This is a genomic window from Leclercia sp. LSNIH1 (assembly GCF_002902985.1).
In the GTDB taxonomy this organism is placed as follows: Bacteria; Pseudomonadota; Gammaproteobacteria; order Enterobacterales; family Enterobacteriaceae; genus Enterobacter.
On record NZ_CP026167.1, the window covers coordinates 4573679 to 4631349 of the forward strand.

43 protein-coding genes, 1 other RNA gene and 1 pseudogene (2 of these 45 running past the window's edge) are annotated in these 57671 nt (G+C 59.6%); 26 read left to right on the forward strand and 19 right to left on the reverse strand.

Annotated features, from left to right (window positions below):
• Positions 1-688, forward strand: the 3' portion of a protein-coding gene (locus C2U54_RS22550; protein ID WP_103180788.1) for an HlyC/CorC family transporter. 599 nt of this gene lie to the left of the window's left edge; 688 of the gene's 1287 nt are visible here — the last part of the coding sequence; its start codon lies off the left edge, out of view; the stop codon is at positions 686-688.
• A gap of 53 nt (positions 689-741) precedes the next feature.
• On the opposite strand, the gene grpE is transcribed toward C2U54_RS22550, so the two are convergent.
• A complete protein-coding gene (gene grpE / locus C2U54_RS22555) occupies positions 742-1335 on the reverse strand; it encodes a nucleotide exchange factor GrpE (RefSeq protein ID WP_139156362.1) in 594 nt (197 codons plus the stop codon).
• A 121-nt stretch (positions 1336-1456) separates the two neighbouring features.
• On the opposite strand from grpE, the gene nadK reads away from it, so the two are divergent.
• From nadK to bamE, 3 genes are all read left to right on the forward strand, one after another.
• The gene (gene nadK / locus C2U54_RS22560; protein WP_103180790.1) at positions 1457-2335 is read left to right on the forward strand and encodes an NAD(+) kinase; all 879 of its coding nucleotides are present in this window, start codon (positions 1457-1459) and stop codon (positions 2333-2335) included.
• An 85-nt stretch (positions 2336-2420) separates the two neighbouring features.
• Positions 2421-4082, forward strand: a complete 1662-nt coding sequence (gene recN, locus C2U54_RS22565; protein WP_103180791.1) for a DNA repair protein RecN — start codon at positions 2421-2423, stop codon at positions 4080-4082.
• A 151-nt stretch (positions 4083-4233) separates the two neighbouring features.
• A complete protein-coding gene (bamE, locus tag C2U54_RS22570) occupies positions 4234-4575 on the forward strand; it encodes an outer membrane protein assembly factor BamE (protein WP_103180792.1) in 342 nt (113 codons plus the stop codon).
• Between the two features lie 97 nt (positions 4576-4672).
• On the opposite strand, the gene C2U54_RS22575 is transcribed toward bamE, so the two are convergent.
• Positions 4673-4960, reverse strand: a complete 288-nt coding sequence (locus C2U54_RS22575) for an RnfH family protein (RefSeq protein WP_103180793.1) — start codon at positions 4958-4960, stop codon at positions 4673-4675.
• The gene (locus C2U54_RS22580; protein ID WP_197080107.1) at positions 4950-5387 is read right to left on the reverse strand and encodes a type II toxin-antitoxin system RatA family toxin; all 438 of its coding nucleotides are present in this window, start codon (positions 5385-5387) and stop codon (positions 4950-4952) included. The genes C2U54_RS22575 and C2U54_RS22580 overlap by 11 nt, the downstream gene beginning before the upstream one ends.
• Before the next feature lie 156 nt (positions 5388-5543).
• Between C2U54_RS22580 and smpB the strand changes: the two genes are divergently transcribed.
• Both smpB and ssrA read left to right on the forward strand, forming a co-directional pair.
• Positions 5544-6026 carry an SsrA-binding protein SmpB gene (smpB, locus tag C2U54_RS22585; protein WP_103180795.1) on the forward strand — a complete coding sequence of 161 codons (483 nt, stop codon included), beginning with the start codon at positions 5544-5546 and terminating at the stop codon, positions 6024-6026.
• A gap of 90 nt (positions 6027-6116) precedes the next feature.
• Positions 6117-6480, forward strand: a transfer-messenger RNA (tmRNA) gene (gene ssrA, locus C2U54_RS22590).
• 126 nt (positions 6481-6606) lie between these two features.
• Here ssrA and C2U54_RS22595 read toward each other — a convergent pair.
• From C2U54_RS22595 to nanR, 8 genes are all read right to left on the reverse strand, one after another.
• Complete coding sequence (locus C2U54_RS22595; RefSeq protein ID WP_168192059.1) at positions 6607-6897, reverse strand: putative quinol monooxygenase; 291 nt, start codon at positions 6895-6897, stop codon at positions 6607-6609.
• A 16-nt stretch (positions 6898-6913) separates the two neighbouring features.
• Positions 6914-7915: a zinc-binding alcohol dehydrogenase family protein gene (locus C2U54_RS22600; RefSeq protein ID WP_103180797.1), complete on the reverse strand. Its 1002-nt coding sequence runs from the start codon at positions 7913-7915 to the stop codon at positions 6914-6916.
• Positions 7916-8144: 229 nt separating this feature from the next.
• The gene (gene nanQ, locus C2U54_RS22605; protein WP_103180798.1) at positions 8145-8627 is read right to left on the reverse strand and encodes an N-acetylneuraminate anomerase; all 483 of its coding nucleotides are present in this window, start codon (positions 8625-8627) and stop codon (positions 8145-8147) included.
• Entirely contained in the window at positions 8624-9499 is an 876-nt protein-coding gene (gene nanK, locus C2U54_RS22610) for an N-acetylmannosamine kinase (RefSeq protein WP_103180799.1), read from the reverse strand. The genes nanQ and nanK overlap by 4 nt, the downstream gene beginning before the upstream one ends.
• The gene (locus C2U54_RS22615) at positions 9496-10185 is read right to left on the reverse strand and encodes an N-acetylmannosamine-6-phosphate 2-epimerase (protein ID WP_103180800.1); all 690 of its coding nucleotides are present in this window, start codon (positions 10183-10185) and stop codon (positions 9496-9498) included. Before C2U54_RS22615 ends, nanK begins: the two co-directional genes overlap by 4 nt.
• A 24-nt stretch (positions 10186-10209) precedes the next feature.
• Positions 10210-11694: an MFS transporter gene (locus C2U54_RS22620; protein ID WP_103180801.1), complete on the reverse strand. Its 1485-nt coding sequence runs from the start codon at positions 11692-11694 to the stop codon at positions 10210-10212.
• Positions 11695-11781: 87 nt separating this feature from the next.
• On the reverse strand, positions 11782-12681 hold the full coding sequence (nanA, locus tag C2U54_RS22625) for an N-acetylneuraminate lyase (RefSeq protein WP_103180802.1): 900 nt from the start codon (positions 12679-12681) through the stop codon (positions 11782-11784).
• A gap of 127 nt (positions 12682-12808) precedes the next feature.
• Positions 12809-13594, reverse strand: coding sequence for a transcriptional regulator NanR (nanR, locus tag C2U54_RS22630; protein ID WP_103180803.1), 786 nt, complete (start codon positions 13592-13594; stop codon positions 12809-12811).
• A gap of 345 nt (positions 13595-13939) precedes the next feature.
• On the opposite strand from nanR, the gene C2U54_RS22635 reads away from it, so the two are divergent.
• From C2U54_RS22635 to C2U54_RS22680, 6 genes are all read left to right on the forward strand, one after another.
• Positions 13940-14494: a YceI family protein gene (locus tag C2U54_RS22635; RefSeq protein ID WP_103180804.1), complete on the forward strand. Its 555-nt coding sequence runs from the start codon at positions 13940-13942 to the stop codon at positions 14492-14494.
• A 684-nt stretch (positions 14495-15178) separates the two neighbouring features.
• Complete coding sequence (locus tag C2U54_RS22640) at positions 15179-17983, forward strand: Ig-like domain-containing protein (protein ID WP_103180805.1); 2805 nt, start codon at positions 15179-15181, stop codon at positions 17981-17983.
• 1030 nt (positions 17984-19013) lie between these two features.
• Entirely contained in the window at positions 19014-35183 is a 16170-nt protein-coding gene (locus C2U54_RS27350; RefSeq protein WP_139156363.1) for a BapA/Bap/LapF family large adhesin, read from the forward strand.
• Positions 35184-35260: 77 nt separating this feature from the next.
• Positions 35261-36661 carry a TolC family outer membrane protein gene (locus tag C2U54_RS22670; RefSeq protein WP_103180806.1) on the forward strand — a complete coding sequence of 467 codons (1401 nt, stop codon included), beginning with the start codon at positions 35261-35263 and terminating at the stop codon, positions 36659-36661.
• Complete coding sequence (locus C2U54_RS22675) at positions 36658-38850, forward strand: type I secretion system permease/ATPase (RefSeq protein ID WP_103180807.1); 2193 nt, start codon at positions 36658-36660, stop codon at positions 38848-38850. The genes C2U54_RS22670 and C2U54_RS22675 overlap by 4 nt, the downstream gene beginning before the upstream one ends.
• 10 nt (positions 38851-38860) lie before the next feature.
• On the forward strand, positions 38861-40030 hold the full coding sequence (locus C2U54_RS22680; protein WP_103181127.1) for an HlyD family efflux transporter periplasmic adaptor subunit: 1170 nt from the start codon (positions 38861-38863) through the stop codon (positions 40028-40030).
• A gap of 125 nt (positions 40031-40155) precedes the next feature.
• Here the strand turns inward: C2U54_RS22680 and C2U54_RS22685 are convergent, their stop codons facing one another.
• On the reverse strand, positions 40156-40548 hold the full coding sequence (locus C2U54_RS22685) for a hypothetical protein (RefSeq protein WP_103180808.1): 393 nt from the start codon (positions 40546-40548) through the stop codon (positions 40156-40158).
• Between the two features lie 96 nt (positions 40549-40644).
• On the reverse strand, positions 40645-41589 hold the full coding sequence (locus C2U54_RS22690; protein ID WP_103180809.1) for a LysR family transcriptional regulator: 945 nt from the start codon (positions 41587-41589) through the stop codon (positions 40645-40647).
• Positions 41590-41687: 98 nt separating this feature from the next.
• Here C2U54_RS22690 and C2U54_RS22695 point away from each other — a divergent pair, with 98 nt between their 5' ends.
• From C2U54_RS22695 to C2U54_RS22710, 4 genes and pseudogenes are all read left to right on the forward strand, one after another.
• Positions 41688-42122: a DMT family transporter gene (locus tag C2U54_RS22695; protein ID WP_103180810.1), complete on the forward strand. Its 435-nt coding sequence runs from the start codon at positions 41688-41690 to the stop codon at positions 42120-42122.
• 4 nt (positions 42123-42126) lie between these two features.
• Positions 42127-42606 carry a DMT family transporter gene (locus C2U54_RS22700; RefSeq protein WP_103180811.1) on the forward strand — a complete coding sequence of 160 codons (480 nt, stop codon included), beginning with the start codon at positions 42127-42129 and terminating at the stop codon, positions 42604-42606.
• Between the two features lie 89 nt (positions 42607-42695).
• Positions 42696-43930: pseudogene (locus tag C2U54_RS22705) on the forward strand (MFS transporter).
• A 42-nt stretch (positions 43931-43972) separates the two neighbouring features.
• A complete protein-coding gene (locus C2U54_RS22710; RefSeq protein WP_103180812.1) occupies positions 43973-44659 on the forward strand; it encodes an RluA family pseudouridine synthase in 687 nt (228 codons plus the stop codon).
• A 33-nt stretch (positions 44660-44692) separates the two neighbouring features.
• On the opposite strand, the gene C2U54_RS22715 is transcribed toward C2U54_RS22710, so the two are convergent.
• Together C2U54_RS22715 and C2U54_RS22720 are read right to left on the reverse strand one after the other, a co-directional pair.
• The gene (locus C2U54_RS22715; protein ID WP_103180813.1) at positions 44693-45079 is read right to left on the reverse strand and encodes a hypothetical protein; all 387 of its coding nucleotides are present in this window, start codon (positions 45077-45079) and stop codon (positions 44693-44695) included.
• Positions 45080-45265: 186 nt separating this feature from the next.
• Entirely contained in the window at positions 45266-45784 is a 519-nt protein-coding gene (locus tag C2U54_RS22720; protein WP_103180814.1) for a hypothetical protein, read from the reverse strand.
• Between the two features lie 581 nt (positions 45785-46365).
• Here C2U54_RS22720 and C2U54_RS22725 point away from each other — a divergent pair.
• The 6 genes from C2U54_RS22725 (at position 46366) to cydB (ending at position 51052) form a co-directional block, all read left to right on the forward strand.
• Positions 46366-46551, forward strand: coding sequence for a general stress protein (locus C2U54_RS22725; protein WP_103180815.1), 186 nt, complete (start codon positions 46366-46368; stop codon positions 46549-46551).
• Positions 46552-46643: 92 nt separating this feature from the next.
• Positions 46644-47138, forward strand: a complete 495-nt coding sequence (locus C2U54_RS22730; RefSeq protein ID WP_103180816.1) for a YciE/YciF ferroxidase family protein — start codon at positions 46644-46646, stop codon at positions 47136-47138.
• A 31-nt stretch (positions 47139-47169) separates the two neighbouring features.
• On the forward strand, positions 47170-47676 hold the full coding sequence (locus tag C2U54_RS22735; protein ID WP_103180817.1) for a ferritin-like domain-containing protein: 507 nt from the start codon (positions 47170-47172) through the stop codon (positions 47674-47676).
• Between the two features lie 15 nt (positions 47677-47691).
• Positions 47692-48564 carry a manganese catalase family protein gene (locus tag C2U54_RS22740; RefSeq protein ID WP_103180818.1) on the forward strand — a complete coding sequence of 291 codons (873 nt, stop codon included), beginning with the start codon at positions 47692-47694 and terminating at the stop codon, positions 48562-48564.
• 74 nt (positions 48565-48638) lie between these two features.
• Positions 48639-50042 carry a cytochrome ubiquinol oxidase subunit I gene (locus tag C2U54_RS22745; protein ID WP_103180819.1) on the forward strand — a complete coding sequence of 468 codons (1404 nt, stop codon included), beginning with the start codon at positions 48639-48641 and terminating at the stop codon, positions 50040-50042.
• The gene (gene cydB / locus C2U54_RS22750) at positions 50042-51052 is read left to right on the forward strand and encodes a cytochrome d ubiquinol oxidase subunit II (RefSeq protein WP_103180820.1); all 1011 of its coding nucleotides are present in this window, start codon (positions 50042-50044) and stop codon (positions 51050-51052) included. Before C2U54_RS22745 ends, cydB begins: the two co-directional genes overlap by 1 nt.
• 149 nt (positions 51053-51201) lie before the next feature.
• On the opposite strand, the gene C2U54_RS22755 is transcribed toward cydB, so the two are convergent.
• The 4 genes from C2U54_RS22755 to C2U54_RS22770 are packed head-to-tail and all read right to left on the reverse strand — an operon-like array spanning position 51202 to position 53694.
• The gene (locus C2U54_RS22755) at positions 51202-52188 is read right to left on the reverse strand and encodes an SDR family oxidoreductase (protein WP_103180821.1); all 987 of its coding nucleotides are present in this window, start codon (positions 52186-52188) and stop codon (positions 51202-51204) included.
• Positions 52189-52198: 10 nt separating this feature from the next.
• On the reverse strand, positions 52199-52729 hold the full coding sequence (locus C2U54_RS22760; RefSeq protein WP_103180822.1) for a 2-oxo-tetronate isomerase: 531 nt from the start codon (positions 52727-52729) through the stop codon (positions 52199-52201).
• Positions 52726-53178 (reverse strand): DUF421 domain-containing protein, encoded by a 453-nt coding sequence (locus C2U54_RS22765; protein WP_103180823.1) that lies wholly within the window; start codon positions 53176-53178, stop codon positions 52726-52728. Before C2U54_RS22765 ends, C2U54_RS22760 begins: the two co-directional genes overlap by 4 nt.
• 9 nt (positions 53179-53187) lie before the next feature.
• Positions 53188-53694 (reverse strand): hypothetical protein, encoded by a 507-nt coding sequence (locus C2U54_RS22770; RefSeq protein ID WP_103180824.1) that lies wholly within the window; start codon positions 53692-53694, stop codon positions 53188-53190.
• 142 nt (positions 53695-53836) lie between these two features.
• Between C2U54_RS22770 and C2U54_RS22775 the strand changes: the two genes are divergently transcribed.
• The 4 genes from C2U54_RS22775 to C2U54_RS22790 form a co-directional block, all read left to right on the forward strand.
• Positions 53837-54229 carry a YdeI family stress tolerance OB fold protein gene (locus C2U54_RS22775; RefSeq protein ID WP_103180825.1) on the forward strand — a complete coding sequence of 131 codons (393 nt, stop codon included), beginning with the start codon at positions 53837-53839 and terminating at the stop codon, positions 54227-54229.
• 250 nt (positions 54230-54479) lie between these two features.
• On the forward strand, positions 54480-56129 hold the full coding sequence (locus C2U54_RS22780) for a ShlB/FhaC/HecB family hemolysin secretion/activation protein (protein ID WP_233210494.1): 1650 nt from the start codon (positions 54480-54482) through the stop codon (positions 56127-56129).
• The gene (locus C2U54_RS22785; protein ID WP_103180827.1) at positions 56129-56677 is read left to right on the forward strand and encodes a toxin-activating lysine-acyltransferase; all 549 of its coding nucleotides are present in this window, start codon (positions 56129-56131) and stop codon (positions 56675-56677) included. Before C2U54_RS22780 ends, C2U54_RS22785 begins: the two co-directional genes overlap by 1 nt.
• A protein-coding gene (locus tag C2U54_RS22790; protein ID WP_103180828.1) for a two-partner secretion domain-containing protein crosses the window boundary here: on the forward strand, positions 56670-57671 show its 5' end (the start). The gene runs 7554 nt beyond the window's last position; only the first 1002 of its 8556 coding nucleotides appear in the window; the start codon lies at positions 56670-56672; the stop codon falls past the right edge of the window. Before C2U54_RS22785 ends, C2U54_RS22790 begins: the two co-directional genes overlap by 8 nt.

The following is a 57671-nucleotide window of genomic DNA, read 5'->3' on the forward strand; positions in this document are numbered from 1 at the left end:
GAAGGTGAGCGTGGACGACATTATGGTGCCGCGCAATGAGATCGTCGGTATCGACATTAACGACGACTGGAAAGCGATTGTCCGCCAGCTGACCCACTCCCCGCATGGCCGCATCGTGCTGTACCGTGATTCGCTGGACGACACCATCAGCATGCTGCGCGTGCGTGAAGCGTATCGTCTGATGACCGAGAAAAAAGAGTTTACCAAAGAGGTGATGCTGCGTGCGGCGGATGAAATTTACTACATCCCGGAAGGTACTCCTCTCAGCACCCAGCTGATTAAATTCCAGCGCAATAAAAAGAAAGTGGGTCTGGTAGTCGATGAGTATGGCGATATTCAGGGCCTGATGACGGTGGAAGATATTCTGGAGGAGATTGTTGGCGACTTCACCACCTCCATGTCCCCTACTCTTGCCGAAGAGGTTACGCCGCAAAACGATGGCTCGGTGCTGATTGACGGTAGCGCGAACGTCCGTGAACTCAATAAAGCCTTTAACTGGCAGATGCCGGAAGAGGAAGCCCGAACCATCAACGGCATGATTCTGGAAGCGTTGGAGGAGATCCCGGCTGCAGGCACGCGGGTGCGGATTGGTCAGTACGATATTGATATCCTGGACGTGCAGGACAATATGATTAAGCAGGTCAAGGTCGTGCCGGTTAAACCGTTGCGGGAGAGCGTCGCGGAGTAAGATGTTGTAGGCCGGGTGAGGCGACGCCACCACCCGGCACTACGGGAGGCGCATTACGCCTTTGCTTTCGCCACGGAGACCATCGCCGCGCGAATGGTACGACCGTTCAGGGTATAGCCTTTCTGCATCACCATCAGCACGTTGCCGGCAGCCACGTCCTCAGATTCCACCATCGCAATGGCCTGATGCACGTTCGGATCCATCGGCACGTTGGTATCGGCAACCACTTCCACACCGAACTTCCTCACTACGTCGAGCATGGATTTCAGCGTCAGCTCAATCCCTTCAACCATCGGTGCCATATCCGGGTTCGCTTTATCCGCTACTTCCAGCGCGCGATCCAGACTGTCGATAACCGGCAGCAGTTCGTTGACAAATTTTTCCAGCGCAAATTTATGCGCTTTTTCAACGTCCAGCTCGGTACGACGACGCAGGTTTTCCATTTCTGCTTTGATACGCAGGATGCCATCGCGCTCGCGGTTCTGGGCTTCAGCTAACTGCGCTTCCAGATTCGCAATTTTTTCATCGCGCGGATCCACCTGCTCAGCACCAGCCTCAGCCTCTACAGCCTCAACCTCTTCGTGCTGCTCCGTGATAATTTCTTCCGGGGCTTGCCCCTCAGGCGTTTTCTGTTCTTTACTACTCATGAATTTCTCCGCGTTTTTCTGCATTCAACTCGCTAACTTCGCTTATTATGGGGATCAGTTTCCGGGATTCAAGGGAACAAGCCACATTGTCATCATTCATTCGCACAAGGACCTTCAGAAAATGAGCAACCATTTCAAGTGTATTGGAATTGTCGGTCATCCACGTCACCCTACTGCGTTGACGACACATGAAATGCTCTATCGCTGGCTGTGCGCCAAAAATTATGACGTGATTGTGGAACAGCAAATTGCTCAGGAACTGCAGTTAAAAAACGTTAAAACCGGCACGCTGGCGGAAATTGGACAGCAGGCCGACCTGGCCGTGGTGGTCGGTGGCGACGGCAATATGCTGGGCGCCGCCCGTACCCTCGCCCGTTACGATATTAAAGTCATTGGCATCAACCGTGGCAACCTGGGCTTTTTGACCGACCTCGACCCGGATAATGCCCAGCAGCAGCTCGCCGACGTGCTGGAAGGCCACTACATCACAGAAAAACGCTTTTTACTGGAGGCGCAGGTCTGCCAGCAGGATTGCCAGAAGCGGATCAGTACCGCTATCAACGAAGTGGTGCTGCACCCGGGCAAAGTGGCGCATATGATTGAGTTTGAAGTCTATATCGACGAAATCTTTGCCTTCTCGCAGCGCTCCGATGGGCTGATCATATCGACGCCGACCGGCTCGACAGCCTACTCGCTCTCGGCGGGCGGCCCGATCCTGACGCCTTCGCTGGATGCCATCACCCTGGTGCCGATGTTCCCGCATACCCTTTCAGCCCGCCCGCTGGTGATTAACAGCAGCAGCACCATTCGTCTGCGCTTTTCCCACCGCCGCAACGACCTGGAGATCAGCTGCGACAGCCAAATCGCGCTGCCTATTCAGGAAGGTGAAGATGTGCTGATCCGCCGCTGCGATTATCACCTGAATCTTATTCACCCTAAAGACTACAGCTATTTCAACACATTAAGCTCCAAGCTCGGCTGGTCGAAAAAATTGTTCTGAAATAGCATCCAGCACTTTACTGTATAAAAAACCAGATTATACTGTACACAAACACAGTCATGGTTTTTCATACAGGAAAACGTTTATGCTGGCACAACTGACCATCAGCAACTTCGCCATCGTGCGTGAGCTCGAAATTGATTTCAACAGCGGTATGACGGCTATCACCGGCGAGACCGGGGCCGGTAAATCTATTGGGATTGACGCGCTGGGGCTCTGCCTTGGCGGTCGTGCTGATGGCAGCATGGTGCGCGCCGGTGCCAGCCGCGCCGATCTGTGCGCCCGTTTTTCCCTCAAGGACACTCCCGCCGCGCTGCGCTGGCTTGAAGAAAACCAGCTTGAAGACGGACGTGAGTGCTTACTTCGCCGTGTTCTCAACAGTGATGGCCGCTCACGTGGCTTTATCAACGGTACCGCGGTGCCGCTCTCCCAGCTGCGCGAGCTGGGCCAGCTGTTAATTCAGATCCACGGCCAGCATGCCCATCAGCAGCTTATCAAACCTGAACAGCAGAAGTCGCTGCTTGACGGCTACGCCGGTGAGTCTGCGCTGATGCAGCTGATGGCTGCTCACTATCGTCAGTGGCATCAAAGCTGCCGCGAACTGGCGCTGCATCAACAGCAGAGCCAGGAGCGTGCGGCCCGCGCCGAACTGCTGGCCTATCAGCTGAAAGAGTTAAACGAATTCAGCCCCCAGGCGGGCGAGTTTGAGCAGATTGACGAAGAGTACAAGCGCCTGGCCAACAGCGGCCAGCTGCTCTCCACCAGCCAGCAGGCGCTGAATTTGCTGGCCGATGGCGAAGATGTGAATCTGCAAAGCCAGCTGTATGCCGTACGCCAGCTCGTGACCGAACTGGCCGGTATGGACAGTAAAGTCTCCGGCATGCTCGATATGCTGGAAGAGGCGGCGATTCAGATCTCCGAAGCGAGTGACGAGCTGCGCCATTACTGTGAGCGACTGGATCTGGACCCTAACCGCCTGTTTGAACTGGAACAGCGTATTTCGCGTCAGATCTCCCTCGCGCGCAAGCACCACGTTTCACCTGAAGAGTTGCCCAATTTTCACCAGTCCCTGCTTGATGAGCAGAATCAGCTCGACGATCAGGCCGACTCGCTGGAGACCCTCTCTCTGGCCGTCAGCGTCCATCATAAGCAGGCTCTGGAAACGGCGACGCAGCTGCACAACGTGCGTCAGCGCTACGCTCAGGAGCTCAGCCAGCACATCACCGAGAGCATGCATCTGCTGTCGATGCCCCACGGCGTCTTCACCATTGATGTCAAGTTCGAAGCCAACCACCTGACGGCTGAAGGCGCAGACCGCATTGAATTCCGGGTCACCACCAACCCGGGGCAACCGCTGCAGCCTATCTCCCGGGTCGCATCGGGCGGTGAGCTGTCGCGTATTGCCCTGGCGATTCAGGTGATCACCGCGAAGAAAATGGAAACCCCGGCGCTGATCTTCGATGAAGTGGACGTTGGTATCAGCGGCCCGACCGCGGCAGTGGTTGGTAAGCTGCTGCGTCAGCTTGGCGAGTCCACCCAGGTAATGTGTGTGACCCACCTGCCGCAGGTTGCTGGCTGTGGCCACCATCACTTCTTTGTCAGCAAAGAGACCGATGGCGAGATGACCGAAACGCATATGCAGCCGCTGGACAAACGCGCCCGTCTGCAGGAGCTGGCGCGTCTGCTGGGCGGCAGCGAAGTCACCCGCAATACGCTGGCGAATGCGAAAGAACTGCTGGCTGCCTAAACTTTTTCGGTATCTCAGGGTCATACAGAACAATAAAAACGCCGACAGACCGGCCGCCAGAGGTTTTAATGTGGTGAAAGGTCTATTATCATCGGCATATTACATATGAGCCGTCGCGTATTGCCCGGGCCCGAAAAGGAATCAAATCACTATGCGCTGTAAAACGCTGACCGCTGCCGCAGCGGTTCTTCTGATGATGACCGCAGGCTGCTCCACGCTGGAAAAAGTGGTTTACCGCCCTGACATCAACCAGGGGAACTATCTCGCACCTAACGATGTGTCTAAAATTCGCGTCGGCATGACGCAACAGCAGGTCGCTTATGCCCTGGGCACACCGATGATGTCCGATCCATTCGGCACCAACACCTGGTTCTACGTCTTCCGCCAGCAACCGGGCCATGAAAACGTGTCGCAGCAGACCCTGACGCTGACCTTCAACAGCAGCGGCGTTCTGACCAATATCGACAACAAACCAGCGCTCACCGACAAATAAGGTTTCAGAAATGCAAAAGGTGCTCATTGAGCACCTTTTTTGTTTTCTCTCGCTGCCTGTAAACCCGGAAAGCGCAGCGCCGCCGGGGAAACCCCGCTTATTTAGCCGCTTTCTCCGCACGCTGACGGCGTAGCTCCTTCGGATCGGCAATCAGCGGACGGTAAATCTCGACCCGATCGCCATCTTTCAGAGTATCGCTTAGCTTCACCGGACGGCTGTAAATACCGACTTTGTTTTTCGCCAGATCGATATCGCTTCGCAAGGTCAGCAGGCCAGAAGCATGGATCGCTTCTTCAACGGTCGCGCCCTCTTCCAGCGTAACGCGCTGTAGATACTGCTTTTCCGGCAACGCGTAAGCCACTTCCACCACGATCTCAGGCTGCACTGTAGACCTCTTTGGCGCGCACGGTGAACGCCTGAACCATATTGGCCGCCAGCTCTTTAAATATGCGGCCAAACGCCAGCTCAATCAGGGCGTTGGTAAACTCGAAGTCAAGATGGAATTCGATCCGGCAGGCATCGGCACTCAGCGGAACGAACTTCCATCCACCCATCAGTTTTTTGAAAGGACCATCCACCAGATGCATCAGAATACTCTGGTTATTGGTCAGCGTGTTACGGGTAGTGAAGGTTTTGCTGATCCCGGCCTTGGAGACATCCACTGCCGCCGTCATTTGCGTCGGGCCTGACTCCAGCACGCGGCTCCCGGTGCACCCCGGGATAAACTGCGGATATGACTGTACGTCATTCACTAACTGGTACATCTGTTCCACACTGTAAGGGACAAGCGCAGTACGACTAATCTGAGGCATAACATTTTTCCTGATCAAACAACCAACAAATAATAACATTTATCACCTGTTAAAAAAACGCTGAGCCTTATCTCATGCTAATATAGCGCGTTAGACCTCACAGGACGCAATGAGGTGACTTTTTGACATCAGATTACCTACGGCTTTACGACACTTATGACGAAGAAAAAAGCACATAAACCTGGCTCGGCAACCATTGCGCTCAACAAGCGTGCCCGCCACGAGTATTTCATCGAAGAAGAATTCGAAGCTGGCCTTGCGCTGCAGGGCTGGGAAGTTAAATCGCTGCGCGCGGGTAAAGCCAACATCGGTGACAGCTACGTGATCTTTAAGGATGGCGAAGCCTTTCTGTTTGGCGCGAACTTTCAGCCGCTGACGGTCGCCTCTTCTCACTATGTTTGCGATCCGACCCGCACCCGTAAGCTGCTGCTGAACAAACGTGAGCTGGATTCGCTCTTCGGGCGTATCAACCGCGAAGGTTACACCGTGCTCGCCCTGTCGCTGTACTGGAAGAACGCCTGGTGCAAAGTGAAAATCGGCGTGGCGAAAGGTAAGAAGCAGCACGACAAGCGTAACGATGTGAAAGATCGCGAGTGGCAGGTCGATAAAGCGCGCATCATGAAGCACGCAGGCCGTTAATTTCCGGATACTTATTGAGCGATTCAATAAGTTAGCGTTCCGGGGTGGTAACCGGTCTGCAAATTCTGGTATACTTGCTGTAACACTATTGGGGCTGATTCTGGATTCGACGGGATTTGCGAAACCCAAGGTGCATGCCGAGGGGCGGTTTGCCTCGTAAAAAGCCGCAAAAAAATAGTCGCAAACGACGAAAACTACGCTTTAGCAGCTTAATAACCTGCTAAGAGCCCTCTCTCCCTAGCTTCCGCTCTTAAGACGGGGATCAAAGAGAGGTCAAACCCAAAAGAGATCGCGTGGAGGCCCTGCCTGGGGTTGAAGCGTTAAAACTAATCAGGCTAGTTTGTCAGTGGCGTGTCCGTCCGCAGCTGGCCAGCGAATGTAAAGACTGACTAAGCATGTAGTACCGAGGATGTAGAAATTTCGGACGCGGGTTCAACTCCCGCCAGCTCCACCAAAATTCTTTGTTAACGGTCACCAGAGCCTGATACAAAGTCCTGAAAGCCCGCAATGCGGGCTTTTTTGTTTCTACCGTCCCTCTATTCCAGTACTCCAACCTTCCCTGCGTCCCTCAACATAATTCTTAAGCCTCTACCGCCGTCAGGTAATCCAGCCGCAGCGGCTCCGCCAGCAACTCATCCATCTGCAGGATAAAGGCCTGGAAGTGGGGCAGCGCAATGTGAGCCTCTAACGCCTCCTGGCCTCGCCAGGCTTCCCGGACGTAAAAACAGTCCGGCGTATCGCGCAGCTGAAACAGCTGATACTCAACGTTGCCCGGCTCCTGACGGGTCGGCAGCAGCAGCGCCTGTAAGGCCGTCTTTAGCGCGTCACGTTTGCCGGGCTTCGCCTTCAGAACCGCTATAAGCGAGATGATGTCAGAGGAGGCCATCTCAGAACCCCTCCAGTACAATCTTCCCGACCGCACGCCCGGTCTCGAGTTGCGCATGGGCCTTCTGCACATTCTCCGCCGTAATCGCCCCGTAATGCTCACCCAGCGTCGTGGTAAGCACCTGCTCGTCAATCAGATTTGCCACGCGGGTCAGCATCTGGTGCTGGGCAATCATATCGGCGGTCTCAAACATAGAGCGGGTGAACATAAACTCCCAGTGCAGGGAGATGCTTTTTGCTTTCAGCGGACGGGCGTCCAGCGTATCGGGATCGTCGATCAGCGCCAGTTTGCCCTGCGGCGCTAGCGCCTTAATAATCTCATCATAGTGCGCTGCGGTATGGGTCAGGCTGGCGACGTGGGTCACCTCTTTGATACCCGCGGCGGCTAATTCTTCCGACAGCGGCTTGCTGTGATCGATAACGTGATGCGCCCCCGCTTCCCGCACCCACTGCTGGCTTTCCGGGCGTGAGGCCGTACCTACCACGGTCATTTTCGTCAGCTTGCGCGCCAGCTGCACCAGAATCGACCCCACTCCGCCCGCCGCGCCGACGATCAGCAGCGTGTCGCCTTCATTACCCTGCTCCTGAATGCCCAGGCGATCGAACAACATCTCCCATGCGGTGATAGCGGTTAACGGCATTGCGGCAGCGGATGCGTTATCCAGGGTTTTGGGCTTCAGGGCGACAATGCGCTCGTCCACCAGCTGAAACTCGCTGTTGCTGCCAGGCCGTCCCAGCGCACCGGCATACCAGACTTCATCCCCGGGCGCGAAAAGCGTTACCGCCTCGCCCACCGCCGCCACAACGCCCACGGCATCCCAGCCGAGAACACGCGGCGTATCGCCGGTAAAACCGGCGCGGACCTTGGTATCCACCGGGTTTACGGAGATGGCTTTCACTTCAATCAGCAGATCGTGTCCTGTCGCTTGCGGCTGCGGCAATTCGATATCCTGCAGGAACGCGATGTTGTCAGGGGCAGAACGGGTAATGGCAATGGCTTTCATAATCTCTCCGTCGTTTATCGTGTGTGTCGCAATAATGTGATGGTAAAGCGTAGCTGTGGCGGGAAAAATAGCCTCGCGACGATAAGACTTGTACTCGGGAGATGAAAATGGCCCGGCTTGAAGATTGCGGAGCACGCCTGACGGGCCATGAGAATGACGCATGTTGCTGAATATCCTCTGTCCGCACCGCAAACCGCTGTCTGCGGGCGTCAGATGAGTGTAGGAAGAGTTAAAGCCTGTTATGAAGGTCAGTCAGCGCGCGATGATGCAGTTTAATCACCGCTTTTTTAAGCATACCGGGCTTCGCGGTAAAACAGCCCGGCTTATGGGGTTCGCCCGGCATAAAAATGGCAAACATCCCCGGCTTCAACGTCAGGCACTGTTCATTCCCGATGCGGTCACAGAGCTGATAATCCTCCTCCTCGTGCCACGCATCGCAGGCCCGGGCGCTTCCCGCCAGTCCGTAATAAATGTGCTCTTCTCCCTCCAGCAGGATCTGGATATCGATATAGTTGCGGTGCAGCTCGGCACGTTTTTGCTCAGCGCGCTGGGTCTCAAACTGCATCACGTTGACGAACATCTTCTCGCCCTGCAGCGGATAGCTACCCGGCGCCAGCTGCGCTAGCCCCGCGCTCAGGGCCTGGTCGATCGCCTGACAGAACACCGTCGACAGACCGGCAGCCTGCAGACGGTTGATATCACCCACAATCATTGCCACGCTCCTTTTGCCCATAATGCAGCACCCAGCAGCCCCGCGTCGCCGCGATGGCGGGCTGAGCAGAGTTCGGTCTGATAAACAGCGGGCTCCTGCGCAAGGTGATGCTGTACCTGCGTGAGATAGCCGTCGGCCAGGCCAATGCTGCCGCCAATGACCACCCGTTGACAGTCGGTCAGCGCTTTTATATCCGCAATGAGCCGCGCCAGCGTCCGGGCGGAACGCGCAATCAATCTCCCCGCCTGGGCATGTCCCTCTGCGGCGCGGGCAAAGATGGCTTTCGCATCCAGCCCGCAAAGCTCCCCTTCTGCCGCCGCGGCGATACCCCGGCCTGAGGCGATCGCTTCCACACAGCCGATCCGCCCGCAGCCGCAGCGCGGTCCGTTCGGGTCGGCCTGAGTGTGGCCGCAGTGTCCGGCCAACCCACCGGAGCCGGTCACCAGGCTGCCGTTATGGATCATCCCGCCCCCTACGCCGGTCGAAACGGTGATAAAGACCATATCGCGCACGGCATCTGGCATGTGTTGATACTCCGCCAGCGCCGCGGCCTGGGCATCGTTTAGCGCCACGCCGGGGAGCCCGGTTATAGCCGAGACCGATTTCACCAGCGGAAAATGCGCCAGCCCGCCCAGATTTGCCGGGTTAATGGAGGTGAGTACCCCTTGCTGGATAATCCCTGTCGAGGCGATAGCGAACTGCTGCGCCCGGCGGTATAGCGGGGTGACCAGCTCGCACAGCGCCGCTTCCAGCGCATCCGGCGTTTTGCTGGCAGGGGTGGGGATCTCCCTGCGTTCAATAATCCTCAGCTCGCGGTCGACCAGCGCCGCGGCGAGTTTGGTCCCGCCAATATCAATAGCCAGCGTGATCATTTTGTCGCGTCCTGTAAGGCGTCCCGATACCACTGACAGATATGCTCCAGGCGGGTGATGGCAGAGCCTACCGTCACGGCCCATGCCCCGTGCTTCATAGCCTGCTCGGCCAGCTCCGGTGAGTTGTAGCGCCCTTCGGCCACCACCCGGCACCCGGCCTGACTCAGGGTTGAAACCAGCGCCAGGTCCGGCTCGACGGGCGTAACGTCTGAGGTATATCCCGACAGCGTGGTGCCAATCAGTTCAACCCCCAATTGATGGCAATACAGCCCCTCCTCCTGCGAGGCGCAGTCTGCCATCGCGATCAGCTGATGGTGCCGGATGCGCGCCAGCAGGGCCTCAACCGGCACAGGCCGCGTGCGCTGTGTGCCGTCAAACGCAATAATGCTGGCGCCTGCCTCAGCCAGCGCATCCACATCCTCCAGCCAGGGCGTAATACGCACCGGGGTATCGGGCAGATCGCGTTTAATAATGCCAATAACCGGCACGCTTACCACGGCACGCACCGCCCGCAGGTTTTCAATACCTTCGATACGCAGCGCCACGGCACCCGCCTGCTCCGCCGCCAGCGCCATCGCCGCGACGATCGACGGCTTATCCAGCGGGCTTTGCGGTACCGGCTGACACGAGACGATCAGCCCGCCCCGGGCTTTTATGTTTGCATCCAGTTCATCAAGGAACGACATAACTCCTCCGTTAAAAATTCAGCCTTAGTGTTTGGCAAGCTGGCTCGCCCTTTTGCCGGCCACAATGGCGCCGCTGAACGGTTTGCCGTCGATGGCATCGTGGGTACGCAGGGCTTCAGGATGCAGCCAGCGCTGAACGCGGGACGGCATATCAAAACCAATCAGCAAAATGACGACGAACGTCAGACCAAACGAGAGCGAGCAGAGCGCGGTGCCCAGATCGAGACGTTGAGCGATAAACGCCCCCAGAACCGGGGCCAGTGCACCGCCGAGCGCGCCGACGTTGTAGGTAAACCCGAGCCCGGCCGCGCGCTGTTCGGTATCAAAATAGCCTCCGATCAGTTTAGGCAGGATCCCTGAGATGCCCTGTCCAAGCATCTGCTGGAAGAAGAGCAGCAGGCCCAGCACCCAGACGCTGCTGCCGCCAAGGGTAAATACCGGAATGATCAGCAGCTGCGAGGCGAGCAGGCTACAGACATAGGCTTTGCGCGTGCCCAACCAGTCGCCAAGGAAGCCCCCGGCGCAGCAGCCTGCCGCCGCACCAAAGCCGCTGAAAAACAGCACCTGAGCAACGGTGGCGGGATCGTAAGCCAGATCGGTTTTCAGCCAGGTAGGCAACAGCGCCTGAATCGGCCAGGAGTATAAGAAGGCAAACAGCACCACCACCATCAGGGTGACGCCGGTCGGCCAGCGCTTGCCGTTGCTTTGCACCATAAAGCTAATGAAGATCCCCGCGCACAGCAGGCCGAGCAAGGCCACAATCGCCGCGCTCTCCAGCTGGCCTGCGAAGCAGAACCACAGCGAGACGGCGGCCACCAGGGTCATCATAATATTGATAACCCGATGTTCACCGCGATAGAGAATATCGACCATGGTTTTCACGGGCGCATTACTCTGCTGCTTCTCTTTCCAGTCTTCGGCTTCCGGAATATTTTTTCTCAGCCAGAGGGCAAAAACGATCGGCAAAATGCCGATGAAGAAGAGCGCCCGCCAGCCCCACTCCGGCACCACTAGGCTATAGACCTGAGCCGCCACCACCGCGCCGACGGAGAAGCCCGAGATCAGGAAACCACTGGCTTTGTTACGCAGGTGTTTGGGCCAGCTTTCAATCACATAGGTGGCGCTGGAGCCATACTCCCCCGCCATCCCCATGCCGATCACCAGACGGGCGATGAACATGGTGGTATAGCCCTGGGCCAGGCCGCACGCCAGCGTCCCGACGGAAAAGAGGATAATGCTGCTCACCATCGCCAGACGGCGACCGTAGCGATCCCCCATTGCGCCCAGCACCAGACCGCCAAACCTGCGGGAGATAAAGGCGGCGGAGATCAGGCTCGCGGCGTGAAGGGTGGTCAGGCCGAATTCGGTTTTTATATCGGTTAAAACAAGAGCGATGAGGACAAAATCAAAACCATCAAGAACATAACCGACCCAGGCGGCAGAAAACGCGCGCCACTGCTGACGGTTGAGGCAACGATACCACGGGACATTTTGAGTCATTGTATTCATGTCAGTCTCCGCAATGGGTAAACCCATACGCTGTTTTGCAGGATACAGCTTTAGTAATGCCGGGTATGCCCGGCATCCGGCGTTGTCTTAACGTTGCTCTTTTTCTTGCTGGAGCCGCTGCGCTAATGCCCGTAGCGCGGGGAGATACTGTTCATCGACAGGGGCAAACGGCTTGCGGCACAGCGGAACATCAATCACGTCCATATAGTGCAGCACCGTTTTCAGGCCGCGGAATACGCCCACGTTGACCAGCAGGTCGATCACTTCATTACACTTGACCTGCAACGCTTTGGCGGTGGCGATATCCCCCTCCTTTAGCGCCCTGACGATCCCCTGATAGCGCCAGCCCATGATGTTATAGGTGCTGCCGATGCCACCATCCGCACCCGCCAGCAGGCCGGAGGCGAAAATCTCATCGTAACCGTTGTACAGCACCAGATCCGGGTGTGCCCGGCGGATCTGCTCCATCTGATAGAGATCGCCGGAGGTCTGCTTCAGCGCGCCCACGCCGGGTAAGGTCACCAGCGTATTGATCTGATCCAGAGAGAGTTTGACCCCGCTCAGGGCCGGGATGTTGTAGACCACCATCGGCAACCCATCTGCTGAATCAATAATTTCCCGATAGTGATCGAAATGCTCTTCAAAGCTGAACGGATAGTAGAAGGGCGTGACCGCAGAGACGGCGTCATAGCCATAGCGGCTGGCCGCCTGGGCCAACTGCTGGCTCTCGTGGGTGCTGACGGTGCCGACATGGGCGATCAGGGTGACTTTGCCTTTTGCTTCTTCAGCAACGATCTCAAGCACTTCCTGACGTTCGGCGCTGTTCTGCACGAAGGCTTCGCCGGTAGATCCCCCAACATAGAGGCCATCGATGCCCTGGGCAATGTTGAACCGTACCAGCTGGCGCAAGCTTTGCGTATCCAGCTGCTGGTTGCGATCGAACGGTGTAAGCAGTGCGGGCATAACCCCTTTAAGCGTGACGGACATAGATACCTCGAATGTAATGTGATGACGCGATAATGGTAGACCTTTATACCTGTTATACCAGACACATTAAAAACAGCGCGATCGAAATGCGCAGAACGCGATCGAGTTCACTAAATCATCGAGGCGATTATTTGCGGCGTTTTTTGCCCTGCTCGAAGGCGTGCCAGGTGGCGAAAACGCTGGTGAGGTGGGCCTGTAATGCCTCTTCAGCCGCATCGGGATCGTGGCTGCGGATAGCGTTAAAGATGGCGATATGTTGTTGATAGCTGGTGTTATTATGCTCGTGCAGCGCCTGCTCCGGTACCGTGGGGCGCGCGGCAATCAGCCAGTCGATCAGCGCCACGTGGATCGCCAAAAAGATCGGGTTGTTGGGGATCTCCGCCAGCACGCGGTGAAATTCCACGTCGGAGCGAATAAACAGCGCATTGTCATCCAGCGACTGGCTGTTCAACGTCAGGGCTTTTTCCAGCAGGGCAATCTGCTCATCGCTGGCATGCTGTGCAGCATGGCGCACCAGGCTGGACTCAAAGAACAGGCGCAGCTGCTCAAAATGAGCGATCCCACCCGGATGGGCGAGGAAATCTTTTGCCATACCGGAGAGTTCGCTAATGATGGTGTCCGCAGAGGGGCGCGAAATACGGGCGCGCTCGCCGTTCTGGATCTGCACCAGCCCTTTGCGTTTGAGTGCCGCCAGCGCCTCGCGCACTGAAGGTCGCCCGACATTAAAAAAGGCCATCAGCTCACGTTCAGAGGGCAGCTGTTCACCTTCGGCAAACTCACGGCGACGGATCATCTGCTCCAGCTCTTCTTCCACCATCTCGGACAATTTTTTGCGCGCCAGCGGGCGACGACGCAATGTCCGCCCAATGGTTTCAGAGGAGATTTCTGTCTGTTTTTCGCTGGAAAGAGTCATAGACGCTACATCATAAGAAGTTGAGTTAAGGAGTTCTTTATCATAACACAGGCGTTGGTGCCAGGTGCGATGGGTTACGCAGGTGCCAGAGGATAACGTCAACGCAGACATTCACTTATATGGCGCGGTAGACCCAAATGGCCCCGGCGTTATCGCGACGCTCACCTGAAACTTTCTCAAACTGTGAACCCGCTACAAACGCATATTTAACACTCTTCTGAAACCCCTTGCTCACGCGCTTCCCTGTTTCTACGCTTATTCTCACGCAGGGCAACACCCCTCTTACACCAAACAAGCCTGCGCGCTGATGCGTTAACTTGCAACCTGTGAATGGGAGAGCCCCCTATGCTGCGCCGCATTCTTCTGCTGGTCTTCATGATCGCTTGCCCGTCGCTTTACGCCGCCCCCGTCGTCTATGTCATCGACACGCAGAAGACCGCCATCAGGCTGTCGTGGCGCGCCTTCGGCGGCATACCCTCCTGGGCGCATCTCCAGGGGGTGACGGGGACGGTCACGCTGAACCCGGACAATGAATATGACGATCGCATCCGGGTGTCGGTGCCGGTCGCCACACTTCAGGCCTCCAACAATCTGCTCACCTGGCAGTTGAAAAGCGATATGTTTTTTGACGCCGCCCGCTACCCGACGATCACCTTTACCAGCACCCGGGTGGTGAAAGTTAAGGACGATCATTACCGCGCGTTCGGCACTCTCACCGTCCGGGATCTCAGCCGTCCGGTGATCCTCGAAGCCACGCTCGATCGTCTGCCGGACGAGGCGATCGCGCTGCATGCCACCACCGCCATCTCCCGTTCAGCGTACAAGATGGATCGCTTTGCGCTGGTGGTGGACGATCGCATCGCCATTGCCATTGAGATCCAGGCGATGCGGCGTCAGTAAAATTTCGACCTGATACAATAATATTTATTAATAATTGCTCCGGTAAAAAATCCCGCCTGTTCTATACTGCCTTTCAGAAAATAATAAACGCGCATAAAATAGTACAAACGTCGTAGAGCGTTTTGTAGAAGGCGTTATCCAGACGAGAAAAAATCATACCTTTGTATTATTCAAAAATTCAGCAACGCTTCTATTAGCCGGTGGCGAAAATATAATAAATAGCGTGTTATCGCGCCCTCGAATTTAATAAATATAAAAGCTAATCCAGCGATGAAACTTGTGATCTCTCGCAATCTCCGCTTCATCATCCGCACTAACAAAACCCGACACATAAGAATAAAAATAGATAAAATACAACATTTTAATCAATAATTCTGGCGATTGCCCACTGGTTTATTAGGTTTCAACGCGGTTAAGTAAGCGCCTATGCTTTATTTCACCGCTTCGTCATTTGCGCTTTTGGTTCTTTATGACTATATCCTTTAATGCACTTATAAAAAGCCAGCAATATAAATAACAGGGATGGCAATCATCACGCCTGCGCAAAAAAAAAGTCGCAGAAAAATTATTACAGCAGAACATTATTTCTGACAAATAGTGTCTCCTTCGGGACGCTTAAACTCTGCTGAAAGAAAAACGATTTTTACACACAGCATTCATTACACTCTGTTGGGAGTCATACAAATGAGTAAATTCACTGTTATCTCCAGACTGACGCATCAACAAACAGTCGCAGAAGGTAACCAGATCATTCTGGGCGAGGATTCCGTTGTTAAGCTCGATGCAGGCAGGGGCGATATTGCCAGTTATTCCCGCAGCAATAACGATTTGCTGGTCAGGATGACCAACGGCGAAACCGTGACGCTGAAGAACTACTACATCAACGATCATCAGCTGGTACTGAATGAAAACGGCGCGCTGTGGTGGATTGAAGATCCGCTGACGGTTGAGCGTTACCAGTCGATCCCGTCAACCGACGCGTTGATTGCCGGTAACGTCAGTAGCTCATCGGGCGATACTCCTATCTGGCCGTGGGTGCTGGGTGGCGTGGCCGCAGCGGGGGGCATTGCGCTGGCGGCAGGCGGTGGGGGTGGGGGCGGCGGCGGTGGCGACGATCGCATCGATCCGGGTCCGGTAGCGCAGGATACCACGCCGCCCGGCGCGCCCACTAACCTGCATTTCGCCAACGGTAACACCCAGCTGCTCGGCAGCGCCGAAGCCAACAGCATGGTAACCATCACCGATGCCAGCGGTAACGTGGTGGGCAAAGCCAAAGCCAACGGCAATGGTGAATTTACCGTCGAGCTGGGGGTGCCCTACACCAACGGCGAGACGCTGACGGCCACAGCCGCCGACAGCTCCGGCAACGTTAGTCCGCCCACCAGCCTTACCGCCGCGGATACCACCCCGCCAGATGCGCCCATGATTATTATCGCTGACGACAACGCCGGCAGCCTGACCGGGGCGCTGAACAGCGATCAGACCACCGACGATCCGCGCCCGGTCTTTAGCGGCAGCGGCGAGGCCGGTTCGACCATCACGGTGTATGATAACGGGAAGAACATCGGCAGCACGGTAGTGAACAGTGACGGTAGCTGGACGTTTACCCCCACCGCCGATCTCGCTAACGGCTTGCATCAGATCACCGCCAGCGCCACCGACCCGGCAGGCAATACCAGCCCGGACTCTCCCGCGTTCAACCTCACCATCGATACCGTCGCCCCGAATGCGCCGGTTCTGCAGGTGATGGATGAGGTAGGCAACATCCAGGGGTTCATCACCTCCGGGGGTTTTACCGATGACAACCAGCCGGTGCTGAGCGGTACGGGCGATCCCGGCAGCACCATTACCCTCTACCACAACGATCTGCTGGTGGCGGAGATCATCGTTCCGGACAACGGCTCCTGGAGCTACCAGCTTGCCGAGCCGCTGACGGAAGGGCTACAGACCTTTACCCTGACGGAGACGGATATTGCGGGCAATCTGAGCCCCTCTTCCGCGCCGTTTGAATTTACCGTCGACCGCACGCCGCCCGCCGCGCCGAGTGGCCTCGCCATCAATGCCACTGGCACCATCGTCACCGGTAGCGCCGAGCCCAACTCGACGGTTACGGTGACCAACGACCTGGGTGATAGCCTGGGTACGGCCACCGCGGACGTCAATGGGGCATTTTCGCTGACCCTGACCACTCCGCAGGTCAATGGCGAAACCCTGAGCGCCGTGGCTACTGACCGGGCGGGTAACGAAGGTCCAGCCTCTTCGCTGCCTGTGCCGGACATCGCCCCGCCAGCGGCACCGACAGCCCTCTCCGTCGCCGCGACGGGCGACAGCGTGAGCGGTGAAGCGGAAGTGGATGCCCGCATCTCGGTACGCGACGCCACGGGCCAGGAGATAGGTACCGGCACCGTGGGTGCCGACGGTAAATTCACCGTCAATATCGCCCCGAACCAGCTCAACGGCGAGGTGCTGACGGTCTACGCCTTCGATACCGCCCAGAACCAGAGCCAGCCGGCGCAGGCCACCGCCCTGGACTCCACGCCACCGGCACCGCCTGCAGGGCTGGATGTCTCCGATAATGGTCTGGCGCTCACCGGCACGGCGGAAGTGGGTAGCACCGTGGTCGTCATGGAAGGCACCACTAAACTCGGCGAGCTGATTGTCGGCGAATCGGGTAGCTTCTCCTTCACCCTGCCTACCGCCAAACTGAACGGGGAGATCATGACGCTTACCGCTACCGATAAAGCGGGCAACACCAGCGCGCCCGGTACGGTAGAAGCCGACGACACGACCCCGCCGGCCACACCGATCATCACCAACGTGGTGGATAACGTTCCGGACGCCATCGGCACCATCGTGAGCGGGACCTTATCCGATGACCGCACGCCGCTCATCTCCGGCACCGGTGAGGTCGGCACCAAAATTTATGTCTACAGCGAGCAGATGCAGATCGGCTTTACGGAGGTGGATTCGGCAGGTAACTGGTCGTTCCAGGTCTCCGCCAGTCTGACCGATGGGCTCCACTCCCTGACCGCCGATGCGGTTGACCGCCGCGGCAATCACAGCCTGATCTCCGAGACCTGGACGATTAACGTCGACCCGCTGGCCCCGAACCCACCGACGGCATCAGCGGCAACCGCGGCGTTTGCCCAGAGCGAGGAGCCATTGGTGAGCACCCTGAGTGCCAGTACCACGGGCGAGACGCTGATTTATAACGTGCTCAGCGATAACGGCGGGGAGCACGTCGGTAACTTCTCGCTGGCACAGGGCGACAAAATCGACATCAGCCAGCTGCTGGTGGGCTGGAATGGCGATGGCAACACGCTGGGGGATTATCTCCATCTCACCAGCAACGGCGATGGCAGCACGACAATCACGCTCGACCGGGATGGTGCAGGCACCAGCTTTGCCCCGGCCACGCTGGTGACGCTGGATCACGTGCAGACCACCTACGAGGAGCTGGTGAACCAGAATCATATTATCACCGGTTAACTCAACCCCGCCGGGTGGCGGCTACGCCTGACCCGGCCTACAAAACCAAAAACCCAAAAACGAAAAACAGCAATGAAAAAGTCAAATAAAATAAATAGCTTACCGCGACTACCGTGTCCGGCTGAAAATCGCTGAGGCGTTGACCGCAGGCCGGGGCGAGGCGCAAGGATCACGCCCGCCCCGATAGCCGAAGGGAATAAGCCGAAGACAAAATTGCCGGGAGCCCGGGTCGCCAGGGTGGTGGCGATTGAGCCACCCTGGCACGTTCACCGGTTCAGGCGTAACAGAAGCAGAAAACGTGAGGTGAACGGAACCCCTACTTCGCCACATATACTTCTCTTCATTCCCCACAAGAAGAAAATAATGTAATCTCTCCCACCGTAATAACATTTCTACCAAATAACCTGGTTGCCTTAACTTATACGCCCATCTAAATAGCACAACTCTTTATTAATTCAACCTAGATTCGACAATATTAAAAACCTTCTCAAATATATCATATTCAATATCAACTTCACTCCCGTTTAAATATTTATACAGCCACACTAAAATACCCCTATAAAATACCTCCCCCTCACCAAATGCCGCTATCTCATTAAATTAAAAACAAAAATCCCTACACACGCCTCGCCCAGCAGACACCTGCAAGCCGCGCCACGCCTGCCACCGCCATTTTCACACTGCACAGCGCAATATTTTAAATATGACTAACCATTTATTAACTCACGCTTAATTTGCACTTCTGGTACTTTCTGGCTATATCAAATTCAGTCAATCACAAATTCTTACCATTATTAAAGACAAGGATTTTACCGCTGAAAACACATTCCCAATCGCATTATTTCTTGAGTATCAAAGGCTAAATGTCGCTGCCACCATCGCTATATCGGCAGCTTTTAATCACTTTCACATAATTACCCAGGGTCATTGTTTTAAATAAACAATATCCCTTTGGGTGGCGCTTAATCTGCTGAAAAGAAATGGCGAAAAATAGACGCCGTTTCTCTGCACTCTGCCGGGAGTAATACACATGAGTAAAATCACTGTCATCTCCAAACTGACGCACGTCGAATCAGTAACAGACGGGTCTCAGGTGACGCTGAATGATTCCTCCATTGTAAAAATCAACGCTGAACGGGCTGACATTCTCGAGTACAACCGCAGCGGGAATGACCTGATCGTTAAGCTGACCGACGGCGAAACTATTACCGTCAAAAACTTCTTCGTCAGCGGCGATAACGGTATCAGCCAGCTGGTACTGGAAGAGGACAACGGTGCGCTGTGGTGGATTGCAGACCCGATGGCAGCAGAGCAATACCAGTCGATAGCCTCCATTGATGCCCTGCTGGCAGGAACCACAACCGCGTCCGCGGGCGAAGCGGCGATCTGGCCGTGGGCGCTGGGCGGAGTGGCGGTCGCAGGGGGCATTGCGCTGGCCGCTGGTGGCGGTGGCGGCGGTGGTGGTGGCGGAAGTAATGGCGACGGTGACGGCGGCATTGATAACGGCGGGGGCAGCAATAACGGCGGTGGCAGCGACAACGGCGGGAGCCCCAACCTCCCGGGCAGCCCGAACGACACCACCCCGCCGGGCGCACCCGCCAACCTCCGATTCTCAGCAGATGGCACCCAGCTTAGCGGGAGCGCCGAACCCAACAGCACCCTCACCGTTACCGATGCCAACGGCAACGTCATCGGTCGGGGCCAGGCCAACGGCAACGGCGAATTCACCGTCGATCTCGGCAAGCCTTATACCAACGGGGAAACCCTGACCGTCACGCCAACCGACGGCGCAGGCAACGTCGGCCCGGGCACCCCGGTGACCGCCGCAGATACCACCCCACCCGCAGCGCCAGTTGTCGCCAGCGTGGTCGATGACGTGGGCAACGTAACCGGGTCGCTCACCAGCGGCCAGACCACCGATGACGCCCGCCCTACCTTTAGCGGCAGCGGCGAGCCCGGTGCCATTATCACGATTTACGACAACGGCAACGCCATCGGCACCGCGCCGGTCAACAGCGACGGTAGCTGGACCTTCACCCCTGCCAGCGCGCTGGGCGAAGGGGCGCATCAGATCACCACCCGGGCCACCGACGGCGCGGGCAACACCGGACCGGCCTCCCCGGCCTTCAGCTTTACCGTGGATACCGTCGCGCCGAATGCGCCATCCGGCGTGACGGTGAATGACACCACCGGCACGATACAGGGAGTCATTGCCGCCGGGCAGACCACTGACGCCAACCGCCCTTCCCTGAACGGCAGCGGTGAGGCGGGCAGCACCATCCGGATTTATGATAACGGCCAGCTCGTGGGCGAGACCGTTGTCGGCGCAGACGGCACCTGGAGCTTTACTCTGGAGACGCCCCTTGCCGACGGGCCACACTCCCTCACCCTGACGGAAACGGATCTCACGGGCAACACCAGCGCCCCCTCCGAGCCGTTTGCTTTTACCATCGACCGTACGCCACCGGACCAGCCAACCATTAGCCTGATCCCGGGCGGCACCGAGGTCGTCGGTACCGCCGAGCCGGGCAGTAACATCATCATCACCAACGGTGCCGGGGACGAAATTGGCCGCGGCACTGCCGATGCCAACGGCGACTTCACGATCCCCCTCGACGAGGCGCAAAACGAAGGCGATACCCTCAACGTGGTGGCCTCCGATGCCGCCGGGAACCAGAGCCAGCCCGCCACTGCGGTGGTGGGGGATGTCACCCCGCCTGACGCGCCAACCGATCTGCAAATCTCCCTGAATGGCGCCACCGTTACCGGTAAGGCGGAGGCGGGCAGCACCGTCACCATCCGCGATGGCGACGACGTGATCGGCAGAGGGGTGGCGGACGCTGACGGCAACTTCAATATTCTTCTCAGCACCCCAAGGCTCAACGGTGAGGCGCTGGCGGTTACCGCCACCGATGCCGCGGGCAATACCGGGCCGCAGGGCACCGTTGCCGCCCCGGACGTTACCCCGCCCGAGGCGCCGATTATCAACAGCGTGGTTGATGACGTGGATGATGTTACTGGCCTGGTTCTCGAGGGTCAGATCACCAACGACACCCGTCCGGTTATCACCGGCACCGGGGAACCAGGGAGCACCATTTACATCTTAAGCGGCGACGTTGTGGTCGGTTCTGCCGTAGTGAATGCGGACGGCAGCTGGTCAGCGCAAACAGAGCTGGGCGCGGACGGCGGCTACGTCCTGCGGGCGGAAGCGGTGGACAGTGAAGGCAACCGCAGCGGCCCGTCCAACACCTGGAGCATTATTCTCGATGCCACCGCGCCGGGTACGCCTGCCATCGTCCAGGTGATCAACGATCTGCCTGACTCCGCTGGCGTGATTAATAACAACAGCGCCACCAACGACAACCGCCCTACCCTCTACGGCACCGGTGAAGCCGGGTCGACCATCACTATTCTGGTGGATGGCGTGGAGGTGGGCACCGCGCTGGTGGGCAGCGGCGGCGAGTGGAACTTCACCCCGGCGACGGCGCTTGAGGATGGGGAGCACGCCATCACGGTGGTGGCGAAAGATACCGCCGGGAATAACAGCGCAGCCTCCGACGCCTTTACGCTGACCGTTGACACCACCGCCCCCGCCGCCCCGGTCATTACCCGGGTGGCAGATAACACCGGCAGCGTGCAGGGTGATGTGGGCAACAACGTGCCCACCGACGAAACCCGTCCGGTGTTCTACGGCACCGGCCCGGCGAACGCGCAGATCGCCCTCTATGAAGGCACCACTCTGCTGGGCACCACCACCACCAATGCGCAGGGCGAATGGAGCCTGCAAGTGACTACCCCGCTGGGGAATGGCACTCACACCATTACCGCCACCGTCAGCGATGCGCTGGGCAACACCGCCACCTCGGAGAGCTTTAACCTGGTGGTGGATACCCTCGCGCCAGACACTCCGGCGCTACCGGAGATCACCGTCAATCCTGACGGCGGCGAGGAAGCGATCCTCACCTCCGGCGGCAGCACCCGCGACACCACCCCAACCCTGAGCGGTACCGGTACGGAAGGCGACATCGTCACCATCTACGACGGCACTACCAAAATCGGCGAAACCACCGTCCAGCCAGACGGGAGCTGGAGCTGGACCCCGCCAGAAGGACTGCCTAACGGCACCTACGATCTGAGCCTGACCGTGACCAACAAAGATGGCGCGGGCAACGAGAGCGCCCCGTCGCAGCCGGTGAGCATTACCATCGATACCGACGCGCCGGATCAGCCTGCCGCCCCGGTAATTACCGATAACGTCAGTGAAATTACCGGCCCGGTTGGCAACAACGGCGCCACTAACGATACCCGTCCGGTACTGAGCGGCACGGGCACGCCAGATGACACCATCAGCATCTACGACCAGACCGCCACGGGCAACGTCAAGGTGGGCGAAGCGGTGGTCGACATCAACGGCAACTGGAGCTGGCGACCTGATGACGAGCTGGCCCAGGGGCAGCACAGCTTTACCGTGACCGCCACCGACGAGGCGGGTAACGTCTCGGCGATCTCAAACACCATCACCGTGACTGTCGACAGCGAGGTACCGGCGATCCCGGTTATCAGCAGCGTGGATGACAACCTCCCGGCGGGCGGCAGCAGCAACGACAATACCCCGACCGTCACCGGTACCGGCGAAAACGGCACCACCGTGATCCTTTACAGCAACGGCGTGGAGGTCGGACGCAGCCTGGTCACTGACGGCAGCTGGAGCATCACCACTCCGGAACTGCGAGATGGCCCGACTACCCTGACCGTGGCGGCGGTGGATGCTGCCGGGAACGTCAGCGGCGCGGGCAACGATTTTGCCTTCACCATCGACACCCAACCGCCAGGTAACCCACAGCTGCTTGCGATCTCTGAAAGCACCCTGGCCGGTGGCCAGCTTTATGTGAACAACGCCACTCCGACCCTGAGCGGCAGCGGTGAACCACTCAGCACCATCACCGTCGTTATCGACGGCAACGCCGTAGGCGAAGTGCAGACCAATGCCGATGGCCAATGGACGTTGCCGCTGCCCGAGGGCACCACGCTGAGCGATGCCAGCCATACCATCACCGTGGTGGCGCGCGACGCGGCGGGTAACACCAGCGAAAGCACGCCGGTTAACCTGATCGTTGATACCCAGGCACCGGGCGTGCCGGTGGTGACCGGAATTGTCTCCGGCGGTACGCCGCTGACTGGCACTGCCGAAGCGGGTTCCATTATTACGGTGACCGGCCCGGGCAACGTGGTGCTGGGCACCGGGGTCACCAACGCCCAGGGGCAGTTCTCCGTCGCCCTGACCCCGCCGCAAAGCGACGCGGTCACCCTGAACCTGACCGCCAGCGACGTGGCGGGCAACACCAGCCTGCCGGGATCGTATGACGTTCCGGCTACGCCAGCGCTGCCGGAGGTGCCGGTCATCAACGAGATTGTTGATGACAACGGTACCGGCGGCAACGTTAAAGGCGGCAGCTCCAACGACACCACCCCGACCCTCACCGGCACCGCCATCCCGGGCAGCGAGGTGACACTCTATCTCGACGGCAGCACCACGCCGCTGGGCACCGTCACCGCCGACGCCACCACCGGCGCCTGGTCGTTCCCGATTGAAACTGCCCTGGATGAGGGCAGCCATAGCTTCAGCGTCACCGCCACCGTTGACGGCCAGACCAGCGGCCTGTCGCCGGAGGCGACGGTCAATATCGATATCACCCCGCCATCCGCCCCGGCGTTCGGTAGCGTGGTGGACGACGTGGGCCCGGTTTCGGGCGCCATCGTCAGCGGCAGACCGACTAACGATGATCTGCCGACCTTTAACGGCACAGCGACGCCGGGCGACGTCATTACCCTCTATGCAGGCGACACCGTGCTCGGTACGGCAACGGTGGGCAACACCGGGGCCTGGAGCATTACCCTCGCCCAGCCGCTGGATGATGACACCTACAGCCTGACCCTCAGCGCCACCGATCCGGCGGGCAACGAAAGTCCGCGCTCGGCACCGTTCACGCTGGTGGTGGATACCAGCGCGGGCGAAGTGCTTATCACCGGCGCTAACGACAACGTCGATCCGGTCAGCGGCAACGTGGCTAACGGCGGCAGCACCAACGACAACACCCCTACCCTCTCGGGCACCGCGGAGGCGGGCAGCAGCGTGGCGATCTACGATGGCATTACGTTGCTGGGTACCGTCACCGCCAGCGCCACGGGCGCCTGGAGCTTCACCCCCACCCGCGTGCTGGCGGAAGGTCAGCACAGCTTTACCGCAGTCGCGACCGACAGCGCGGGTAACGTCAGCCCGGTATCCGGTGCTTACACGCTGTTCGTGGACATGACCCCACCGGCCACCCCGGTCATTGTCAGCGTCAACGATGATGTGGAGGGCAGCACCGGCCCGCTGACCAACGGCCAGGTCACCAACGACACCCGCCCGGAACTGACCGGGACCGGCGTGGCGGGCAGCACCGTGCATATTCTCGATAACGGCGTGGAGATCGGCACCGCCTTAGTCAGCGAAAGCGGCAACTGGAGCTTTATCCCTGGGACCGATCTGACACCGGGCTCGCACGATCTGCGCGTCAGCGCCACCGATGCCGCAGGCAACCTCTCGGGCACCTCACCAGCCTTCACGCTGAACGTGGATACCGCCGCCCCGCTGGCGCCAGTGGTGATCACCGTAGTGGATGATGTCGGCGCGGCCACCAGCACGCTGGCAAGCGGCGATACCACCAACGACACCCGTCCAACCTTTACCGGCAGCGGCGAAGTGGGTGCCACGATCCGTATCCTTGTTGACGATCGGGAGATCGGCACCGCGGTGGTTAACGCCGCGGGCAGCTGGACTTTCACGCCCGATCAGCCCCTGGAAGAGGGCACCCGCAGCATTCGCTTTACCGCCACTGACGTCGCCGGAAATACCGGGGATGCCAGCGAGCCGTTTGTTCTGACGGTGGATACCCAGGCGCCAACGGCGCCGACCCTCACCGCCATCAGCGATAACGTCGGGACGATCCAGAACCCGATCACCACCTCCGGCCAGACCACCGACGACACCACCCCGACCCTGAGCGGCAGGGCTGAAGCCAATGCCACGGTGGATATTTATGACAACGGCGCCCTGATCGATACCGTGCAGGCCAACGAAGCGGGTGACTGGACATACACCCCAGACCAGGCGCTCAACAACGGCAGCCATACCTTTACCACCCGCGCCACCGACGCGGCGGGCAACGTCAGCGAGCTCTCGCCGGGCTTCACCCTGATTGTCGATACCCTTAAACCGGTAGCCCCGGTGATCGCCCTGGCCCAGGATGACGTCGCCCCGGGCACCGGCGCGCTCGCCAGCGGAAGCAGCACCAACGACACCCTGCCGGTGCTCACCGGCACCAGCGAGCCGAATGCCCGGATACAGATCTTTGAAGGCGAAACCCTGGTGGGCGTTGGCGTGGCGGATGCGCAAGGAAACTGGACGGCCACGCTCACCGAGCCGCTCAGCGATGCTCAGCACAGCTTCAGGGCGGTAGCCATTGATGCCGCGGGCAACGCCAGCGATCCATACGCCGCCTTCACCCTGACCGTCGATACCCAGCCGCCAGCGGCGCCGGTACTGGTTTCGGTCACTGATGATGTCGGCGCCGGAGGCATCCTCGACAACACCCAGCTGACCAACGATGCGAACCCGACGCTGCGCGGCACGGCAGAGGCGGGCACCACGGTGAACATTTACGACGGCGCCACCCTGCTGGGCACGGCGCTCGTCGGGGCCGACAACGCCTGGATCTTTACCCCGCAGAGCCCACTGGGCGACGGTCTGCACACCCTGACGGTGACCGCCACCGACGCGGCGGGCAACGTCAGCCCGCCGACCAGCGGATTTGTGATCAACGTGGATACCATCGCGCCGCCAGCGCCTGCCATCGTCTCGGTTGTGGATGACATCGGTTCGGTACAGGGGCCTGTTCTCAACGGCAACCCGACCAACGATACCCGTCCGACCCTCAACGGCACCGCCGAAGCGGGGGCCATCGTGCGTATTTACGACGGCGACACCCTGGTGGGCGAGACGATCGCTAACGCCGAGGGCCAGTGGACCCTGGCGCAGACCACCACCGCTCTCATCGACGGGGTGCATAACTTCACCGCCACCGCCACCGACACTGCGGGCAACCTCAGCGCGAGGTCACCGGTTACGTCGATCACCGTTGACACTATCGCCCCGGGCGCGCCGGGCAGCTTCACCGTGCTCAACAACGGCAATACCCTCACCGGCCAGGGCGAAGCGGGCAGCACCATCACCGTGCGCGATGGAGACACGGTGATTGGCACCGGGGTCGTTGACGAGACCGGCAACTTCTCCCTTACCCTCACCACGCCAAAACAGAATGGGGAACTGCTGACGGTAACGGCAACCGACCGGGCCGGGAACACCGGCGCGGAAGGCCAGATCGTCGCTCCGGACACCACGCCGCCTGCCGTTCCGGCGATCACCGACGTGGTGGACAACGTGAGTGCGTATACCGGCACCATCAACGACGGGCAGACCACCAATGACAACACGCCACTGGTGCGCGGCACCGGCGTTGCCAACGCCACTATCCTGCTCTACAGCGGCACGGATCTGGTTGGCACCACCCAGGTCAGCGCAGAGGGAACCTGGGAGATCCAGCTGACGGCACCGCTGCCTGATGGCGGTCACGTTCTGACCGCGCAGTCGGCGGACGCCGCGGGCAACAACAGCGCGCCGTCCAACAGCTGGAGCATCGTAGTGGATGCCACCGCCCCGGACGCCCCGGTCATTACCCAGGCGATCAACGATCTCTCCGGCAGCCCGGTTGCCATCAGCAATAACGGCGCCACCAACGACAACCAGCCAACCCTGAGCGGGACCGGGGAGGCGGGCACCACCCTCAGCATTCGGGTGGACGGCGAGGAAGTGGGTACTGTCCAGGTGGGCGCGGGGGGCGAATGGACCTTCACGCCGCCGGAGGCGCTCGGCGAGGGGCTACGCGTCATCACCGTGGTGGCGACCGATGCCGCCGGGAACACCGGTGAGCCGTCCACCGCCTTTAACATCACTATCGATACCGTACCGCCAGCCGCCCCGGTCATCACCCTGGCCGTGGACAATACCGGCAGCGTCACCGGCGACGTGCTCAGCGACCAGCCGACCGATGAAAATCTGCCGCTGATCCGCGGAACGGGTCCGGCGAACGCGCAGATTAACCTCTATGACGGCACCACCCTGCTGGGCACCGCCACCACCAGCGCGACGGGGGCATGGAGCGTACAGCTCACTACGCCGCTGGGGAACGGCACCCACGCCCTGACCGCCACGGTGAGCGATGCGGCGGGCAACATCGCCACCTCCGGCACCTTTAACCTGGTGGTGGATAACGTGCCGCCTGCCACGCCGGAGATTCCGGCTATCACCGTCAACCCGGACGGCAGCGGCGAGACCCCGCTTACCGGTGGGGGCAGCACCCGTGATACCACCCCAACCCTGAGCGGGACCGGGAATGAGGGGGATCTCGTCACCATCTATAACGGTACCACCCCTATCGGTGAAACCACCGTGCAGCCGGACGGGACCTGGACCTGGACGCCGCCTGCGGATCTGCCTAACGGCACCTACGATCTGAGCCTGACCGTGACCAACAGCGACGGCGCGGGCAACGAGAGTGCGCCATCCCAGCCGGTAAGCATCACCATCGATACCGAAGCGCCAGAGACGCCAGCGCTGCCGGTGGTGACGGATAACGTCAGCGATATCACCGGCCCGGTAGCCAACAACGGCGCCACCAACGATACCCGTCCGGTGCTGAGCGGCACAGGCACACCGGACGACATCATCACCATCTATGACGAGACCCTCAACGGAAACAATCCGGTGGGCGAAGTGGTGGTCGACATCAACGGCAACTGGACGTGGCGTCCGGACCTGCCGCTGACGGAGGGCAGCCACAGCTTCACCCTGACCGCCACCGATCCGGCGGGCAACGCATCGCCGGTATCGGGCAGCATGACCGTCACCGTTGACAGCGTCGTGCCAGCGATCCCAACTATCGGCATCGTGGATGACAACGTCGGTCCGGTCACCGGCAACATTACGGCGGGGGGCAGCAGCAACGACAATACCCCAACCGTCACCGGTACCGGAGAGAACGGCACCACGGTGATTCTCTACAGCAACGGCATTGAGGTGGGACGCGGCCAGGTCACTGACGGCATCTGGAGCATCACCACTTCGGAACTGCGAGATGGCCCCACCACCCTGACCGTGGCGGCGGTGGATGTTGCCGGGAACGTCAGCGCGGCGGGGAGCGACTTCGCCTTCACCATTGACACCCTCCCTCCTGCCATCCCGCAGCTGCTGGCGATTTCCGACAGCACCCTGGCGGGCGGCCAGCTCTACGCCAACAGCAGCACCCCGACCCTGAGCGGGACCGGGGAGCCGCTCAGCACCATCACCGTCTCTGTTGACGGACAACCGCTGGGCGAGGTGCAGACCGACGCCCAGGGCCAGTGGACGCTGCCGATCCCTGACGGCACCCCGCTCTCCGATGCCCCGCACACCTTTACCGTGGTGGCGCGGGATGCGGCGGGCAATACCAGCGAAAGCACGCCGGTTAACCTGATCGTTGATACCCAGGCGCCGGGTGCGCCGGTGGTGACCGGGATTGTCTCCGGCGGTACGCCGCTGACCGGTACCGCCGAAGCGGGTTCCATCATTACGGTGACCGGCCCGGGCAACGTGGTGCTGGGCACCGGGGTCACCAACGCCCAGGGTCAGTTCTCCGTCGCCCTGACCCCGCCGCAAAGCGACGCGGTCACCCTGAGCCTGACCGCCAGCGACGTGGCGGGCAACACCAGCCTGCCGGGATCGTATGACGTTCCAGCCACGCCAGCGCTGCCGGACGTGCCGGTTATCGACGCCATCGTGGATGACAACGGCACCGGCGGCAGCATCAACGTCAAGGGCCTCAGCTCTAACGACGCCACGCCAACTCTTACCGGCACGGCGATCCCGGGCAGCGTGGTGACCGTTTATCTCGACGGCAGCACCACGCCACTGGGCACCGTCACCGCTGACGCCACCACCGGGGCCTGGTCGTTGCCGGTTGCCACCGCCTTGAGTGAAGGCAGCCATAGCTTCAGCGTCACCGCTACCGTCGACGGCCAGACCAGCGGCCAGTCGCCAGAGGCGACGGTGAATATCGACCTCACCCCGCCTGCGGCACCTGCTCTGGGCACGCTGGTGGATAACGTCGGCACCGTCACCGGTTCAGTGGTTAGCGGTACCCCGACCAACGACAACCAGCCAACCCTGAACGGCACGGCGACACCGGGGGATGTAATCACCATTTATGCCGGTGATACCGTGCTCGGCACCGTACCGGTGAGCGCAACCGGAGCCTGGAGCTTCACCCCCGCCGAGCCGCTGGCGGATGGCACCTATACCCTGCTCCTCACCGCCACCGATCCGGCGGGCAACCAGAGCCAGCCGTCGGCACCGTTCTCACTGGTGGTGGATACGGTGGTGACACCACCGGTTATTACCGGAGCGAATGATGACGTCGGGCCGGTGACCGGCAACGTGGTCAGCGGCGGCAGCACCAACGACAACACTCCGACCCTGACGGGCACCGCGGAAGCGGGCAGCAGCGTCGCCCTCTATGAAGGCACCCGTCTGCTCGGCACCGTGGTCGCCAACGCCAGCGGGATCTGGAGCTTCACTCCGACGGTGGTGCTGCCGGAGGGCCAACACAGCTTTACCGCCATCGCCACCGACCTGGCGGGCAACGTCAGCGTAGCGTCCGGGGCCTATACCCTGACCGTGGACATCACGCCACCGGCGACGCCAGTCCTGGTCAGCGTTAATGACGACGTGGCGGGCAACACCGGCGTACTGGTCAGCGGCCAGATCACCAATGACGCGCGTCCGGAACTGACCGGGACCGGCGTGGCGGGCAGCACCGTGCGCATTCTGGATAACGGCCAGCAGATCGGCACCGCGCTGGTGGACGGCAGCGGCAACTGGCGCTTTACCCCGGACACCGATCTGGCCCAGGGGCCGCACGAGCTGCGCGTCAGCGCCACCGATGCCGCAGGCAACGTCTCGGGCACCTCTCCAGCCTTCTCCCTGAACGTCGATACCGTCGCGCCGCTGGCGCCGGTGCTGGCAAACGTGGTGGATGACGTCGGGACCCTTACCGGCACGGTGAACAACGGCGGCATCACCAACGATACCCGCCCAACCTTTAACGGCACCGGCGAAGCGGGCTCGATTGTCACTATCCTTGTGGATGGAGAAGCGGTCGGCACCGCGGTGGTTAACGCCGCCGGGAACTGGACCTTTACCCCTGACACCGCCCTCGCCGAGGGGCTGCGCAGCGTCACCTTCACCGCCACCGATCCGGCGGGGAACACCGATCCTGCAAGCGCAGCCTTTACCCTGACGGTAGACACCACCGCCCCGGCGGCACCGACCATCCTGGCCGCCGCCGATAACGTGGGCAGCATCCAGACGCCGCTCACCGTTTCGGGCCAGGTGACCGACGATCCAACCCCAACCCTGTCCGGCCAGGCGGCCGCCAGCGCCACGGTGACGATCTATGACAACGGCGTGGCCCTTGGCACCGTACAGGCCAGCGCCGCCGGGGAGTGGAGCTTTACCCCGGCCACGGCGCTCGGTAACGGCAGCCACACCTTCACCGCCAGCGCCACCGACGCTGCAGGCAACCTCAGCGAAGCCTCGGCGGGGTTCACGGTGATTGTCGATACCGTCAAACCGCTCGCACCGGTGATCGCCCTGGCCCAGGATGATGTCGGCAGCATAACCGGGGCACTCCCCAGCGGGCAGCGCACCGATGACACCCTGCCGGTGCTCACCGGGACCAGCGAAGCGAACGCCCGGGTGCAGGTGTTTGAAGGCGATATCCTGCTGGGCACCGCCACCGCGGATGCCAGCGGTAACTGGTCGATTGCCCTGACCACCCCGCTCACCAACGCCACGCACAACTTTACAGCGTTGGCGACGGATGCGGCGGGCAACGTCAGCGATCCGTCCAATACCTTCAGCCTGACGGTAGATACCCAGCCGCCAGCGGTGCCGGTGCTGGTCTCAGTGGTGGATGATGTCGGTGCGGTGACAACCCTCACCAGCGGCCAGCTGACCAACGATGCGAGACCGACCCTCAGCGGCACCGCGGAAGCGGGCGCGACGGTGAGCATCTACGACGGCACCCTGCTGCTCGGCAGCGTGGTGGCCGATGCCAACAGCGCCTGGAGCTTTACTCCAACTACCCCGCTGGCGGATGGCCTGCACACCCTGACGGTGACCGCCACCGACGCGGTGGGCAACGTCAGCCTGCCGACCGCGGGCTTTACCGTGAATGTCGATGCCACCGCCCCGGCTGCGCCTGTCATTACCTCGGTAGTGGATGACGTCGGCTCGATCCAGGGCCCGGTGATCAACGGCAATCCGACCAATGACACCCGTCCAACCCTCAACGGCACCGCCGAAGCGGGCGCAATAGTGCGCATCTACGACGGCACCACGCTGGTAGGCGAGGTGACGGCCAACGCCCAGGGCCAGTGGACGCTGGCGCAGACCACCACCGCCCTCACCAACGGAGTACATAACTTTACTGCCACCGCCACCGATGCGGCGGGCAACCTCAGCGCAGCATCGCCGGTCACCGCCATCACCGTCGACACTATCGCCCCAGGGGCACCGGGCGGCTTGACTGTACTGGAGAGCGGGGGCCGGATTAACGGCACCGCCGAGGCGGGCAGCACCGTCACCATTCTCGGCACCGACAACGTGACCGTGTTGGGCACCGGCGTAGCCGACGCGTCCGGGCGCTTCAGCATCGCGCTCTCCACGCCGCAGGTGAACGCCGAACTGCTGCACCTCTTCGCCACCGACCGGGCCGGTAACGTGGGGCAGACGGTGGATCTGCGGGTGCCGTACTCGGTGATCCCGAATCCGCCAGTCATCACCAGCGTCAACGACAACGTGGGCAGCATCATTGGCAATCTGCTCAACGGGCAGCGCACCGACGATACCACCCCAACGCTGACCGGGACCGCGCAGCCGCTCTCCACCATCACCCTGTATGACAACAATGTGTTGTTAGCCACGGTGACCACCAACAGCGCCGGGGTCTGGACATACACCCCAACCGTGCCGCTGGGTAATGGCCCTCACGCCTTTACCGCCACCGCAGGCAATGCGGTTGGCACCAGCCCGGTGACGCCGCTGAGCTCGATTGTCGTGGATACCGTCGCCCCGGGCACGCCGCAGGGAACCTTTAACGCCGACGGCAGCGTTCTGAGCGGGACCGCCGAAGCGGGGAGCACCATCACCCTGCTGCTGAGCGATAACAGCGTGGTGACCACCACCGCTAACGCCCAGGGCAACTGGAGCTACACCTTCCTCGACAGACAGTCCGAAGGGGAGCGAATCACCCTTTCCGCCACCGATGCGGCGGGCAACACCTCCGCCACCGGTACGGTGATTGCGCCAAACCTGCCGCTGTCCGCGAGTGACAACGTGGTAGGGCTGGCCCTGACCACCAACGCCACCACCAGCACCGCCCAGTACAGCGACTACGGCGTGCAGCTGGTGGGCGGCGTCGGCAACGTGCTGTCGCTGCTGGGGGAGAATTCCGCCCAGGTGACCTTCACCGTACCGACCGGCGGTAGCGCAGATATGGAGATCAACGCCAGCGCCACGGGTATCGTGCTCTCCCTGCTTAACACCCTGGAGATCATTGTGCAGCGCTGGAACGGCAGCTCCTGGACCACCGAAGTGGATACTGGCCTGCCGCAGTTCGCCAACCTGCTGACCCTGGGTGCCAGCGGCGTGACCCTGAACCTGGCCGGTCTGCCGGGCGGGCAGTATCGTGTGCTGAGCTACAACACCAACCTGCTGGCAACCGGGTCATACACCAGCCTGGACGTGGACGTCACCCAGACCACGGCTGGTACCCTGTCCGGCACGCTGGTGCAAAACGGTAACGTCATCACCGATATCGATCCGGTGAGCGGCAGCGACAGCGCGCCAAACGGCACGGTGGTGACCAGCGTGACCAACGCCAACGGCGTCACCGTCAACGTGGCGGCAGGGGCGGCGGGCACCACCATCAACGGGCTGTACGGCACCCTGACCCTGCACACCGACGGGAGCTACACCTACACCCTGACCAACACCAGCGCCTCGGTGCTGGGCCGGACCGACACCTTCATCTATAACATCGCCGGCAAAGGGGCCACGGACGACGCCCGCCTGGTGATCACCCTGGGTGAGAACACGGTGCGCAACAGCGTGACGGCGGTGGACGACACCGCGTCCCTGACCTTCGGCACGCAGGTACAGTCCATCGACTACGGCCCGTCAAGCCAGGGCGGCTTTACCGTGGTGGGGGTTAACCTCGGCAACGTGCTGAACCTCAACCTGCTGGACGATCGTAGCGAGACCATGAAGTACAGCGTGGCGGAGGGTACCACCCGCACCATGACCATCCAGAGTAGCGTCGGCGGGGTGGCCCTGGCCTCGGTGTTTGACCTCTATATCTACAAGTTCAACCCGGCAACCCAGAGCTACGAGCGGGTACGCACCGAGGCAGGCTGGCTGCGCGCGCCGCTGCTGGGTGGCACCTCGGCACCGCTGACCCTGACCCTGCCGGCAGGGGATTACATCTTCCTGATGAACACCGTCTCGGGGATCACCGCCCTGACCGGCTACCGTCTGAACGTGCTTGAGGACCACGTTTATGCCGTCACCAGCACCACCGCCAGCACCACCGGCGACGTGCTGCAAAGTGACATCGCGCCTGCGGGCACGCTTGTCACCCAGGTGAACGGCGTTAACGTGAACGCCACCGGCACCACCCGCATCGAGGGAGAGTACGGCACACTGCTGATCGACGCCCAGGGCAAATATACCTATACCCTGCGCGCCGGGGTGGGCGCCGACCAAATCAGCACCCCGGACAGCTTCATCTACACCGTGACGGCACCGAATGGCGATAAGGACACCGCCTCCCTGAACATCACCCCGACACCGGTGGCGCTGGATGCGGTGAACGACGTCAGCCGCGAGCTGGTGGTGGATACTACCCCGCAGGTTGCCGCCTACCGCGATGACACGGTGGGTAACGCAACGTGGAACGCCGCCCTGCTGGCCCCAACCTCCCGCAGCGGCAGCGGCACGTTTGTGGTGGACGCCAACACCGCCCTGCATGACATCGTGCTCCACTTTAACGTCGCCTCCCTGCTGTCGTTGGGCGGGCTGAACGTAAACTGGACCATTACCGGGGGAGGGGTTTCCAGAAGCGGTTCATTCAATGGCGGCCTGCTGTTGGGTGGCGTGGCGACCATTAACGTCACCGGTCTGGATCTGGACGCCGGGACCTACACCCTGAGCTTTACCGGCTCCATGGGGCCGCTGGGAGTGGGCCAGATCTCCATCACGCCATACGTCACCGGTACTACCGTCTACCTGAACAATGAGCTCACCACCGCGGGCCACACCGTCACCGGCAATATCTTCGACGGGACGGATTCCGGCGGCGTGCTGGATCAGCTGCACTCGGTAGACAGCCGTCTGAGCATCACCGGCTATAACGGCACCACCACTACCCTCGATCCGTACACCACGGCCAACGCTACCGCCAACATTCAGGGGCATTACGGGGTGCTGAACATCGGAGTAGATGGTCACTACACCTACACCCTGAACAGCGGCGTCTCGCTGGCCTCAATGACCACGAAGGAGACCTTTACCTACAAACTGACCGGCGATAACGGCACGACCGACACCGCCACCCTCACCATCAACATGGCACCGAAGTTCGTCAGCACGGAGCATAACGATACCTTCACCGGTAGCGCCTATGGCGACACGCTGATTTACGAAGTGCTGAACAACACGGCGGGGAACGGGACGGCAGGCAACGGCGGTAACGACCACTGGACCAACTTCTCACTGGCGCAGGGAGACAAGATCGATATCAGCGATCTGCTGGTGGGCTGGAACGGAAGTAGCGCGACGCTCGGTAACTATTTGCACGTCACAAATAGCAATGGCAATACCGTGATCTCCGTCGACCGGGACGGAGCGGCAAATATTTACACGAATACTACACTGGTAACACTGGATAACGTTCAGACAACTTATGAGGAGCTGGTTAACCAGAATCACATCATCACCGGTTAGCGCTAATAACAAGACCCGGGCGCTCGTCGCCCGGGCTTAACATTATAAAGTTGTTCAGTTTTTTTAGGGATAATGCCATGAACAAAGTACCTTGCTGGTGGCTTGGGTGCTGCCTGTTGTCTGCACAGGTCCTTGCCGCCGATTCGCCTGCGGTAATCAGTTTTGGACAATTAAATGAAAATCAGGCGCTGCCCGCTCTGGATGGACGGGTCGCCCTGCCCACCCGTCAGGCCGCCCCCGGTACCTTAACCCTTGGCGATGCGGTGACCCGCGCCGTCAACTGGCATCCCACCATTCGCGAAGCGGTGGGCAAACTTTACGAACAGATCCAGCAGGTCGATGTCGCTAAATCGAAATACTATCCGCAAATCAGCGCCGGGATAGACAACGGCTACAGCAATAACTCCAGCGATACCGGCTTTACCCCCTCGGTGGTGGTCTCCCTCTCCCAGATGCTCTATGACTTTGGCAAGGTGGCAAGCCAGGTGCGCGCTGAAGACGCGGGCGTGGTGCAACAGCAGGCCAACGTGCTGTTGAGCATCGACACTATCGCCCGGGATACCGCCATCGCCCTGGTGCAGGTGCAGATGTGGCAGCAGATGGTGGAGACCGCAGAAGAGCAGCTTGAGGCGCTCGGCGCCATCGGCAAGCTGACGCGCCAGCGTAACGACGAAGGGGCCACCTCGCTCTCGGACGTGGTGCAGACCGACGCCCGTATCGAAGGGGCGCGTTCGCAGCTGATGCAGTATCAGGCCAACCTCGACAGCGCCCGCGCCACGCTGATGAGCAACCTCGGCTGGAGCAATCTGAACGCGGTCAGCAACGCCTTCCCGGAAAAACTGGCCCGCAGCTGCGACATCAACGAGCCGGATGACCGGCTGGTGCCCGCGGTGCTGGCTTCCTGGGCGCAGGCTAACGTGGCGCAGGCGAACCTCGATTACGCCAATGCGCAGATGACTCCTACCGTCTCGCTGGAGCCGCAGGTGCGTCACTACATGAACAACCGCTACCCCGGCCACGATACGCTGGACAAGACCCAGTACAACGTCTCGGTGAACGTCGAGATGCCCCTCTACCAGGGCGGCGGGCTAAGCGCCCGGCGCAACGCCGCCAGCCACGCGGTGGAAGCGGCGCAGTCCAATATTCAGCGCACCCGGCTGGACGTGCGGCAAAAGCTGCTGGAGTCCAAAAGTCAGGTGATGAGCCTGATGAGCACCCTGCAGATCCAGTCCCGCCAGGAGACGCTCAGCCAGCGTACCCGCGAACTCTATCAGCAGCAGTATCTCGATCTGGGCTCCCGCCCCCTGCTGGACGTGCTGAACGCCGAGCAGGAGGTCTACCAGGCCCGCTTTACCCAGTGGCAAACCGCCGGACAGCTTCGCCAGCTGCAGATCAACTGCCTCTATAACACCGGGCGAATGCGCAATGCCTTCGGCCTTGAAAACCACACCATTCAGTCAGTGGAGATCCAGCCATGATCCGAGACGATATCCTTTATGAGGAGACACTGACGCAAGAGGCGCTGGAGCACTGGGCGCAGGCGTTTGGCTACGTCGCCACCCGCTACCGGGTGGCCTGCTCCCCCGGCGCGCTGGTGGCGGGCGCGCCCTGGCTGCAGGGCAAAAGCAAAATCCCGGCGCTGACCGGGCTTGCCCGCGAGGCGGGCCTCTCCTTTCAGCTGCTCACCAACGGCCAGGAGTCCATCAACAGCTGGCGCCTGCCGGTGGTGGTGGAGCTTAATGACGGCAAGATTGGGGTGATTGAGCACTTCGACGGCGAGGATCTGCTGGATGTCTGCTTCTTTGACGGCAAGGCGCAGACCAACCGCATCTCGCTGGCGAAGATGCTCCCGGCCATTCGCCAGGTGGTGGCCCTGCGCCCGCTGGCGGCGCTGAAAGACAGCCGGGTGGATGCCTATATCTCCAGATACCGCCCCGACTGGCTCTACCGGCTGGTGATGCGCGACCTGCGCCCCTATACCTACGTCATGCTGGCGGCGCTGTTCATCAACCTGCTGTCGCTGGCGGGCATTCTCTTTTCAATGCAGGTCTATGACCGGGTGATCCCCGCCCAGTCCTACCCCACCCTCTATGTGCTGACCATCGGGGTGCTGATTGCCACCCTGTTCGGCTTTATCCTGCGTCTCGCCCGGTCTCACATTATGGATCTGCTGGGCAAACGCGCCGACATGCGCGTCTCGGACCGGGTGTTTGGCCACGCCCTGCGCCTGCGCAACAGCGCGGTGCCCCGCTCCACCGGCAGCTTTATCTCCCAGCTGCGTGAGCTGGAGCAGATCCGCGAGATGGTCACCTCCTCCACCATCTCTACCATCGTCGACCTGCCCTTCTTCTTCCTGTTTGTGGTGGTGCTGGCGATCATCGCCCCGTCACTCGCCTGGATCGCCCCGGTTGCGGCAGTGGTGATGGTGCTGCCGGGCCTGCTGCTACAGAAAAAGCTGGCGGCGCTGGCGAAGCAGTCGGCCCACGAGGCGACCCTGCGCAACGCCGTGCTGGTGGAGAGCGTGCAGGGGCTGGAGGACATCAAGCTGATGCAGGCGGAGAACCGCTTCCTGCAACAGTGGAACAGCTACATTCAGATCACCGCCGAGTCGGGCCTTAAGACCCGGGAGCTGACTCAGGGCCTGATCAGCTGGGGGATGACCATTCAGAGCCTGGTCTACACCGCGGTGATTGTGGTGGGTGCCCCGATGGTGATCGAAGGCGAAATGACCACCGGTGCGGTGGTGGCCGCCTCAATGCTGGCCTCGCGGATGATCGCCCCGATGGCGACCCTGTGCGGCGTGCTGGCCCGCTGGCAGCAGGTGAAGGCGGCTAAAGAGGGGCTGGACAACATTATGCAGTTGCCCACCGAGAACCAGCGTGAAGAGACGCCGATCCGCCAGGACGTGCTGCGTGGACACTACCTCTTCGAGCAGGCGCAGTTCGCCTACGGCGGCGACGCGCAGAACCCGGCGCTGCGCATCAACCGGCTGGAGATCAAACCCGGCGAACATGTGGCAGTGCTGGGACGTAACGGCGCGGGCAAATCGACCCTGCTGCAGGCGATGGTGGGCAGCATGGATCTGGTGGGCGGCGAGCTGCGGCTCGACAACCTCAGCCTGCCCCATCTCGACATGGCGGATGTGCGCCGCAACGTCGGCCTGATGAGCCAGAACGCGCGGCTGTTTTACGGCACCCTGCGGGAGAACATCACCCTCGGGATGCCGCGGGCCACCGATGAGGAGATCTTTGCCGTGCTGGAGATGTGCGGCGCGGCCAGCTTTGTGCAGAAGCTGGCGAAGGGGCTGGATCACCCGATTATGGAGAACGGCGTCGGGCTCTCCGGCGGCCAGCGCCAGTCGATTTTGCTGGCGCGGATGTTCCTGCGCGATCCCAACGTCGTGCTGCTGGATGAACCCACCGCCTCGCTGGATGAGCACACCGAGCGTGAATTTATCCAGCGTCTGGGCCAGTGGCTCGGTCATCGCACGCTGATTGTCGCCACCCACCGCGTACCGATGCTGGAGCTGGTGGAGCGCGTGGTGGTGCTGAAAGAGGGCATGCTGGTGATGGACGCGCCGAAAGCGCAGGCGCTGAGCAACAGCCGGATGCAGCAACCGCAGCAGACAAATGGCCGGGAGTGGAAAAATGAAAATCAATCAGCGTGACGTTGCGGCGATGGATGACCTGGATAACGCCCTCGGCTCCGAGAGCGGCTATACCGGGGCGAGAAGCATTGTGTTATTCAGCCTGCTGCTGTTTGTCGCTGCCGGGGTGTGGGCGTGGTTCAGCATTCTCGATGAGGTTTCCACCGGCACCGGGAAGGTGATCCCCAGCTCCCGGGAGCAGGTGTTGCAGTCTCTCGACGGCGGGATCCTCGCCGAACTAAAGGTTCACGAAGGGGATCAGGTGCAGGCCGGCCAGGTGCTGGCGCGTCTCGACCCGACCCGCTCTGAATCCAACGTCGGCGAAAGCGCCGCCCGCTACCGCGCGTCGCTGGCCTCCAGCGCCCGTCTGCGTGCGGAGGTGAACGATCTGCCCCTCATCTTTCCGCCGGAGCTGGCGAAATGGACCGACCTGATCGCCGCCGAAACCCGGCTCTACAACTCCCGCCGCGAGCAGCTGGAAGACTCCCGGCGCGAGCTGCGCCAGGCGTTGGATCTGGTGAATAAAGAGCTTGCGATCACCCAGCGGCTGGTAAAAACCGGCGCCGCCAGCCACGTCGAGGCGCTGCGCCTGCAACGCCAGAAGAGCGATCTTGAGCTGAAGCTCACCGACCTGCGCTCGCAGTACTATGTTCAGGCCCGGGAGGCGCTCTCTAAATCGAACGCCGAAGTGGATATGCTCTCGGCGGTGCTGAAAGGACGTGAAGACTCGGTGACCCGCCTGACGATGACCTCGCCGGTGCGCGGCATTGTGAAGAACATCAAGGTGACCACCATCGGCGGCGTTATTCCCCCGAACGGCGAGGTGATGGAGATTGTGCCGGTGGACGATCACCTGCTGATTGAAACCCGCCTGTCGCCGCGGGATATCGCCTTTATCCACCCCGGCCAGAAGGCGCTGGTGAAGATCACCGCCTACGATTACGCCATCTACGGCGGGCTGGATGGCGTGGTGGAGACCATCTCCCCGGACACCATTCAGGATGAAGCCAAACCGGAAGTGTTTTACTACCGGGTGTTTATCCGCACCAGCCAGGATTACCTGGTGAACAAAGCGGGCAGGCACTTCTCGATTGTGCCGGGGATGATTGCCACGGTGGATATCAAAACCGGCGAGAAATCGGTGATGGATTATATGATCAAGCCGTTTAACCGGGCGAAAGAGGCACTAAGGGAGCGGTAGCAAGAGCGCCGGGTGGCGGCGGCGCCTTACCCGGCCTACCAAACCGGCACGCCCTTGTAGGCCGGGCAAGCGAAGCGCCGCCCGGCAAACAGGTCGCACCGGTGCAAACCCACCAGGCCATACTCTCAACGAAACATTAACGGCAAGGTTTCGCCAGGCTGCTGCGGTCGGGTTGCGCCTGATGCTGAAGGGTGTTCGATAAAATCAGGGTGATGAATAACATTGTTTGTCGCCAGATTAAGGGCGCAGTGCATCTCATACAGCAGCCTTTCCTGTTCAGGCCCGCTGCTGCCGGACAACTGCTGCGTGTAGCCTTTCACCTGAAGCAAATTTTCCGTCATGCGCAGATTCGTCAGCTTGCACGCCTCAGCGTGCTGACTGGCAGACTTCAGCTGCCCCCGGCTCTCCTCCAGCGCCGTTTCAAGTTTATCAACCTCATTGGTCAGCCGGGAAACCATCATAAAGAGGATGGCGACCCCGGCGATGACAGGAACAATTAACCACCATGACACAAACATGTGAGTCACCCTGCAAGATAAGTAGCGTAGTTACATTCTTATTAGCAGGCTGACTTAGAGCAATAATAGGAAATCATTAGAAACGCCCGCGCCTCTTTACTCCTTCATTGCGGATTGCCAGTAAAGGGGCGTGCCGAAAAACGCCACGTAGTAGTCAATCACCGCCCTGACGTTCAGCGGTGGATGACGCGCATTGGGGTAGATCGCCGAAATGTTCTGCGGTTCCGTGTTGATAGCGGCCTCATGGTCCGGCAGCAGTTTTACCAGCTCCCCGCTGCGCAACCGGTCGCCGATAAGCCAGTCCGGGAAGAGCACCATCCCCATCCCGCCCAGCGCCGAGGTCAGCAGGGTTTCCGCGTTATTGGACGATAACAGCGGCGACACGGGATAGTGGACCCACGCCCCGCCAGGCGCACGCAGCAGCCAGCGGTTGGGGCCGGACGAACCGCGGTAGACAAGGCATTTATGTCGGGTTATGTCGTCGGGCGCCTCGGGCGCGCCGTATTTGCGCAGATAGGCCGGAGAAGCGGCGAGGTGATAAAACTGCGGCCCGAAAACCCGGGCGTGAAAAGAGGAGTCGGTCAGCATACCGATGCGAAAGATCAGGTCGGCAGCATCCCGGTGGGGATCGATATAGTCGTCCGTCAGCGTCAGCTCGATGCTGAGCCGGGGATAGCGTTCCGTCAGGCCGGGAAGCCCCGGCGCGATATGCCGCTGACCGAAAAAGACCGGGGCGTTGATGCGCAGCAGACCGGAGGGCTCCTGCTTGCGCGCGTCCAGCTCCCGGCGCGCCTCCTCAAGGTTGCCGAGCATCAGGCGGGCATAGCGGATAAAAAGGTGACCACTTTCCGTGGGAATAATTGCCCGCGTGTTGCGGTAAAAAAGCTGCTGGCCGAGCGCATCCTCAAGCTGATGGATGACCCGCGAAACCTGCGAAGCGGAGATCCCCTCCCGGCGTGCCACCACCGAAAAATTCTGGGATTCATAGACCTCTTTAAAGGTTTGCAGCCAGCGGAGGCTGATCGTGGCGGGGTCGCGCATTAATGCATTTCCTGCACAGGTGTTTCTTTCATTATGGCATTTTTCTCACGGATGTTCAGGGGTACGCTTCCCCGCCTTGAAAACGGAGAAGAGTAACTATGCAGCTGATATTGATTTTACTGGTTATTGCCGGGGGGATGGGACTGTCCGTCGAGGCAGGGCTACTGGGGCCGCTCGGCGGTGAGGTAGGTGATTTATGGGCCACGTTCAGCGTGTTCGGCGTCGGTGCCGCCCTGACCTTTTTGCTGATGCTCTTTTTCAGCCCACGCAACAGCCCGTCGTTTTTTTCACAGCCTTCATGGCAGCTGCTGGGCGGCGTTCTCGGCCCGGTCTACGTCATTATTCTCACCGTGGTAACGCCCGCCATCGGTATCGCCATGACGATGATTGGCATCCTTGCCGGCCAGGTCTTTAAAAGCCTGATCATCGATCACTACGGCCTGCTGGGCACGCCGCACCGCAAAATTGACACTAAACGCATCATCGCGCTGATTTTTATCATTGCCGCGCTGGTTCTGGTTGCACAGGGGTAAGACGATGACATTAATTATGATTATTCTGGCGGTGATTGGCGGTGCGACGCTGAGCATTCAGGCCGCCATCAACGGCCAGCTGGGCAGCAAGGTGGGCGTATTCAAAAGCGCGTTCCTGACCTTTTCCGTCGGGGCGCTGATCACCGCCCTGCTGATCTTCTTCTTTGAACCGCGCCATGCCGTCAGCCTGCTGGATGTGCCCAAATGGCAGCTGCTGGGGGCGATGTTTGGCGTGCCGTACATCGTCATCATGGTGCTGGCCGTGCAGCGTATCGGTACGGCGGTGGCCACGGTGGCGGTGATTTTCGGCCAGCTGACCATGAGCATGCTGATCGACAATTTTGGCTGGCTGGGGAACGACGCCATTCCCTTCTCGATGACGCGCCTGGGTGCGGTTCTGTGCCTCGGGATCGCGCTGTGGTTTATCTACTCCAGCAGCACGCAGAAGTCAGAGGAGAAGGCGCCTGCAGAAACGCGAAGTTAAGCCAGCTTCGGTGAGGGGAGGCGCAGGCAGGTGTTTTTGCTTTTCAGGTCATTTATAGTACTTCCCCTCATCCCGTAGCCATTAACACCATGAAAACCGATAATAAACGCGTTCGTGCTTATCATTTTTCCCCCTTTCGCCATCTTTTTGCCGCACGTTTTCTCACCGTTCTGGGCAACGGTATCGCCCCCATTGCGCTGGCATTTGCGGTGCTGGATATTGGCGGCTCGGCCTCTGATTTAGGTATCGTCGTGGCCTCCCGCTCGATTTTTAACGTGCTGTTTCTGCTGCTGGGCGGAGTATTAGCGGACCGCTACTCCCGCAGCCGGGTGCTCGTCTCCTCGTCGGTGGTGGCCGCCATCTCACAGGCTGTCGTGGCGTGGTCGGTGCTGGACGGGTCCGCCACGGTGCTCAGCCTGACCCTGCTTGGCGCGGTAAACGGTGCCGCCGCGGGCATCACCCTTCCCGCCTCTTCTGCCCTCGTTCCCCAGACGGTCCCCGGTAAAAGCCTACGCGAAGCCAACGCCTTCATTCAGCTCGGGGTGTATAGCGGGACGGTTATCGGCGCGTCGCTGGGCGGCGTTCTGACAGGCGCCGTCGGACCGGGCTGGGGGCTTGCCATTGATGCTCTGGGGTTCGCCGCCGCCGCCCCCCTCTACCTGATGATTCGCGTGACCGCCCTTGAAGCCGGGCCTTCTCAAAGCAACATGCTGCAGGATTTAAAAGCGGGGTGGCAGGAGTTCGCCAGCCGGGCCTGGGTGTGGTCGATCGTCGTGCAGTTCACCATTATTAACGCCGCTTTTAGCGGGGTAATGATGGTGCTCGGGCCGGTGATTGCAGATACCTCTTTTGGCCGGGCGCAGTGGGGGATTATTTTGGCATGCCAGAGTATTGGCCTCATTGTGGGCTCCTCCCTTGCCCTGCGCTGGCGACCGCGCCGGGATCTCTTTATCGGCGTGATGCTGGTGTCATGCTGCGCCCTGCCCATCTTTATGCTGAGCCTGCTCCCCTCCACGCCCTGGCTGATTGCCGCGTTCTTTATTGCCGGGGTGACCTTTGGCCTCTTTGGGGTGGCCTGGGCCCAGTCCCTGCAAACGCATATTCCGCAGGATAAGCTGGCGCGCGTCTATGCCTACGATGCGGTGGGATCGTTTGTGGCGATCCCCTGCGGCGAGCTTATCGCGGGCCGCTGGCCAACCAGTACGGCACCAGCAACGTGCTGCTGGTGGCGGCCTGTGCCGTGGTTCTTGCCACGGTAGCCGCCAGCCTGGTGCCGGCGATAAGACGACTCGATAACACGTCACAGCTTAAATCGCATACATAATGGGTTATCATCCGTCTCCCCCCTCTTTCTGCGGCCAGACTGATGTCAGTAATTATCGATAATTTTATTGCCCCGCCCTGCCATGCGGCGATAGAGACGCTCTGGCAGGACGATCATCTGGTGCTGATCAATAAACCCAGCGGGCTGCTCAGCCTGTCGGGGAAAAATCCGCAAAACCTTGATTCGGTGCATTACCGGCTGGTGCAGATCTTTCCCGGCTGCACGCTGGTGCATCGCCTCGATTTTGGCACCTCCGGGCTGATGGTGATTGCCCGCAACAAGGCGATCAATGCCGCTCTCTGCCAGCAGTTCAGCCAGCGCAGCGTAACCAAGACTTACACCGCCCTGCTCTGCGGGCATCTGGCCGATGATGAAGGGGTGATAGACGCCCCCATAGCCAAAGATCCGGCGCTGTTCCCGCGGATGTCGATTTGCGCTATCAACGGCAAGCCCGCCCGTTCCCGCTATCGGGTGGTGGAGCGCGGGCATTATCAGGGTGATGTGCCGGTCACGCGGGTGGAACTGACGCCGGAGACGGGGCGCACCCACCAGTTGCGCATTCACTGCCAGCAGCTGGGCCACCCGATTTTAGGCTGCGACCTGTATGGCGGAGTGCAGATACCCGGCACCGAACGCACGCCGCGCCTGATGCTGCACGCCAGCGAGCTGCGGTTCGTGCATCCGGTCAACGGGGAGCCTGTCCATATCCGCCATGCCAGCCCGTTTTGATAGTGCCATTTTGCCACGCGGCTCTCTGTCAGTTCAGCCCCACGCCTGGTTCTGAATCACCACCCGGTACCCGTTGTCATCCACGAATGTGTGCCCATTGACCTCCCAGTAGGGGTTAAACGCATTTACCTGCGTAAAGCCCGCGCTGCGCATTCGCCCGCAGGTCGCTTCCCATTCGGCTTTATCGGGATAATAGAGAACGATCAGATCCTCGTTCGTTTGCAGAGGCTGAACGGGATGGTGGTGGCACACGGTAAATTCGATATGCCAGGGTAAATCTTCCCGCCCTAACATGATCCCGCTGAAGCCCTGATGATCGCTAAAGTCCGCAATCTTTTTCAGTCCTAATCCCTGGCTGTACATCAGGAAAGCGTTGTCGAGGTTTATAACAGGTCTGGCAATACGCATATGGGTGAACATCCGGGCTCCTGTGGGCTGCTGGTTTATCATGCCGTCTCAGTCTACCTGCCGTTGCGTTTGCCATTTTCCTCTCAGTGCGTTCCGACATAACGGCGGCACGCCTGATGTTGCATCGCGCCGCCGGGCGGTCCGGGTGAGTTTGCAGCGGAATGTGGCTATCCGGTTAATCCAGAACGACGAGCCCTCTCACCCCGCCTGCTGCACCTGTGCCGACAAATAGACCCGCACGTAGCGTACAAATTTGCCGACAAAGACCCCGGCGAACAGCCCGCCGGTAATGATGGCGAAGGCGCTTGCGCCGGGGCGCTGCAGCGTCTCGGGCGCAATGGCGCTGATCGCTCCCAGCACATATTTCACCGCGAAGGCCAGCATCATAATGGGCAGTGCCGAGTAGTCCGCCGAACGGTAAATGCTGCGCGGGGCGGCAGCCCGGCTCACCGTCACCCCTTTGCTCAGGATATAGCCCATCGCCGCGCCGCTGAGTAGACCTGCCAGCCACAGGGAGCCGGTGCCGAAGGTGAGTGTGCGAAAGACCAGCAGGTCGTAGATATCCCAGATCAGAAACAGGGCCGGAACGATGGCGAGCTTTTCCAGCGCAACGGTGGCGGGCTTACGCGCCCGGATGCCTCTGCTTATCAGGAACAGCAGAACCAGATAGACCCAGACGGGGGTATGAATCAGGACACCAGAGATGAAATCAAGCATAGGGTTCACCTTCGCCTCCGGGGTGACACCGCGTCACCGCTCCGGTTGAGTATTGCCTGGGGTACCCGCTCTACCATCATACTTTATCAGGTTCTTTTATTTGCCCTTCGCTTACCCTTTTTGAAGTAGTAATTTCCGTGAGTAACTGTAATCCATACATAATATACGCAAACAATTTGTTATATTATTTAACAGCCGAAAACAACGTCCATAAATAATATAAAAACCAATTAAGATTAATCCCACGTACAATATTTTTATATGGGCTATAAGCGGGCCACCCTGAACGTAAACTTACGTAAAGAGCCCCGCCACGCCTGGACTCGACCGTTTCAGCGAAACACAAAACAAGCGATAAAGCAGAACAACCGGAAGGTCGTTTGTTTACATTACCTTGGCGAAACTTATTTGCGAAACAAGCGGAGCGATATATTCAGTTAAATCTTAAAACATAAGATAATTTATTTTCAAAACCGCATTTGACTCTTCTGAAATAGGGGCTAAATTTAATCCTGAACGACAACGGATACGAATAAAAACGTATCTTACTGACATAAACGATGTAAATGAGGAAACATAATATGGCAGAGCAACGTGGTGGTTCAGGTAATTTCGCACAGGATCGTGAAAAGGCCTCTGAAGCAGGGAAAAAAGGCGGTCAGCAGAGCGGTGGTAATTTCAAAAACGATCCGCAGCGCGCTTCCGAAGCAGGTAAAAAGGGCGGTCAGCATAGCCATGGTGGCGGACGTAAGTCTGACAACTCTTAATTCATCTCATTATTAAAGCCTGTTCTTCACTTTAATGGGTAACCTCTGCGGGTCCGCGGGCTCGCAGATTTTTATAGCACTGGAGAAAAAGTATGAATATGAAAAGTATAGAGGATGTATTTATTCATTTGTTATCCGATACCTATAGTGCAGAAAAACAGCTTACTCGTGCGCTGGCTAAATTATCCCGCGAAGCCGCCAGCCCCGATCTGAGCGCTGCGTTTAAAGCGCACCTGGAAGAAACCCATGGTCAGATTGAGCGTATCGATCAGCTCATCGAGAAAACGCCAAATATTAAATTGAAAAGAATGAAATGCGTGGCGATGGAAGGGTTAATTGAAGAAGCCAATGAAGTCCTTGAAAGCACAGAAAAAAATGAAGTGCGTGATGCAGCATTAATCGCTGCGGCGCAAAAAGTCGAACACTATGAAATTGCCAGCTACGGCACACTCGCTACCCTGGCGGAGCAATTAGGATACACCCAGGCGGTCAAATTATTAGCCGAGACGCTGGAAGAAGAGAAATCCACCGATCTTAAACTGACCGATTTGGCAGTCGGTAATATTAATCAGAAAGCAGAAAAGTAAGCCTGAATTAACCGAACCCGAGGACGAAAATATGAATCACGTAGAACACTACCATGACTGGCTACGCGATGCTCACGCCATGGAAAAGCAAGCGGAATCTATGCTCGAATCAATGGCGAGCCGTATCGATAATTATCCTGATGTCCGCGCCTGTATTGAGCAACATCTTACTGAAACCAAACAGCAAATAAATGTACTGGAAGAGATCCTCGACCGTAACGATATTTCCCGCTCAATGTTGAAAGACTCCATGAGCAAAATGATGGCGTTCGGCCAGTCTGTCGGCGGCATTATGACTTCGGATGAAATCGTAAAAGGCTCTATTAGCGGCTACGTTTTCGAGCAGTTCGAAATTGCCTGCTATACCTCCCTGCTGGCCGCGGCGCGAAAAGCCGGAGACGTGGCATCGATTCCAGCGATCGAATCGATCCTCGCCGAAGAGCAGCGCATGGCCGACTGGCTGATCCAGCATATTCCTGACACGACTGAGCAGTTCCTGCTGCGCTCAGATGCTGACGGTGTCGAAGCGAAAAAATAACCAGGGAGTGAGCGTATGTTTCGACACGTAAAACAATTGCAGTATACCGTCCGCGTTGCCGAGCCGAACCCCGGCCTGGCAAACCTGCTGCTTGAACAGTTTGGCGGCCCACAGGGCGAGCTGGCGGCCGCCTGCCGTTACTTCACCCAGGGGCTGGGCGATGACGATCCAGGCCGCAGAGAGATGCTGATGGATATCGCGACCGAAGAGCTCAGCCACCTTGAGATCATCGGTACGCTGGTCGGCATGCTGAACAAAGGCGCCAAAGGCGAACTGGCGGAAGGTACCGAAAGTGAAGCGGAACTCTACCGCTCACTGACGCAAAACGGTAACGACAGCCATATCACCTCCCTGCTGTATGGCGGTGGGCCACCGCTGACCAACTCCGCAGGCGTGCCATGGACTGCGGCGTATATCGATACTATCGGGGAAGCCACCGCCGATTTGCGCTCCAACATCGCGGCGGAAGCACGCGCCAAAATCATCTATGAACGCCTGATCAACGTCACTGACGATGTCGGGGTAAAAGATGCCCTTGCGTTCCTGATGACCCGTGAAGCCGCACACCAGCTCTCGTTTGAGAAGGCGTTGCAGTCGATTCGCAATAATTTCCCACCAGGGAAACTACCGCCAATCGAACAATACGCAACCACCTACTACAATATGTCTGCAGGTGATGATCTTCGCGGCAGCTGGAACAGCGATGAAAACTTTGAGTACGTTGCCGATCCGCAACCCGCCGTTGATGGCGGCGATGGCAGCGCTGAGGTTACGCTCACGAAAGAGCAGGCCGCACTACTCAAAGCGATGGCGAGCCGCACCGAGTCGGATCCAACAGCCGATCCGCTCACTGGCGCTGAGCTGGGTGCCGGTAAAAATAAACCGTAACCCCGCCCGCAACAACAGCCGTACCACGATGCCCCGTTTTATACGGGGCTTTTCGCTGACAGGGGAAGAGTACGATGTTCGAACTCGATGCGTTTTATCTCGCCAGGCTTCAGTTTGCCTTCACTGTCTCATTTCATATTATCTTCCCGGCGTTAACCATCGGCCTTGCCAGCTATCTGGTGGTACTGGAGGGGATGTGGCTGAGAACGAAAAATGATGTCTGGCGCTCGCTCTATCATTTCTGGTTAAAAATCTTCGCCGTTAACTTCGGCATGGGCGTGGTCTCCGGGCTGGTGATGGCTTACCAGTTTGGCACCAACTGGAGTGGCTTTTCGCAGTTTGCCGGCAGCATCACCGGCCCGCTGCTCACCTATGAAGTGCTCACCGCCTTCTTCCTCGAAGCGGGTTTCCTTGGGGTCATGCTGTTTGGCTGGAACAAGGTTGGGCCTGGCCTGCACTTCTTTGCCACCTGTATGGTGGCGCTGGGCACTCTGATGTCCACCTTCTGGATCCTCGCCTCCAACAGCTGGATGCACACGCCGCAGGGCTTTAGCATCGAGAACGGTCAGGTCATCCCCGAGGACTGGTTCGCCATCATCTTTAACCCCTCTTTCCCGTATCGTCTGATCCACATGTCCATCGCCGCCTTCCTGAGCAGCGCCCTGTTTGTGGGCGCCTCCGGGGCATGGCATCTGCTGCGCGGTAACGACAGCCCGGCGGTGCGCAAAATGTTCTCAATGGCGCTATGGATGGCGCTGCTGGTGGCGCCGATACAGGCCTTTGTCGGGGATATGCACGGCCTGAACACCCTCGAACACCAGCCGGCAAAAATCGCCGCCATCGAAGGGCACTGGGAAAATCCCCCTGGCGAAGCGACGCCCCTGCTGCTGTTTGGTGTGCCCGATATGGAAGAGGAGCGCACCAAGTATGGGCTGGAGATCCCGGCGCTTGGCAGCCTGATCCTCACCCACAGCCTGGATAAGCAGGTCCCGGCGCTGAAAGATTTCCCGAAAGATGAGCGCCCTAACTCGCTCATCGTCTTCTGGTCGTTCCGCGTGATGGTGGGCCTGGGGCTGCTGATGATCCTGATGGGGGTTATCAGCCTTTGGTTGCGCCATCGCCGTCGGCTCTATCACTCCCGCCCGTTCCACCGCTTTGCCCTGAGTATGGGGCCAGCGGGTGTAGTCGCGATCCTCGCCGGCTGGGTCACGACCGAGGTGGGCCGCCAGCCGTGGGTCGTATATGGCTATCTGCGCACCATTGATGCGGTGTCGCTGCACAGCACCCTGCAAATGAGCATCAGCCTGCTGGCGTTTATCGTTGTTTACTGCTCGGTATTTGGCGTGGGGTTAGTCTATCTGGTGCGGTTGATTAAGAAAGGACCGCAGCCTACCGATAATCTCTCGATGAAGACCGACGGCAGACCCGCACGCCCGCTCTCGGCGGCAGAACCGGTTCTGGAAGAGGAGAAACTGTAATGGGCGTCGATATCTCAGTTATCTGGTTTGCCATCATCGTTTTCGCCACCCTGATGTACATCATCATGGATGGCTTCGATTTAGGTATCGGCATGCTCTTCTACTTTGAGCGCGACCCGCAGGCGCGCGACGTGATGGTAAACAGCGTCGCCCCGGTATGGGACGGAAACGAAACCTGGCTGGTGCTGGGGGGAGCCGGGCTGTTTGGCGCCTTCCCGCTGGCCTATGCGGTGGTTATCGACGCCCTTACCATCCCGTTGACCGCGATGCTGATCGGGCTCATCTTCCGCGGGGTGGCGTTCGAGTTTCGTTTTAAAGCCACACCGTCGCACCGCGCCTTCTGGGACTACTCCTTCGCCGGGGGCTCGCTGCTGGCGACCTTCAGCCAGGGGATTGTCGTCGGGGCGATGATTAACGGCTTTGACGTTGAAGGCCGCCGCTTCGCGGGTTCGTCGCTGGACTGGCTGACCCCCTTTAACCTCTTCTGCGGGCTGGGGCTGATGGTGGCCTATACCCTGCTGGGCACCACCTGGCTGATTATGAAAAGCGAAGGGGCATTACAACGCCATATGCGGGATTTGACCCGCAAGGTGCTGCTGGCGCTGCTGGCGGTCGTGGCGGTGGTAAGCGTCTGGACCCCGCTCGGCTGGCAATATGTGGCCGACCGCTGGTTCACATTGCCGAACTTCTTCTACTTCCTGCCGGTGCCGCTGCTGGTGGGGATCTTCGGTCTGTGGATCTGGCGACTCACCCGCGATCCGCACAGCCATACCCGGCCCTTCCTGCTGACCCTCGGGCTGATCTTCCTTGGCTTTAGCGGGCTCGGCATCAGCCTGTGGCCCAACATTATCCCGCCACGCATCACCATCTGGGACGCCGCCGCGCCGCCGTCCAGCCAGCTCTTTATGCTGGTGGGCACGCTGCTGATCATCCCGTTGATTCTGGTCTATACCGCCTGGAGCTACTACGTGTTTCGCGGCAAGGTGACCGACACCGAGGGCTACCATTAAGCGCGGCAGCATTGCCGGGTGGCGCTGACGCTTACCCGGCCTACCACAGCCCCCGTAGGCCCGGCAAGCATCGCGCCAACGGGCGTTGCGCAATAAAAAGCCGGGTGACGGCTTTGCCTTACCCGGCCTACAAAACGATACTGCTTACCCTATTTCCGCCGGGTGATCAGTTTCCCCACCAGCAGCAGCCCCGCCAGCGCAGCGCTACCCAGCAGTACTTTCCCCGGCACGCCGGAGGTGATGGCCGTCGCCCGGGTTCTCGACTCGTCGGAAAAGCGCCCGTGGACCTGGTGCATCCCCCTGACCGGCCCGGAAAGATAATCCTGCCGCTCGGGGACGTTGAGTTCGTTGGTCATCTGCCCTTCCCACGCCTTTTTCACCATCATGCGATCCAGCAGGCCGGGGAAGAGAAACTGGCCGATAATCGCCTGCATGGTGCTGCGCCCGACCCACAGCTCCCGCACCGGGCGGCGGGTCACGTTGAAAATTGCCTCGGCGGCCACCTCCGGCTCGTAGACCGGTCCGATTGGGCGCATGGCGAAGGCAAACTTATTGCGCGCCCAGCTAAACTGCGGCGTGTTAAGGCCCGGCATCTGCACCATCGTCAGCTGGATATTGATACGCTCGTGGATAAGCTCGGTGCGTACCGCGTCGGTAAAGCCGCGGATCGCCGCTTTCGCGCCGCAGTAGGCGGACTGGAGCGGGATGGAGCGGTAAGCCAGCGCAGAGCCCACCTGGATAATCTGTCCCGCATCGCGCGGGGTCATCACGGACAATGCCGCCCGGGTGCCGTTAACGTAGCCCAGGTAGGTTACGTCCGTGACCCGGCGAAACTCCTCATCGCTCATGGCGCGAAACGGCGCCAGTACCCCGCACATGGCGTTGTTGATCCATACATCAATTGCGCCGAGCTGCGTCTCGAACGCGTTGGCCGCCGCCATGATGGCCGACGCGTCCGTCACATCGGCATTCACCGTGTGACACTTCACGCCGAAGCGTTCAATTTCGGCCCGCGCCGCCTCAAGGCTGGGGTCATCCCGGGCGATAATCCCCACGTGATAGCCCGCCTCTGCAAAACGCAGCGCCGTGGCTTTGCCCACGCCAGCCGTCGCTCCGGTGATCACCACAACGCTCATCATGCTCTCCTTAATGCAGTTGCTTTTTCCAGTGCGGGATCTGCCGCAACAGTTCAGAAAGCGCGTAACGAACCGCTTTCTCAATCACATCTTCACACTCGCCGGTGAAGTGCTGCACGGCGGTAGTGACCTCACAGCGAAAAGACCAACCAAACCAGACGGTGCCTGCCGGAGTGCCATCCTCACCGCCGTCCGGCCCGGCATAACCGCTGATGGCGATGCTGATATCCGCGTCGGCAAGCTCCAGTGCGCCCTGAGCCATCTCGCCCACCGTCTGGCTACTGACGGCGGTATATTTTTCCAGGGTAGCATTGTTGACACCCAGTACCTTGTGTTTAGCTTCGTTGTTAAAGGTGACCACGCCGGTACCAAAGAACGAGGCGGTATCTTTCTCGGCGCAGAGCGCAGAGGCCAGGTTGCCGCCGGTGCAGGATTCTGCGGTAGTAAGCAGCCAGCCCAGATCGATCAGGACAGTTGATACCTGGCTGGTGAGTTCTTTGGTGGTTTTGGCCTGGTTCCAGACATTTTCATTTTCTTTCATGATGCACTCTCTTCAGGAATAATCGAAATATGACCATTACGTTCAAGTATGGCGTATTTAATTTCTTCCAGAGTGGTTATGCCGTGATTTTGCCGGGCAGAGACCAGAATGTCGTCGCAGGAGACATCGACTTTCTTTAATTTTTCGTTTTGCAGTTCACCGTGCACCACCAGAATAACCGGGGAGCCGTCGATGGCCGATTCCGCACCGGATATATATTTTTTTACCATGCCAAACAGCATATCCACCACCACCAGCGTAATAATGGTGAGCATGGCGCCGGTGACGGAAAAATCATCCCCCAGCAGCGCCTGTTGCGTAGCTTCACTAATAATTAATAACAGGATCAGATCGAAGCTGGTCATTTGCAGCAGCGCCCGCCTGCCAGCGATTTTAAATACCACCAGCAAAATCAGATAAATCGCCACCGCCCTGAGTATCATTTCCATATTGGTGCCTTAGGGATAGATAAATTGCCAGAAAGAGAGGCCCGGTTGATTATTTACCGTGACAGAGAGGTCGGTTTTGCCGGGGCGTTGTGGGGTGGTATAGAGCCAGACGGTTAAACCCTTGCGCGGTTCCTGATAAACCAACACGATCTCCCCGCCCTCGCTGTACATTTCATCGGGCTGCGGCCAGATATTATCGGTTTGCATCCGTTCCATATATTCGCCGCCGATGCGCAACGTCAGCGGCGTAGTACTCTGTTCTGGCACGCTAATTTTCAACTCAATGGGCGTTTGCAAGCGTCCAAAACGTTCATACTCCACCTGCAAATTACCCGGAGCGTTACTCTTTGTCGCTTCGCTAAAATAGCCACCAGAAAAAAGCCCTGACAGCGCAGCGGTGATAATGAGTATTAACAGAACAAAACCGAAGCGGTGCGCATCGTATTCAAACTGCAGGGAAGCATGACTCTGTTTGACGCCGGGCAATTCAGGGGGATTTTCTTTGGCTTTTGCCATTTATCACCTCACCGTCTCGTTAATTAATATTATGCAGCCAGATGATTTTTATCGATAAATTTGATTAAGACTGTTCCTGTTTGCAAAATAAAAAATAGCAACCAGGCTTAATCTGTCAAGCAGGCTAAACCAAGGAGGCTGTATGAAATTATCCGTCGCACCCTTATTGTGTTGTCTTATAATTCCGGCTGTATATGCCGATGATAATGGTGGACTGAAGAAAGATACTGCCCCTCCTCCACCGCACGCGCTGGATGATGGTTATCGTGGCGCGGAAGATGCCCGCATCATGACCGTGGAGCAGGCCAAAGAGATGCACGACGGGGCTACGATCTCCCTGCGCGGTAATCTCATAGAAGGTTCCGGCGGCGATAAATTTAAATTCCGCGATAAAACCGGCACTATTGATACAGTGATCCCCCAAGCGGTATTTGATGGCCGTACCGTCCAGCCCGATAATATGATCAGCATTAACGGCAGTCTGGATAAAAAATCAAATCCACCGGTGGTCCGTGTCGACCGTATTCAGAAATAGTGTAAATTTCACTTAAGTTTCTCGTGGATATTCCCAGATATCCACGAGAACCCTGCGGAATATATTCTCTAAGCCTTAACCTACCAGATTTAAGGAGCCAAAAACTCGGATAATTCCGGGCTTTAGGATTAATCCCCCTTTCCTTCCCCTGGCAATACTTAAACAATTTTACACAAATTCACATTGCCTTCTTTATTGCTTACACAGCACGGATTCGCCGATGAAAGCCCGACATAATATTGCCCTGATAATGGCGACAGCCTCTGGTCTGTCTTTAATGGTCTCTGCCCATGCGGCGCCACCCGATAATCAATTTATTATTCAGCAGCAGCGCCAGAGAGCATTAGAGGAGCAATTAACCCCGCCGGTCCCGGATGTGCGCCTTTCAGAACCGTCATCCGGTTCTGGCAACATTGCCTTCCCGACCGAAACGCCCTGTTTTCCGATTAACCGCGTCGAGCTGAGCGGCGAGGAGGCCCTGCCCCACTGGGTGCCGTTGCAGCGTATTGCGGACCAGGCGCAGGGGCGCTGTCTGGGCGGCAAGGGCATTAACCTGCTGATGAGCACCCTGCAGAACCGCATCGTCGACCACGGCTGGATCACCACCCGCGTGCTGGCCCCGTCGCAGGATCTGAAGAGCGGCACCCTGAAGCTGGCCATCGTGCCGGGCACTATCCGCCACGTGAAGCTGACCGAAGAGAGCGACGACTATATTCAGCTCTATAGCGCCTTCCCGGCGCACGAGGGCAACCTGCTGGATCTGCGCGATATTGAGCAGGGGCTGGAAAACCTACAGCGTCTGCCAACGGTTGAGGCCAGTATGGAGCTGCTGCCGGGGGAAAACCCGGGCGAGAGCGACGTGGTCATCACCCGCAAGCAGAGCAAAATGTGGCGTATCGGCCTGTCGCTGGACGATGCCGGGACCGAAACCACCGGGCGCTACCAGGGCGGCGTGACGCTGTCGCTGGATAACCCCTTCTCGCTGAGCGATCTGCTCTATGTCTCTGCCAGCCACGATCTGAACGACAAGGGCGGCAAAGGGAGTAAAAACGTCACCGCCCACTACTCGGTGCCGTTTGGCTACTGGATGCTGGGCGTCACCGGTAGCGACTACGACTACCACCAGACCGTCGCCGGGCTGAACGAGGATTATCGCTACAGCGGTAAAAGTAAAAACCTCGACATTCAGCTCAGCCGGGTGCTGCACCGCAGCGGCTCACAAAAAACCACCTTCTCTTACGACGTGCTGGCGCGGGAGACCCGCAACTATATCGACGATACGGAAGTGGGCGTCCAGCGCCGTCAGACCGCGGGCTGGCGCATCGGGCTCGATCATCGCCACTACATCGGCCAGGCGACGCTGGATGCGGGCATCAGCTATCAGCGCGGCACCCGCTGGTTCGGTGCCCGGCCTGCGCCGGAAGAGTACTGGGGCGATGCCACCGCGCTTGGCAAAATTACCCTGCTGAGCGCCCAGCTCGATCTGCCGTTTGCCATCGGTACGCAAAACTTCCGCTACAACGTGCAGTACCTGCGTCAGATCAGCAACACGCCGCTGACGCCGCAGGATCAGTTCGCCATCGGCAACCGCTGGACGGTGCGCGGCTTTGACGGTGAGCGCACCCTCAGCGCCAGCCACGGCTGGTACGTGCGTAACGATCTGGCCTGGCGCACGCCGCTGCCGAACCAGGAGTTCTATCTGGGCGCCGACTACGGCGAAGTGGGCGGTTACAGTTCCGATCTCCAGGTGGGTAAACATCTGGCGGGCGGCGTAGCGGGCCTGCGCGGCAACGCCTTTAACACCGGCTACGACCTGTTCGCCGGGACGCCATTCTCGAAGCCGGACGGCTTTGAAACCAGCGATCTGACGCTCGGCTTTAACCTCAACTGGAGCTGGTGATGCGCGTCGGAGATCTGGATATCAAAGCGCCGCTGATCCTCGGCGGTGAGGAGAGCGAGGCCGAAGTGCTGGGCGCCACCGTCTGGCTGTGGATGCACTCCCCGATGCACCGGGACGCCCCCCTGCACGCCCTGCCCACCCTGCTGCTGCCGATCATCAAGCGCCGCCAGTACGTGCTGGTGAGCGAAAACGACCGCCCGGTCTTTTTCCTCAGTTGGGCCTGGCTGAACGAGGAGGCGGAAGCCCGCTACCTCACCCGCCCCGCCATCGAGATGCGAGAGGCGGACTGGGACAGCGGGGATCGGATCTGGTTCTGCGACTGGATCGCCCCCTTCGGCCATACCGCCGCGATGTATAACCTGATGCGTCGCGATATCTTCCCCGACCACGTCTGCCGCGCGCTGTATCACCGCGGCGCGGCGCGTGGCAAGCGCGTGATGCTGTTCCACGGCAGCCGCGTCAGCCGTCAACACGCCAGAGAGTGGCAACAGAATCACCCGCTCACCGTGAGCCTGCCGGAAGCGTTTAAAGGAACGAACCATGAATAAGAACCTGTACCGAATTGTCTTTAACAAAGCGCGCGGCATGCTGATGGTGGTGGCGGATATCGCCCGCTCCGGCCGCGCCGGTTCGTCCCGTTCTTCCGGCATTGGCCATACCCACAGCCAGCTTATCGGCAAGGTGAGCGCCTTAAGCTTTAGCCTGTGGCTGGCGATGGGAGCCGTGCAGACGGCGCAGGCCGCTATCGTGGCCGACGCCGGTGCGCCAAAAAACCAGCAGCCAACGGTCATCAACAGCGCCAACGGCACGCCGCAGGTCAATATCCAGACGCCATCTACTGCGGGGGTGTCACGTAACAACTACACCCAGTTCGACGTGGAGAGCAAAGGGGCGATCCTCAACAACTCGCACAAAAACGTGCAGACCAACATTGGCGGCATGGTGGCGGGCAACCCGTGGCTGGCGAAAGGCGAAGCTAAAGTGATCCTCAACGAGGTGAGCTCCCGCGACCCGAGCAAGCTGAACGGCATGATCGAAGTGGCGGGTAAAAAAGCCCAGGTGGTGATCGCCAACCCGTCAGGCATTACCTGTAGCGGCTGCGGCTTTATTAACGCCAACCGCGCCACCCTCACCACCGGCCAGCCGCAGATGAAAGACGGCGCGCTGACCGGGTTTAACGTCGAGCGCGGCGAAGTGGTGGTCGAGGGCGCGGGGATGGACACCTCCGGCGCGGATTACACCGACATCATCGCCCGCTCGGTGAAGGTTAACGCCGGGCTGTGGGCCAACGATCTGAAGGTCACCACCGGGCGTAACAAGGTGGATGCCGCCCACGAGACGATCGAAAAAGGCAGTGACGATCCTGCCACCCGTCCGCAGCTGGCGGTGGACGTGGCCAGCCTCGGTGGCATGTACGCAGGCAAAATCCGCATGGTCGGCACCGAGAGCGGCGTCGGGGTACGTAACGCCGGGGCCATTGGCGCCCAGGCGGGCAGCGTAACGATCTCCGCTGACGGCCGCATCGAGAACAGCGGCACCCTG

Coding starts and splice junctions, on each gene's coding strand:
- grpE (WP_139156362.1), bottom strand. CDS start 1,335: ATGAGTAGTAAAGAACAGAAAACGCCTGAGGGGCAAGCCCCGGAAGAA.
- nadK (WP_103180790.1), top strand. CDS start 1,457: ATGAGCAACCATTTCAAGTGTATTGGAATTGTCGGTCATCCACGTCAC.
- recN (WP_103180791.1), top strand. CDS start 2,421: ATGCTGGCACAACTGACCATCAGCAACTTCGCCATCGTGCGTGAGCTC.
- bamE (WP_103180792.1), top strand. CDS start 4,234: ATGCGCTGTAAAACGCTGACCGCTGCCGCAGCGGTTCTTCTGATGATG.
- C2U54_RS22580 (WP_197080107.1), bottom strand. CDS start 5,387: ATGCCTCAGATTAGTCGTACTGCGCTTGTCCCTTACAGTGTGGAACAG.
- smpB (WP_103180795.1), top strand. CDS start 5,544: ATGACGAAGAAAAAAGCACATAAACCTGGCTCGGCAACCATTGCGCTC.
- C2U54_RS22600 (WP_103180797.1), bottom strand. CDS start 7,915: ATGAAAGCCATTGCCATTACCCGTTCTGCCCCTGACAACATCGCGTTC.
- nanQ (WP_103180798.1), bottom strand. CDS start 8,627: ATGATTGTGGGTGATATCAACCGTCTGCAGGCTGCCGGTCTGTCGACG.
- nanK (WP_103180799.1), bottom strand. CDS start 9,499: ATGATCACGCTGGCTATTGATATTGGCGGGACCAAACTCGCCGCGGCG.
- C2U54_RS22615 (WP_103180800.1), bottom strand. CDS start 10,185: ATGTCGTTCCTTGATGAACTGGATGCAAACATAAAAGCCCGGGGCGGG.
- C2U54_RS22620 (WP_103180801.1), bottom strand. CDS start 11,694: ATGAATACAATGACTCAAAATGTCCCGTGGTATCGTTGCCTCAACCGT.
- nanA (WP_103180802.1), bottom strand. CDS start 12,681: ATGTCCGTCACGCTTAAAGGGGTTATGCCCGCACTGCTTACACCGTTC.
- nanR (WP_103180803.1), bottom strand. CDS start 13,594: ATGACTCTTTCCAGCGAAAAACAGACAGAAATCTCCTCTGAAACCATT.
- C2U54_RS22635 (WP_103180804.1), top strand. CDS start 13,940: ATGCTGCGCCGCATTCTTCTGCTGGTCTTCATGATCGCTTGCCCGTCG.
- C2U54_RS22640 (WP_103180805.1), top strand. CDS start 15,179: ATGAGTAAATTCACTGTTATCTCCAGACTGACGCATCAACAAACAGTC.
- C2U54_RS27350 (WP_139156363.1), top strand. CDS start 19,014: ATGAGTAAAATCACTGTCATCTCCAAACTGACGCACGTCGAATCAGTA.
- C2U54_RS22670 (WP_103180806.1), top strand. CDS start 35,261: ATGAACAAAGTACCTTGCTGGTGGCTTGGGTGCTGCCTGTTGTCTGCA.
- C2U54_RS22675 (WP_103180807.1), top strand. CDS start 36,658: ATGATCCGAGACGATATCCTTTATGAGGAGACACTGACGCAAGAGGCG.
- C2U54_RS22680 (WP_103181127.1), top strand. CDS start 38,861: ATGGATGACCTGGATAACGCCCTCGGCTCCGAGAGCGGCTATACCGGG.
- C2U54_RS22685 (WP_103180808.1), bottom strand. CDS start 40,548: ATGTTTGTGTCATGGTGGTTAATTGTTCCTGTCATCGCCGGGGTCGCC.
- C2U54_RS22690 (WP_103180809.1), bottom strand. CDS start 41,589: ATGCGCGACCCCGCCACGATCAGCCTCCGCTGGCTGCAAACCTTTAAA.
- C2U54_RS22695 (WP_103180810.1), top strand. CDS start 41,688: ATGCAGCTGATATTGATTTTACTGGTTATTGCCGGGGGGATGGGACTG.
- C2U54_RS22700 (WP_103180811.1), top strand. CDS start 42,127: ATGACATTAATTATGATTATTCTGGCGGTGATTGGCGGTGCGACGCTG.
- C2U54_RS22710 (WP_103180812.1), top strand. CDS start 43,973: ATGTCAGTAATTATCGATAATTTTATTGCCCCGCCCTGCCATGCGGCG.
- C2U54_RS22715 (WP_103180813.1), bottom strand. CDS start 45,079: ATGTTCACCCATATGCGTATTGCCAGACCTGTTATAAACCTCGACAAC.
- C2U54_RS22720 (WP_103180814.1), bottom strand. CDS start 45,784: ATGCTTGATTTCATCTCTGGTGTCCTGATTCATACCCCCGTCTGGGTC.
- C2U54_RS22725 (WP_103180815.1), top strand. CDS start 46,366: ATGGCAGAGCAACGTGGTGGTTCAGGTAATTTCGCACAGGATCGTGAA.
- C2U54_RS22730 (WP_103180816.1), top strand. CDS start 46,644: ATGAATATGAAAAGTATAGAGGATGTATTTATTCATTTGTTATCCGAT.
- C2U54_RS22735 (WP_103180817.1), top strand. CDS start 47,170: ATGAATCACGTAGAACACTACCATGACTGGCTACGCGATGCTCACGCC.
- C2U54_RS22740 (WP_103180818.1), top strand. CDS start 47,692: ATGTTTCGACACGTAAAACAATTGCAGTATACCGTCCGCGTTGCCGAG.
- C2U54_RS22745 (WP_103180819.1), top strand. CDS start 48,639: ATGTTCGAACTCGATGCGTTTTATCTCGCCAGGCTTCAGTTTGCCTTC.
- cydB (WP_103180820.1), top strand. CDS start 50,042: ATGGGCGTCGATATCTCAGTTATCTGGTTTGCCATCATCGTTTTCGCC.
- C2U54_RS22755 (WP_103180821.1), bottom strand. CDS start 52,188: ATGAGCGTTGTGGTGATCACCGGAGCGACGGCTGGCGTGGGCAAAGCC.
- C2U54_RS22760 (WP_103180822.1), bottom strand. CDS start 52,729: ATGAAAGAAAATGAAAATGTCTGGAACCAGGCCAAAACCACCAAAGAA.
- C2U54_RS22765 (WP_103180823.1), bottom strand. CDS start 53,178: ATGGAAATGATACTCAGGGCGGTGGCGATTTATCTGATTTTGCTGGTG.
- C2U54_RS22770 (WP_103180824.1), bottom strand. CDS start 53,694: ATGGCAAAAGCCAAAGAAAATCCCCCTGAATTGCCCGGCGTCAAACAG.
- C2U54_RS22775 (WP_103180825.1), top strand. CDS start 53,837: ATGAAATTATCCGTCGCACCCTTATTGTGTTGTCTTATAATTCCGGCT.
- C2U54_RS22780 (WP_233210494.1), top strand. CDS start 54,480: ATGGCGACAGCCTCTGGTCTGTCTTTAATGGTCTCTGCCCATGCGGCG.
- C2U54_RS22785 (WP_103180827.1), top strand. CDS start 56,129: ATGCGCGTCGGAGATCTGGATATCAAAGCGCCGCTGATCCTCGGCGGT.